Source organism: Alteromonas sp. R7 (assembly GCF_055755235.1).
The window spans coordinates 1-57671 of the sequence record NZ_JBVTQX010000015.1 but is presented as its reverse complement, the minus strand read 5'-3'; the positions used below and the strand labels follow the sequence as shown (position 1 = coordinate 57671).

49 protein-coding genes (1 of these 49 running past the window's edge) are annotated in these 57671 nt (G+C 45.4%); 18 read left to right on the top strand and 31 right to left on the bottom strand.

The features are described 5' to 3' along the window. A protein-coding gene (locus tag AC0J2X_RS18915; protein WP_472996313.1) for a 3-hydroxyacyl-CoA dehydrogenase NAD-binding domain-containing protein crosses the window boundary here: on the bottom strand, nt 1-1130 show its 5' portion. 994 nt of this gene lie to the left of the window's left edge; 1130 of the gene's 2124 nt are visible here — the first part of the coding sequence; its start codon is at nt 1128-1130; its stop codon lies off the left edge, out of view. Nucleotides 1131-1375: 245 nt separating this feature from the next. Here AC0J2X_RS18915 and AC0J2X_RS18910 point away from each other — a divergent pair, with 245 nt between their 5' ends. The 3 genes from AC0J2X_RS18910 to AC0J2X_RS18900 all read left to right on the top strand — a co-directional run bounded on the left by AC0J2X_RS18910 (nt 1376) and on the right by AC0J2X_RS18900 (nt 3593). Continuing rightward, a complete protein-coding gene (locus tag AC0J2X_RS18910; RefSeq protein ID WP_472996312.1) occupies nt 1376-2290 on the top strand; it encodes a haloalkane dehalogenase in 915 nt (304 codons plus the stop codon). Between the two features lie 44 nt (nt 2291-2334). Further along, nucleotides 2335-3099 (top strand): SDR family NAD(P)-dependent oxidoreductase, encoded by a 765-nt coding sequence (locus AC0J2X_RS18905; RefSeq protein ID WP_014949228.1) that lies wholly within the window; start codon nt 2335-2337, stop codon nt 3097-3099. Between the two features lie 218 nt (nt 3100-3317). Continuing rightward, nucleotides 3318-3593, top strand: coding sequence for a hypothetical protein (locus tag AC0J2X_RS18900; protein WP_472996321.1), 276 nt, complete (start codon nt 3318-3320; stop codon nt 3591-3593). Nucleotides 3594-4049: 456 nt separating this feature from the next. Here the strand turns inward: AC0J2X_RS18900 and AC0J2X_RS18895 are convergent, their stop codons facing one another. Then, complete coding sequence (locus AC0J2X_RS18895; RefSeq protein ID WP_014949226.1) at nt 4050-4415, bottom strand: DUF4870 domain-containing protein; 366 nt, start codon at nt 4413-4415, stop codon at nt 4050-4052. Nucleotides 4416-4426: 11 nt separating this feature from the next. After that, the gene (locus AC0J2X_RS18890) at nt 4427-4807 is read right to left on the bottom strand and encodes a gamma-glutamylcyclotransferase family protein (protein ID WP_472996311.1); all 381 of its coding nucleotides are present in this window, start codon (nt 4805-4807) and stop codon (nt 4427-4429) included. A 225-nt stretch (nt 4808-5032) separates the two neighbouring features. Here AC0J2X_RS18890 and AC0J2X_RS18885 point away from each other — a divergent pair, with 225 nt between their 5' ends. From AC0J2X_RS18885 to AC0J2X_RS18875, 3 genes are all read left to right on the top strand, one after another. Further along, nucleotides 5033-6853, top strand: a complete 1821-nt coding sequence (locus tag AC0J2X_RS18885) for a M2 family metallopeptidase (RefSeq protein ID WP_472996310.1) — start codon at nt 5033-5035, stop codon at nt 6851-6853. 264 nt (nt 6854-7117) lie between these two features. Continuing rightward, on the top strand, nt 7118-9967 hold the full coding sequence (locus AC0J2X_RS18880; protein ID WP_472996309.1) for a ligand-binding sensor domain-containing diguanylate cyclase: 2850 nt from the start codon (nt 7118-7120) through the stop codon (nt 9965-9967). Between the two features lie 195 nt (nt 9968-10162). After that, a complete protein-coding gene (locus tag AC0J2X_RS18875; protein WP_014949222.1) occupies nt 10163-10795 on the top strand; it encodes an SDR family oxidoreductase in 633 nt (210 codons plus the stop codon). Between the two features lie 185 nt (nt 10796-10980). On the opposite strand, the gene AC0J2X_RS18870 is transcribed toward AC0J2X_RS18875, so the two are convergent. The 14 genes from AC0J2X_RS18870 to yceD form a co-directional block, all read right to left on the bottom strand. Then, nucleotides 10981-11538, bottom strand: coding sequence for a pyridoxamine 5'-phosphate oxidase family protein (locus AC0J2X_RS18870; RefSeq protein ID WP_472996308.1), 558 nt, complete (start codon nt 11536-11538; stop codon nt 10981-10983). Nucleotides 11539-11574: 36 nt separating this feature from the next. Further along, nucleotides 11575-12357, bottom strand: a complete 783-nt coding sequence (locus AC0J2X_RS18865) for a TatD family hydrolase (protein WP_252118338.1) — start codon at nt 12355-12357, stop codon at nt 11575-11577. Between the two features lie 63 nt (nt 12358-12420). After that, nucleotides 12421-13308 carry a DNA polymerase III subunit delta' gene (holB, locus tag AC0J2X_RS18860; RefSeq protein WP_014979119.1) on the bottom strand — a complete coding sequence of 296 codons (888 nt, stop codon included), beginning with the start codon at nt 13306-13308 and terminating at the stop codon, nt 12421-12423. Further along, nucleotides 13308-13958, bottom strand: a complete 651-nt coding sequence (tmk, locus tag AC0J2X_RS18855) for a dTMP kinase (RefSeq protein WP_075176430.1) — start codon at nt 13956-13958, stop codon at nt 13308-13310. Before tmk ends, holB begins: the two co-directional genes overlap by 1 nt. A 59-nt stretch (nt 13959-14017) precedes the next feature. Next, nucleotides 14018-15037, bottom strand: coding sequence for an endolytic transglycosylase MltG (mltG, locus tag AC0J2X_RS18850; RefSeq protein WP_472996307.1), 1020 nt, complete (start codon nt 15035-15037; stop codon nt 14018-14020). A 113-nt stretch (nt 15038-15150) separates the two neighbouring features. Next, nucleotides 15151-16002 (bottom strand): aminodeoxychorismate lyase, encoded by an 852-nt coding sequence (pabC, locus tag AC0J2X_RS18845; protein WP_014949216.1) that lies wholly within the window; start codon nt 16000-16002, stop codon nt 15151-15153. 221 nt (nt 16003-16223) lie between these two features. Further along, nucleotides 16224-17462, bottom strand: coding sequence for a beta-ketoacyl-ACP synthase II (fabF, locus tag AC0J2X_RS18840; RefSeq protein WP_318487114.1), 1239 nt, complete (start codon nt 17460-17462; stop codon nt 16224-16226). Nucleotides 17463-17542: 80 nt separating this feature from the next. After that, nucleotides 17543-17782: an acyl carrier protein gene (gene acpP, locus AC0J2X_RS18835; protein ID WP_012518211.1), complete on the bottom strand. Its 240-nt coding sequence runs from the start codon at nt 17780-17782 to the stop codon at nt 17543-17545. A 199-nt stretch (nt 17783-17981) separates the two neighbouring features. Next, complete coding sequence (gene fabG / locus AC0J2X_RS18830) at nt 17982-18722, bottom strand: 3-oxoacyl-ACP reductase FabG (protein ID WP_014976326.1); 741 nt, start codon at nt 18720-18722, stop codon at nt 17982-17984. A gap of 9 nt (nt 18723-18731) precedes the next feature. Next, a complete protein-coding gene (gene fabD, locus AC0J2X_RS18825) occupies nt 18732-19661 on the bottom strand; it encodes an ACP S-malonyltransferase (RefSeq protein WP_014949213.1) in 930 nt (309 codons plus the stop codon). Nucleotides 19662-19761: 100 nt separating this feature from the next. Then, complete coding sequence (locus tag AC0J2X_RS18820; protein WP_014949212.1) at nt 19762-20727, bottom strand: beta-ketoacyl-ACP synthase III; 966 nt, start codon at nt 20725-20727, stop codon at nt 19762-19764. Further along, a complete protein-coding gene (gene plsX, locus AC0J2X_RS18815) occupies nt 20724-21749 on the bottom strand; it encodes a phosphate acyltransferase PlsX (protein WP_039229654.1) in 1026 nt (341 codons plus the stop codon). Before plsX ends, AC0J2X_RS18820 begins: the two co-directional genes overlap by 4 nt. A gap of 15 nt (nt 21750-21764) precedes the next feature. Next, nucleotides 21765-21935, bottom strand: coding sequence for a 50S ribosomal protein L32 (rpmF, locus tag AC0J2X_RS18810; protein WP_012518206.1), 171 nt, complete (start codon nt 21933-21935; stop codon nt 21765-21767). A gap of 3 nt (nt 21936-21938) precedes the next feature. Continuing rightward, nucleotides 21939-22472, bottom strand: a complete 534-nt coding sequence (gene yceD, locus AC0J2X_RS18805; RefSeq protein WP_014976324.1) for a 23S rRNA accumulation protein YceD — start codon at nt 22470-22472, stop codon at nt 21939-21941. 153 nt (nt 22473-22625) lie between these two features. Between yceD and AC0J2X_RS18800 the strand changes: the two genes are divergently transcribed. Then, complete coding sequence (locus AC0J2X_RS18800; protein ID WP_472996306.1) at nt 22626-23246, top strand: Maf family protein; 621 nt, start codon at nt 22626-22628, stop codon at nt 23244-23246. Nucleotides 23247-23297: 51 nt separating this feature from the next. On the opposite strand, the gene AC0J2X_RS18795 is transcribed toward AC0J2X_RS18800, so the two are convergent. Both AC0J2X_RS18795 and rluC read right to left on the bottom strand, forming a co-directional pair. Continuing rightward, on the bottom strand, nt 23298-24005 hold the full coding sequence (locus AC0J2X_RS18795) for an HAD family hydrolase (RefSeq protein ID WP_014979113.1): 708 nt from the start codon (nt 24003-24005) through the stop codon (nt 23298-23300). Nucleotides 24006-24008: 3 nt separating this feature from the next. Then, nucleotides 24009-24950 carry a 23S rRNA pseudouridine(955/2504/2580) synthase RluC gene (gene rluC / locus AC0J2X_RS18790; protein WP_014979112.1) on the bottom strand — a complete coding sequence of 314 codons (942 nt, stop codon included), beginning with the start codon at nt 24948-24950 and terminating at the stop codon, nt 24009-24011. An 841-nt stretch (nt 24951-25791) separates the two neighbouring features. On the opposite strand from rluC, the gene rne reads away from it, so the two are divergent. The 5 genes from rne (at nt 25792) to AC0J2X_RS18765 (ending at nt 33798) form a co-directional block, all read left to right on the top strand. Beyond that, complete coding sequence (gene rne / locus AC0J2X_RS18785) at nt 25792-29142, top strand: ribonuclease E (RefSeq protein WP_472996305.1); 3351 nt, start codon at nt 25792-25794, stop codon at nt 29140-29142. 106 nt (nt 29143-29248) lie between these two features. Continuing rightward, complete coding sequence (locus tag AC0J2X_RS18780) at nt 29249-30391, top strand: oxidoreductase family protein (RefSeq protein ID WP_472996304.1); 1143 nt, start codon at nt 29249-29251, stop codon at nt 30389-30391. 204 nt (nt 30392-30595) lie between these two features. Further along, the gene (locus tag AC0J2X_RS18775; protein ID WP_472996303.1) at nt 30596-32167 is read left to right on the top strand and encodes a sensor histidine kinase; all 1572 of its coding nucleotides are present in this window, start codon (nt 30596-30598) and stop codon (nt 32165-32167) included. A 44-nt stretch (nt 32168-32211) separates the two neighbouring features. Continuing rightward, complete coding sequence (locus tag AC0J2X_RS18770; protein WP_472996302.1) at nt 32212-32889, top strand: response regulator transcription factor; 678 nt, start codon at nt 32212-32214, stop codon at nt 32887-32889. An 81-nt stretch (nt 32890-32970) separates the two neighbouring features. Further along, nucleotides 32971-33798, top strand: a complete 828-nt coding sequence (locus AC0J2X_RS18765; protein WP_014976317.1) for a haloacid dehalogenase type II — start codon at nt 32971-32973, stop codon at nt 33796-33798. 133 nt (nt 33799-33931) lie between these two features. On the opposite strand, the gene AC0J2X_RS18760 is transcribed toward AC0J2X_RS18765, so the two are convergent. Next, nucleotides 33932-34396 carry a GNAT family N-acetyltransferase gene (locus AC0J2X_RS18760; protein WP_014976316.1) on the bottom strand — a complete coding sequence of 155 codons (465 nt, stop codon included), beginning with the start codon at nt 34394-34396 and terminating at the stop codon, nt 33932-33934. Between the two features lie 224 nt (nt 34397-34620). Then, nucleotides 34621-35511, bottom strand: a complete 891-nt coding sequence (locus AC0J2X_RS18755; RefSeq protein WP_081333981.1) for a LysR family transcriptional regulator — start codon at nt 35509-35511, stop codon at nt 34621-34623. A 163-nt stretch (nt 35512-35674) separates the two neighbouring features. On the opposite strand from AC0J2X_RS18755, the gene AC0J2X_RS18750 reads away from it, so the two are divergent. From AC0J2X_RS18750 to AC0J2X_RS18735, 4 genes are all read left to right on the top strand, one after another. Further along, complete coding sequence (locus AC0J2X_RS18750; protein WP_014979105.1) at nt 35675-36136, top strand: nuclear transport factor 2 family protein; 462 nt, start codon at nt 35675-35677, stop codon at nt 36134-36136. A 52-nt stretch (nt 36137-36188) separates the two neighbouring features. Further along, nucleotides 36189-36866, top strand: coding sequence for a glutathione S-transferase family protein (locus AC0J2X_RS18745; protein WP_187447406.1), 678 nt, complete (start codon nt 36189-36191; stop codon nt 36864-36866). An 11-nt stretch (nt 36867-36877) separates the two neighbouring features. Next, nucleotides 36878-37888: a pyridoxamine 5'-phosphate oxidase family protein gene (locus AC0J2X_RS18740; RefSeq protein WP_472996301.1), complete on the top strand. Its 1011-nt coding sequence runs from the start codon at nt 36878-36880 to the stop codon at nt 37886-37888. Between the two features lie 142 nt (nt 37889-38030). Beyond that, nucleotides 38031-40355, top strand: a complete 2325-nt coding sequence (locus tag AC0J2X_RS18735; protein WP_472996300.1) for an FdhF/YdeP family oxidoreductase — start codon at nt 38031-38033, stop codon at nt 40353-40355. Between the two features lie 65 nt (nt 40356-40420). Here AC0J2X_RS18735 and fdhD read toward each other — a convergent pair whose 3' ends face one another. The 6 genes from fdhD to topA all read right to left on the bottom strand — a co-directional run bounded on the left by fdhD (nt 40421) and on the right by topA (nt 47474). Beyond that, nucleotides 40421-41203 (bottom strand): formate dehydrogenase accessory sulfurtransferase FdhD, encoded by a 783-nt coding sequence (fdhD, locus tag AC0J2X_RS18730; RefSeq protein WP_156078253.1) that lies wholly within the window; start codon nt 41201-41203, stop codon nt 40421-40423. Then, complete coding sequence (gene mobA / locus AC0J2X_RS18725; RefSeq protein ID WP_239220234.1) at nt 41193-41831, bottom strand: molybdenum cofactor guanylyltransferase; 639 nt, start codon at nt 41829-41831, stop codon at nt 41193-41195. The genes fdhD and mobA overlap by 11 nt, the downstream gene beginning before the upstream one ends. Continuing rightward, on the bottom strand, nt 41824-42735 hold the full coding sequence (locus AC0J2X_RS18720) for a LysR family transcriptional regulator (RefSeq protein ID WP_014976308.1): 912 nt from the start codon (nt 42733-42735) through the stop codon (nt 41824-41826). Before AC0J2X_RS18720 ends, mobA begins: the two co-directional genes overlap by 8 nt. Before the next feature lie 206 nt (nt 42736-42941). Continuing rightward, on the bottom strand, nt 42942-43781 hold the full coding sequence (locus AC0J2X_RS18715) for a leishmanolysin-related zinc metalloendopeptidase (protein ID WP_075176411.1): 840 nt from the start codon (nt 43779-43781) through the stop codon (nt 42942-42944). A gap of 347 nt (nt 43782-44128) precedes the next feature. Then, entirely contained in the window at nt 44129-44680 is a 552-nt protein-coding gene (locus AC0J2X_RS18710) for a DUF2058 domain-containing protein (protein WP_014976306.1), read from the bottom strand. 139 nt (nt 44681-44819) lie between these two features. Continuing rightward, a complete protein-coding gene (gene topA, locus AC0J2X_RS18705) occupies nt 44820-47474 on the bottom strand; it encodes a type I DNA topoisomerase (protein WP_472996299.1) in 2655 nt (884 codons plus the stop codon). A 395-nt stretch (nt 47475-47869) separates the two neighbouring features. On the opposite strand from topA, the gene astB reads away from it, so the two are divergent. Further along, on the top strand, nt 47870-49210 hold the full coding sequence (gene astB, locus AC0J2X_RS18700) for an N-succinylarginine dihydrolase (protein ID WP_239301440.1): 1341 nt from the start codon (nt 47870-47872) through the stop codon (nt 49208-49210). A gap of 78 nt (nt 49211-49288) precedes the next feature. Here astB and AC0J2X_RS18695 read toward each other — a convergent pair whose 3' ends face one another. Next, the gene (locus AC0J2X_RS18695) at nt 49289-51838 is read right to left on the bottom strand and encodes a beta strand repeat-containing protein (protein WP_472996298.1); all 2550 of its coding nucleotides are present in this window, start codon (nt 51836-51838) and stop codon (nt 49289-49291) included. 114 nt (nt 51839-51952) lie between these two features. Between AC0J2X_RS18695 and AC0J2X_RS18690 the strand changes: the two genes are divergently transcribed. Then, a complete protein-coding gene (locus tag AC0J2X_RS18690) occupies nt 51953-53299 on the top strand; it encodes a dicarboxylate/amino acid:cation symporter (protein WP_014949187.1) in 1347 nt (448 codons plus the stop codon). Nucleotides 53300-53699: 400 nt separating this feature from the next. Here the strand turns inward: AC0J2X_RS18690 and AC0J2X_RS18685 are convergent, their stop codons facing one another. The 3 genes from AC0J2X_RS18685 to AC0J2X_RS18675 all read right to left on the bottom strand — a co-directional run bounded on the left by AC0J2X_RS18685 (nt 53700) and on the right by AC0J2X_RS18675 (nt 57278). Next, entirely contained in the window at nt 53700-54926 is a 1227-nt protein-coding gene (locus tag AC0J2X_RS18685; RefSeq protein ID WP_472996297.1) for a lipoprotein-releasing ABC transporter permease subunit, read from the bottom strand. After that, nucleotides 54913-55623: a lipoprotein-releasing ABC transporter ATP-binding protein LolD gene (gene lolD / locus AC0J2X_RS18680; RefSeq protein ID WP_150141342.1), complete on the bottom strand. Its 711-nt coding sequence runs from the start codon at nt 55621-55623 to the stop codon at nt 54913-54915. Before lolD ends, AC0J2X_RS18685 begins: the two co-directional genes overlap by 14 nt. A gap of 101 nt (nt 55624-55724) precedes the next feature. Further along, nucleotides 55725-57278, bottom strand: a complete 1554-nt coding sequence (locus AC0J2X_RS18675; protein WP_150141340.1) for an EAL domain-containing protein — start codon at nt 57276-57278, stop codon at nt 55725-55727. Nucleotides 57279-57671 lie beyond the last annotated feature (393 nt).

Below are 57671 nucleotides of genomic sequence, written 5' to 3'. Positions count from 1 at the left end.
ACATCAGCTAAGTCGTCATACGACGTAGTACCTGAAAGCAGTGCCATGCGGCTCTCTACCTGCTCTTGGGTTAACTTGCCTTTTTTCGCTGAGTTTTCGTAGTTCTTTCTAATAAGCGCTAATCCCGTCTCTAGCGCTTCTTCTTTGAGCTCAAGCATTGTGACTGGAATGCCGGCATTGGCGAAGTTCATAGCGATACCACCGCCCATTGTTCCGGCGCCGATAATCGCAACTTTATCAATGTTGCGCTCAGGAGTATTTTTGTCGAAATCGCTCACATGACCTGCTGCGCGTTCAGCAAAAAAGAAATGCTGCTGGGCACGTGCCTGTGGCGTATTCATACACTCCATGAAAAGCTTGCCTTCATTTTTAAGGCCATCTTCAAAAGCGAGCGTGTAAGCGCCGCGTACCGCTTCGATACATTTTAATGGAGCAAAGAAACCACGAGTCGCTTTTTTAGTTTGTGCAGTTACTGCATCAAACACCGCCTGCGTTTCGTCAGACATGGACAGCGTGATATCACTGGTGCGTTTAATCGCTTTATCTGGCGTTAATGCTTGTAAATACGCTTTTGTATCTTCAAGTAAATGCTCAGGCTTATCAGAAATTTTGTCGAAGACACCTGGAAGTTTGACCACCGACGTAGGCTTGCCTGTTACGATCATTTCTAACGATGTTTGTGCGTCGGCTAAACGAGGAAGGCGCTGAGTACCGCCTGCGCCCGGTAATATGCCTAGATTTACCTCTGGAAGACCCACCTTATTGTCGGCAAAGGTGATGCGATGATGGCAAGCTAACGCCACTTCTAAGCCACCGCCGAATGCTGGTCCAGGGAGAACAGCAACAACCGGCTTAGACGCATTTTCAATCTTGTCTAGTACCTCAGGCAGCATGGGAGACAAATCGCCACCAGAGAATTCGCTGATGTCAGCTCCACCCGAAAAAATAGGTAGTGAAGAAGTAATAACAATGGCACGTACGCTGTCGTCATCTAGTGCATTGTTTATGCCTTCTATCAACCCTACTCTGATAGCGCGTGACAGCGCATTAACGGGCGCACTTTGCATTGTCAGCGTGGCAACACCCTGTTGTACTGCATATTCTACGGCTTTATTTTCCATCTCAGTCATAACCATGTCCTGTTTATCACGTTAACTGGATGTTATTGCAGTGTTGTCAATCATCCAAGTTTATTGGTGTTATAGACATTTATCATAATATTTAATATTGACCGCCAGCCCCTTTGTGAATTCATTTCTCTGCGCAGAGCCTGTCCTACCTTGCCTAAGGTTTATTTGACAGAAAATAAAACCGGTGTTTTTGTTAATCAGGCAACACTTGTAATTACATTTTATTTACAAAAGGATGATTGGCTATGCAAGTGCTTAAAACACCGGAAAGCGCCTTCGACACGATCACTGGCTTTCCCTACTCCCCCTGTTTCACTGAAGTAACAGACACAGTAAGCAGTGAAATAACAATGGCCCATTATCAATGTGGACCGAAAGATGGACATACCGTGCTATTAATACACGGCGAACCGACGTGGGCTTATTTGTACCGCAAGATGATGCCCATATTGGCTGATGCGGGATTCAATGTCATCGCGCCGGATCTCATTGGTTTTGGACGCTCAGATAAACCAGTAAGAAAGGAGGACTACTCCTACGCTCGTCATGTGATATGGCTAAAAGACTGGTTTTCACAGGCTACTAAGGGCCCTGTTACACTCTTTTGTCAAGACTGGGGAGGTTTACTAGGCCTGCGACTTGTCGCCGATATGCCTGAGCGTTTTTCGGGTGTAATGGTGTCTAATACCGGATTGCCCACTGGCGACCACCCGCCAAGCGATGCTTTCATCAAATGGCGCCGTTTCTCACAGGATGTCGCCGTATTTCCCACATCTTTGATCATTCAAAACGCCACAACCACTGTTCTAGACGAGGCGACGCTTGCAGCTTACGACGCCCCTTTTCCAGACGAAAGCTTTAAAGCAGGTGCGCGTATGTTCCCTATTCTTGTTCCTACAAGCCCAGACAATGCTGAGGCACAGGCGAATAGACAGGCATGGGAAAAGCTAAAGCAATATAACAAACCTTTTGTTACGGCTTTCGGTGATAGCGACCCTGTCACTAAAGGTGGCGATAAGGTATTTCAAAAGCTCATTCCGGGCAGCAGCGGCATGGCTCATACCCTTGTAGAAAACGGTGGTCACTTTATCCAGGAAGATCAAGGGGAAATGCTAGCCAAATTACTCATTCAATTTATAAACCAAACGCAGCTGAAATAGCCACGTTTCAAAAAACATTAAACAGTTACTAATAGGAGATTACCATGGATGCTCTACTCGACTTTTCAGGGCAAGTTGTATTAATTACCGGCGCAGGCAGTGGTTTTGGCCGCTTGTTATCGCTAGGTCTTGCTAACCGAGGAGCAAAACTCGTTCTTTCAGACATTAACGAAACCGCCCTTGAGGAAACGAAAAAGGATGTAAAAGCACTCACTGATGTCGTGGTGCTAGCGGGTAATATTGCTAGCGAGTCGCTAAATAAGGCGCTGGTTGAAACAGCCATTGAAACCTTTGGCAAACTGGATATAGCCGTAAATAATGCAGGCATAGCGCACAACCCTGCACCAATTCATCAAATGACAGAGGAAATCATGGACTCGCAGTTCGCTGTGAATGTAAAAGGCGTTATGTTTGGAATGAAGTACCAAATACCCGTTATGCTTGCACAAAAGCAAGGGCACGTCTTAAATGTAAGCTCACTTGCGGGACTAGGTGGAGCCCCCAAAGGCGGTGCTTATGCTGCAGCAAAACACGCGGTTTCGGGGATAACCCGCACAGCCGCGGTGGAATACGGCCGAAAGAATGTTCGCGTTAATGCAATTTGCCCATTCTATAGTCCTACCAATATTTTGAACGTAGACGGGTACAACACCCCTGAAGCGCGCGAGCAACTAGGCATGGGAAGTCCTATGAAACGTCTAGGCGAACCGCAAGAAATCGTTAACACCATGATGCTGATGCTTTCCCCTGGCAACTCTTACATGAACGGGCAAACCATAGCAGTAGATGGTGGTGTTACAGCATGGTAATTTTTATCTCGCAGTTTCGAAATACACGCAAAGGTATTTTTTGACATACCTTTGTATGACTCATCATGTTTCTCTTTCGTTCTACTTTAGGTGTAATGAAGAGGAACAAACAAATCGATGAATGAGGCGAGTGCAACCGCCTCTGCAATCGACCCCCTATCAAGTAAAACCCAATAATTTTATTTAGCGATTAAGTTGAACAAAAAGAGAAAAATGTGATGAAAAAGCCAAGTAAAAACATTTTTTTAGCTACCACACTTTGTATAACCTATTCGTTGATTAACGTTAGTATTGCGCAAGAAGCCCAATCTACGCTTGTAAATATGAAGGAAGTGCCTTCTTCCCAACTATTAAAGAAGCAACGTCAAAATAAACCGCTAGCACTAAGCACGGTGAAGCGCGGTACTGATGTTTCGCTTCAAACCACCAAACAATCCAAAAGCCAATACCTTATTCATAGCGTACTGCCAAGCAACCGCTTTAGCGCGAAGTAATTTTTAGGCGAGTACTCGTCTATCAGGTTAATCCTTTATTTAAAGCCATTCTTTGCGTTTATTATTCTCTTTTACTCTATCGCACACGCAGCAATAGTATTTTACGACTCAAATATTTATACCAATCCGCATAGATAAGTGCTAACCGACGACATAGCACTTTTGAAAAAGTAGTGCCCTCGCAACGACAATAGCGACATATAAGTTAATTATACTAATTATGAATAGCGCGACACCTATTTAAAAACTATCTTCAAGATTACAACAGGTAGAAGAATTCATAGGAAAGAGGTGAACATGCTTTTAAAACCAAAACACATCGCGTTATTGTTCACGCTGGCAATTGCAGTATCTGCAATGGGATAAGCACGAAGGCGTTTCAACATGGAAACGCCCTTCGAAAGCGCTCTTCAGTAGTAGTTTTTCTTACTAAACGTAACGTAGAATTCCGTTAGGTTAACGTTTAAAAAACTCAAAGCTTAGCGGGTACACCCACAACTCCCCTTTGTTCGCTTTGACTGCTGCCACGATAGCAAAGACGATGTTCATTAATCCAAGAGCGATGAAGCCTAGGGCTCCTATGATAATCAGCGTCAAGACAAAACAAATAACAGAGTAAATGAGCAAGCTTATTAACCAATTCGCTGTCACCCTGCCGTGCTGATTGATGTCTTCATTTTGATCTTTGTGAGCGATCCATAGCACGATAGGCAATATGATACCTAAGCCAGGTATAATGAAACTGGATAACTGAGAAACATGAATGAGTGTACAGTAGCTTCGAGCGTTCAAGCCCCAGTAGAGTGGTTCTTCCGTTGACATAATGGTCCTTTTTATTGCGTTGGTTTGATTTGATAAATATAGGCGTTTTCAGTGTGACCGGCATCAAGCTTAACAGGAACAATGACCCGCTCATATTGCTCACCTTCAAACTCATCCAGCATGGCCCAGTTTTCGGCAAGTTGAGTAGACGTTAGCATCATGCCCTTCACCTCTTCTTTTGCTTTAGTTAGATCAGAAATAACAATTCCTGGAAACCCCATAACTGCTCCCCACCCTTGTTGAACTAAGTGCCCTTCTACCGTACCAGACTGCCACTGGCCATCAATATGGGCGACGATATGGTGATTTGGGCAATTAGGAGCAAGGCTTCCGTAGATAAACAACCTTTCTAAATCAGGTGTAGCAGACGTTACATTGTCATTGTTTTGCATTACTTTGACCCATTATTAAAAAACTTTTCGTCAGGTGTTGAGGCAAATTTAAAAACAGGCCCCAACCGTTCGCATTTCTAGTTATAAATTGCCTAAAAAAGCCAGTGCTTTTGTGAGAGTAATATCGAATTTGTTTTACAAAAGCAACACAGCGTTACACAATGCTAGAGCATGTCTATGTGAACGTCGATTCACGTAAAAAACACAATAATTAAAGGACAAAGTATGCTCAATCACAAACGTACTCTGATAGCAGCATTGGTAAGCGTTTCGCTTATGGGGTGTGGCGAAAGTACAACACAGACAGAAACTAAACCACAACTCACTGCACAAGACGCCAAGCAGTTTTTAACACAGGCGCAAAATGATATTGCAAAAATGCAAGTTCCTGCCGCGCACGCCGAGTGGAGCTACGCCACGAATATCAATTTCGATACAGCAGCAGTCAGTGCTTACTTTAATGAAGTGCTTTCTACCAAGGTTGCAAAGTTAGCTAAAGAAGCGGCGAAATTTAACGATGTAGACGTAGATGCCGACACCCGCAGACAGCTTGATCTACTTAAAAACAGTTTAACAATGCCGCCGCCTGCAGATGCCGAAAAAGCAGAGCGGCTTGCAAAAATTGGTTCTGACTTAAGTGCCATGTACGGCTCTGGTGAGTATTGCAGCGAAGATGGTACGTGCAAAAGCTTGGTTGAAATGAGCTCTGAAATGGCCACCCTACGCGATGCTGACAAGCTACTAGAATATTGGACAGGCTGGCGTGAAGTATCTAAACCAATGGCAGGACTCTATGCAGAACAAGTATCGCTTGCCAATGAAGGCGCTGCAGAGCTAGGTTTTGAAAACGTCAGCGCCTTGTGGCGTGGAAAGTACGATATGCCAGCAGATGAATTTCCCAAGGAATTGGATCGCTTATGGACGCAAGTAGAGCCTTTCTACGAGTCACTACATTGCCATGTGCGCGCTAAGCTAAGTGAACACTATGGCGAAGACGTAGTACCTCAAGACAAACCAATCCCAGCCCATTTATTAGGTAACATGTGGGCACAGTCGTGGGGGAATATTTACGATATTGTTAAACCTCAGCAGGAAATGAAAGTTCCTGATGTTACAGGTGCATTAGCTGAACAGGGGTATGACGAAATCGCCATGGTTAAACAAGCAGAGTCATTTTTCTCATCGCTTGGCTTTGAAGAACTTCCAGATACCTTTTGGGAACGCTCTATGTTTCAAAAGCCTGAAGGCCGTGACGTTCAGTGTCATGCCTCTGCGTGGGATTTAGATGACAAAGACGATCTTCGTATAAAGATGTGTATTCAAAAGACTGGCGAAGAATTTAACGTTATTCACCACGAATTAGGTCACAACTACTATCAACGCGCTTATAAAGACCAACCACTTCTTTACCGTGGTTCGGCAAACGACGGCTTCCACGAGGCTATTGGCGACACCATCGCTTTATCAATAACACCTAAGTACCTTAAGCAAATCGAGTTAATTGATGAGATCCCAGACGCATCAAACGATATCGGTATGTTAATGCAAGTTGCGTTAGACAAGATTGCCTTCATTCCTTTTGGTCTGATGGTTGACCAATGGCGCTGGAAAGTGATGTCAGGTGAAGTAACACCTGAACAATACAATCAACTATGGTGGGAATTGAGAGAAAAGTATCAGGGTGTGATGGCGCCTGTTGAGCGCAGCGCCGACGCATTTGATCCGGGTGCAAAATATCACGTGCCTGCTAACGTACCTTATACACGCTATTTCCTAGCGCATATCCTTCAATTCCAGTTCCATAAAGCACTGTGTGACATTGCAGGTGATGAGGGCCCGCTTAACCGTTGTTCTATCTACGGCAGTGAAGAAGCCGGTAAAGCACTTAACGAAATGCTAGAGATGGGTATGAGCCAACCTTGGCAAAATGCGTTAGAAACACTGACAGGCTCACCGCAAATGGATGCCAGTACTATCGCTGACTACTTTGCGCCACTAAAAACGTGGTTAGATGAGCAAAATGCTACACGCCAGTGTGGCTGGTAACTATATCCGTTATGATTAGCCGCTGGCTAACATAATTAATGCAGTCCAAAAAGCCTCGAATTTCGAGGCTTTTTTTGTTGAATTTAAACTTTTGTACCATTGTAAGAGCGGTAGATTAGCGTAACGTTAGTGTATAAATTTTATGTAATTTTTGATTATATTATGCGCACCCTGTTGGTACTTTCGCTTTTCATAGTTTTTACTGCAACTTGCAGCCTACCTGCACGCGCGAAACCTATTGCCCCAGCGTTTCACTCCTACAATATGGATAGTGGTATCGCCCACGTATCCATTTCAGATATTGCGGAAGATAAGTATGGTTTTCTGTGGTTGGCATCGCAGTCTGGTGTCGATAAATTTGACGGCTATACATTTCGAAACTTCGGCTTGTGGGGTGAAGACAAGTCAACAGGCCTCCAGACCCTGTTCGCCCTTCAGATAGAGGCAAGCTTAGACGGTCAATACCTGTGGGTGGGGACATACAGCGGGCTGAGCCGTATAGATGTTGATACTGAGTCGTTCAAGCACTACACGTTACCGGCGTCAGAGCCTTTCAATAAACAGGTAATTAATAGGATCAAGACCACCCACAATGGCCAGCTTTGGATAGTCTCTGAGCGAAACCTTTACACATACTCTCCAGAATCAGACAGTGTAGAACTGGTCAGCTACCTTCCCAGTACCACGAGTACGCTGACAGACATAGAACTTATCGGTAACACGCTTTATGTCACTTCCACCTCGGGCCTTTATAAACTTGATCCGTTTAAGAAGTCTCTTGAGTTAGTGGCTTTTGAAAACATGAACTTTACTCGACTGGTGGCAGCAGAAAAATCTCGATTCTGGTTGGGCACCGCTACCCACGGCGCATGTTTGTTCAATCCCGACGAACAAAGCACTACCATCGACAAAAGCTGTACCTCTGAAACTCACGGATTATCTGATAACTACGTTACAGACATCTTATTAAAGGACAACGGTGATATATGGGTTTCTACTCAGCGTGGGCTGAATATTTTAGCGTCACATAACCCCAACTCTGTGCTACGTGCACCGATTAACGAGAAAGATGCGGCCAAAGAGAGAATTTCAAGCCTTTATCAAACGAAAGCTGGGCTGGTTGTCGTTGGCACCAGAGACGATGGGTTTGCGATCAGTAACCCTCTGCTTAGCAACTTCTACTCTCAGGAAATAGGCGAAGGACGAATCATTTCCTCTTTATCGAATTACAAAGATAACCAAGTATGGGTAGCGAACGAAAAGGGCCTTTGGCTTTACAACACAATAAGTAAAACTCAACAAGGCCCATTTACTTCCAATGGTGCATTTGCGAGTAGCGAAGACACTAACGATAAGCTGTTGAGCGTGTTTTATCATACGAAAAGCGATGCATTATGGGTAACCACACGCACAGGCCTCGCCAAACTAAACCCTCAGACCAGAAACCTAGAATTTGTTGCGCTGAATGGTAAGTCGGGTTACAGCATTAATATCGACGATGACGGAGACATTTGGTATGGCGGCTACAGCGATGGGCTGTTTGTATATCGCCCGTCAGAAGATAGGGTAATAAAGCAATGGCCATTGTCGCTGACAACGAGAATTGTTTTGGACGACAATGAAAACGCATGGTTAAGTACGGTATCCGGTTTATTTGTTGCGAATAAACTGACTGGAGACTTGACCAGCGTCAGTGAGTTTACGGACAAGATATCAGATCAAACTGTAGTGACGTGGATTTCTCAGTCAAAACGCGGTGGTTATTGGATTGGAACGCAAGCAGCTGGACTCTTCTTTATGTCTAAAGAAGGCAGTGATTTGTCAACGATTAAAGTGACACAAATTAAGCCTGAAAGTCGATTGAGCAATGTATCCATCGGGGCAATTGTTGAAGATGATGAATATGGGCTTTGGATCTCTACAATTGAAGGGATTGCGTATTTAGCACCTGACTTGTCTACCCTTTCTTATTTCGGTGCAGAAAACGGCGCACTGTCTACGGGTTACTATATTGGCTCTGTCACCGTAACTGAAAATAACACAATAATGTTTGGTGGAGCGGAAGGCGTAACACAATTTACTCCTTCACAAGTGGCAAATGTAAAGTGGTCACCTGGAGTGCACCTCACAAACGTTGAAACGGTGAGTAGGAACGAGCAAAACGGAACAACCTATCAGCAAAGACAGCGCCTAGACGAGGTAATCGAACTTAAACATAATGATATTGCGCTCACGATTGAATTTGCCGCCACTGATTATATGAATGCAAACGAACTTACGTATGCCTATAAACTCGCTGACTTTGAGAACAGCTGGCGCTTTACTGACTACAAGACAAGAACGGCCACCTACACCAACTTGGACCCAGGACGCTACCGCTTCACTGTTAAAGCTATAAATCAAGAGAATGAATGGAGCACCAATGCAGCGCAACTTGAAATAGTTGTAGTTCCACCATGGTGGGATAAGCCTATATGGCGTGTGGCGATTACCCTGCTAGGCATGCTGTTGATTTCATCGATGGTGTGGCTGAGGATAGCATCGTTGAAAAAGCGCTCTGCTGAACTTGCACTAAAAGTTGAGGAAAAAACCCGAGACTTAGAGGCGGTCGTAGAAAAGTTAACGCAGCTTTCAACTCAGGACGCATTGACGGGTCTCAAAAATCGTCGCTACTTTACACAAAGAGCCAAGGCAGCATGGCAAAATTATAAACGCCATAATCATACTTTCTCCTTGCTAATTGTTGATATTGATTTCTTCAAGCGTATTAACGATGAATACGGTCATCATGTGGGTGACACAGTACTGGTCAAAATAGCTAGGATCCTGGAAGATAGTTTAAGAGAAAGTGACGTTATTGCGCGATGGGGCGGTGAGGAGTTTCTTATATTGCTGCCTTCATTAAAGGTACAAGAAGCATTTTGGGTGGCAGAAAAGCTACGTAAAACTGTCGCGGATTACGAAATCGATGCTCCCCCCTACTCTGTATCGGCTACCATAACCTGTGGTGTAGCGGATATACGAGATTACGATAGCGTCGAGGCTTGCATCCACGCCATCGATAAAAAGCTATATGTCGGCAAAGAATCAGGCCGAAATGCGGTGATAAAATAGCCGCTGGCTGATCATCGTACCCTTTAGTTTCTCTTCCCCCCATTGCATTGCCGTTTAAATGGCAATGCATGCAGGCAAACGTTTTGTCATGCATTTTATCGCAGTAATTGATCGCTTTCCTTTTTACCCGCCTATGTATTGTGAATTCTTAAGTAGCTTAAGATGAGCGAAATCACCCACAAGGAGGATGAAAACATGGCAAATGTATTAGTAATCGGCGCTTCAGGCCAAATTGGTAAGCAAGCAACAGTGAAATTGTTGGATGCTGGTCACAAAGTCGTAGCGCCAGTAAGAAGCCCAGACAAACTGTCAGATATCCAAAATGCCAACCTCACAGTGGTTGAGCAGGATTTAGAAAAAGATTTTTCAGCACACTTTGAAGGTGTGGACGTTGCGGTATTCACAGCAGGTTCAGGCGGTAGCACTGGCGCAGATAAAACACTTATGATTGATCTTTGGGCGGCCCGCAACGCGGTTAACTATGCAAAAGCGGCGGGGACACCCAAATTTGTTATGGTTAGTTCTATTGGTGCAGACGATCCTGACGCCGTGGAGTCAGCAATAAAACCATATTTGGTTGCCAAACACATGGCCGACGAGCATTTAATTAATAGCGGCTTACATCACGTAATTCTTCGACCTGGCACTTTATTAAATGAACCGGGCACGCATTTAGTACGAACCGATATGCCAAGCAATAGGGACGATGCTGTAATACCAAGAGAAGATGTAGCGACAGCTATTGTCGAAAGCGTTGCAAGAGAAAGTAATGCTGACTTGATCACCTATTTATTTAAAGGTGATACACCAATTTCCCATATTTTCTAGGTGATCGACTTTTCTAGGTGAGCGACGCCCTCTCATTTGCCAATGCGTTATCGCGTCTATTTAAGCTAGAGAGGGCTTACTTTTTGCTTAGGTCGCCGGTTTGTATACTGCTGACTTAGGTGGTGCCCAGAATAGGCAGTATCATGCACTCAATATGTGCCTACTTAGAGACTAGAGGTGGTTACCTACGGTATCAATGACTGGCTAACCCAGTTGCCATTTCCGTCTTTTTGATGCCACTCTCGACTTTGAGGGTTACCTCTCAAATTCAGGTAATCTACGCTATCAATAGCCAGCATGATCACGCAAAAGTGAGGTGGAACTACACCAAAATCCCCTTCAACCTGTAGTGCCGAACCATCGTTTCTTGGCGTGCCGGGCTCGCCCCACAAAAACTGCTTTTTGCCTGCATCTGACAATTTATTCCAGTGCTGAGTAACTAAGTCAGCATCTTGATGTAACGTTATTATTGCTGCAGTACAAGAGAAGCGATATTGCTCCCTGGTTTTAGAAAAATACCAACAAACCTGCGAGTGAGGATTCTGGCCAAGCTGGTCATATTTATCTGAGCGGGTGTCAGAAATAACCACCAGTTGGTTGTCGTCGGTGATCCCTCTAAAAACCACGGTACGGCAGTACGGTACACCACTACCGTCCACAGTAGCTAACTGAAAGTAACGACTTTCTGGCATACTGCGGGTTTGGTGAAGACTCTTTGTCAACCCTTGTCGCCACTGGGGCATAACCACCTCCGAGAGTAAAATCGCCTATACTTACCGCTACGCGGCTTTCTTCTTCGCAGCTAAAGAAAACAGGGAGTAGAAGTTTTGCGTGGTAATTTTCGCTAGTTCTTTTACCGTCACGCCTTTAAGCTCAGCAATAAATTCTGCCACTTCTACCACGTAACCTGGTTGGTTTTGTTTACCTCGATGTGGAACTGGCGCAAGCCATGGTGAGTCAGTTTCAATAAGTAGTCGCTCTAAAGGGATCGCTTTTACCACTTCACGCAATTCATCTGCTGAATTAAAGGTTACGATGCCTGAAATAGAGATATAGAAGTCCATCTCTATTGCTGCCAGCGCCATGTCTAATGACTCAGTAAAGCAATGCAAAACACCTTTGGTGTGCGCAGCTTTGTGTTGGCGGAGTAAGTTAATGGTGTCTTCCCTTGCATCCCGCGTATGAATAATTAACGGCTTTTTAGTTTCGTTAGCTACTTTGATGTGGTCGACGAAAGACGTTAGCTGGACTTCTTTACTTTCCGGACTATAAAAATAGTCCAGCCCAGTTTCGCCAATGGCTACCACTTCTTCACGCTGCGCCTTCTCTAACAGTTCTTCATAGCTACATGCTTCATCTTGATGTAGTGGGTGCACACCACAAGATACTGATACATCTTCAAACTGACTTACAGCTGCTAACATGCTGTCGTAATCACCAACAGATACGCACACACAAAGGAAGTGTTCAACACCTCGGGTTCTTGCGAAATTTAAGGTTTCAGCCAGCTCTTCTGGCCCTTGCTTAAGTCGGTCTAAGTGACAATGAGAATCTACGAACAAACTACACCTGTTTTAAAAAATTGCTGTTAGACAAAAGGGCTTCGACAAGCCAGCGTTTGCCTATTAACGTTGAAATTGCTTTAGTAACCCAAAAAGTACCATTGATTTGTTAACACCTGCGTGCTGCAGCGTTCTTACCGCATCAACACACGCTTCATAGCGTTTAAAATCAACAGCCTGTTGACGTTTTATGTATTCGTCATGGGCCATCTGTTGACACCACAATGCGATTTGAGGCGCATTGTCCTGCCACTTATTCGCAAGCGTTTGTACTTGCAAATTTGCATCGCCTGCTAAGAGCGCTTGCATACCATCGCTAAAATTGCGATAGCTAATGTCTTCTTCACCACTGAGGGCCTCTTCTACGCGAAGAGGAGCATAGCCATAAGCTGCCAGTAACGCTTCGCTTGCATCTTCTACGCCCTTAGCGTTTAAGTAGTTCAAACTATCTGACACTGACGGGAGTGAGAGTATCTGCCGTTCACATCGACTTAATATGGTCGGCATAATTTTATTGATACTGTCAGTGATCAGCAGCAAGAAGGTATTATTTGTGGGTTCTTCTAAGGTTTTCAACAGTGCATTAGCTGCCGCTTCCGTCATGGTATCGGCACGGGGAATCAACAACACTTTATTGCCCCCCATTTGCGCAGTACCTGATAGCTTACCAATGCCCTCGCGAATTTTATCCACACCTAACTGCTTTTCACTTTCTAAAACATGAAAGTCTGGGTGGTTTCCAGCTTGCCTCAAATGGCAACTTTGACACTGTTCACATGGCCCATTTATGCTTGGCTGCTTACACAATAGCGCATTGCTTAACCCTAACGCGAGTTGGTATTTTCCAATTCCCTTTGGCCCTGTCAGCAATAAACCATGGTGTAGTTTCTTTGCCATATATCGCGACAGTAACGTCGAGAACGTTGTAGCAAACCAAGGCATTACTTGCATTAACCTTTCCCCTGCTGGCTTTTGCTACTTGTGTTCGTCACATAGTCATTGATAATCGCAATCACGTCTTGATGAACCTTTTCCATAGGCTGCATTGCACTGACCACGACGATAGATTCATCTTGCTTAGCAAGAGACAAGTATTTTGCACGAGTTCGTTCGAAAAAGGCGAGCCCCGCTTGCTCAATGCGGTCAAGCTCCCCTCGCCCACGGGCGCGCTCTAGTCCAACCGCAGGCTCGACATCCAGATATAAAGTTAAATCTGGCTTAAACCCTTTAAGGGCGATATCGCTGATGGCCGACATTGTTTTTCCACTGACGCCCCGACCACCGCCTTGATAGGCTTGAGATGACAGGTCGTGTCTGTCACCTACCACCCACGCACCAGCATCAAGTGAAGGTAAGATTTTATTGGTCAGTAATTGCACACGAGCCGCATACATAAGAAGTAGTTCAGTCTCCTCACTCACGGTCTCATCCCAGTCGTGTTTTACACATTCTCGAATGGCTTCTGCCATCGGTGTGCCGCCTGGCTCACGAGTTTGCTCAACGCGCTTTCCTGCACCTTTTAATGCTTGAACAATCAGCCCAATCACTGAGCTTTTTCCTGCCCCTTCAAGGCCTTCAACTACAATAAACTTTCCGCGCATTACTTTTTAAACTCTGTTTTTATTTAGCTATAACGTATCGGTTGTCTGCATCAATACGGCTATCGTTTTAACTGGTATTTTCGCACAGCTGCATTGTGTTCAGCTAGTGTCGTAGAAAATTGATGGCTGCCATCGCCCTTCGCCACAAAATAGAGTGCATCCGTTGTCAGTGGGTGCAACGCAGCGTGAATGGCGGCCTTGCCTGCCATCGCGATAGGCGTAGGTGGAAGCCCTTTAATAACATAGGTATTGTAAGGCGTTGCTGTTCGCAGGTGCTTACGGGTAATGTTTCCGTCAAACGTAGGACCGATACCATAAATCACGGTGGGATCAGTTTGAAGACGCATATTTCTGTTTAGCCTATTGACGAAAACGCCTGAAATCATGTCACGTTCCGCAGGCACAGCCGTTTCTTTTTCAATGATACTCGCCAAGATAAGAGCCTCGTAAGGTGTGGCTAACGGCAGTTCGGCATCCCGTAACTCCCATTCGCTAGAGACAAAGTCAATTAGCGCGCGGTGTGCTCTTTTCAATACCTCGCTTGCGGTTGTGCCTTTGGTAAAGAAATACGTATCAGCCAAATATACGCCCTCTGTCTGCGAAACGTTTTCGCAACACCAATCTACGCCATTATCCTGAGTGAGCTGGTTTAATTTCCCTTCGTTTAAATCAAACATCAAATCAGTGTTTTGTTTAAGCGCCTCAAGCCACTGTGCAAGGGTTAGCCCTTCGACTAAACTCACTGCGAAGAGATGCTCATCGCCCTCAGTAAACAAGGTAAACACATCTACTAGTGACTGCCCTGGGCGCAGCATGTAGGTGCCAGACTTAACAGACGTACTGCCTGCAAAGAATTTGAGCCACACCTTAGCAACAAAGGGCGACACATCGGTCATGCCTATTTTACGCAAGTGTTTCACGGTACGATAAGCGTTACTGCCGCTCTCTATCGTAAATAAGGTTTCACTTTTTAATGCTAGTTCATCGGTAACCTTGCTCGAGACATACATTACGCCAGAGGCTGCCCCAACAACGGCAAGCATGAAAAGAGATAATAGAATAACAATTACCCGCTTCATGCTTGAACTTCCCCTTTCTTCATTGCTTTACATTCCATTTTATTTCTTTTTACTACTAATCTGGTGAAGCTCGTAAAACGTTGACGAACCCCGTTGTGAGAAGTGCGTTTTAGTTAATTTTGAAGCGCAGTCTGAAGCCGTGTCTTTAGCGCTACAATCGCATCGCTTCTTACATCAAAATCGACATAAGAGAAATCCGGCATTTGTATTTTCTGTACCGGCATTACGCCCATTAGTGCATTGGTAATTACCACTGCACTCGCTTTTCGCAAATAAGAAAGGTCATATTCCCCCACGTGAAGCGAACAATTGTCGTTTAACAGCGAATCAATAAGACACTGCCTGACTACGCCATTGACACCGCTTCCCTTCAAAGACGGGGTATACCATTGTTCATTGAGGTAGAAAAATACATTGCCAGCACTCGCTTCAATAATGTTATCTTGGGTATCGCAAACAATAGCATCGTGTACGCCAGCGTCGTCTACTTCGTGCTTAATTAAGACTTGTTCTAGCCTGTTCATATGCTTTACACCCGCAAGCAATGGTTGAATGGCTAACCGCGTTTGAGCGCATATTACCGTTGCACCTTCATTCGCAAGACTATCGTAATGGACAGGGTAAGGGTGCTGGCTAAATCTGACTAATGCTTCACTGTCTTCGCTTCGCGCATACCCCCTTCCGGCTTGACCTCCCGACACGTGAACTTTTAGCACATATTTTGGAGAAGCGTTATCACCTGAACCGCTCTTTATCGTCTTAACCTGTTCAGCAATTGCGGCTTCAAGCGCGCGGATATCAATATTGAGCTTGATGGCTGCCGCATCGTGCTCTAAACGTGAAATATGATAAGGCAATAATTCTACTTGATGTTCACTTACCAACAATGTGGTAAACACACCGTCGCCATAATTAAACGCCCTGTCACTTGATGAAATAGGCGTAGCGCTAGGAATAATTCTCACTGCCTACTCTTGTTCGCCGTTATTGTGGTTGTTGGAAGTATACCAACTTGCGTTGGTCAGACAACGTCTAGCTGAATTGATTTGGCTGTAGCTGTGCTCAAAGAGACCTGAGTTTTATGATATTTACTGTGAGATTTAACTGTATAAACAACAAAAGGCAGCCGAAGCTGCCTTTTAAATATACGTGAGGTTCACTTAAACCGCGTTAATTACACGCCGTATTAGATACGCTTGAAAATCAATGAACCGTTTGTACCGCCAAACCCGAATGAGTTACACAGCGCGTAGTCTTCATTGAATGCTTTGGCTTTGTGTGCAACAAAGTCTAAGTCGCAGCCCTCACCTGGCTCATCCAAGTTAATGGTTGGCGGAGCCATTTTGTCACGCAGTGCCAAAATAGTGAAAATTGCCTCAACTGAACCGGCGGCCCCTAGCAAATGGCCTGTCATTGACTTAGTAGAGCTAACAAGAAGCTTGTGAGCATGGTCATTGAACACGCGTTTCACTGCCGCTACTTCCGCAATGTCACCTGCAGGCGTAGACGTACCATGTGCGTTAACATAGCCAATTTCACTTGCATCCATTTGGGCATCGTTTATCGCGTTTTGCATAGATGCAGCTGCACCTTCGCCATCTTCGGGTGGAGAAGTCATGTGGTATGCGTCGCCGCTCATGCCAAAACCAACCAGTTCTGCATAAATGGTCGCGCCACGCGCTTTTGCAGCTTCGTATTCTTCTAGCATTACCACGCCAGCGCCCTCACCCATGACAAAACCATCGCGGTCTTTATCCCATGGGCGGCTTGCTGCTTGTGGGTTGTCGTTGCGAGATGACAACGCACGTGCTGCGGCAAAACCAGCCATGCCTAGCGGAGTAATAGACGCTTCTGCGCCTCCGGCCAACATGGCATCAGCATCGCCATAAGCAATTGTTCTTGCGGCAATACCAATGTTATGAACGCCTGTTGTACAAGCAGTCACAACGTTTAAATTCGGTCCTTTCAACCCTTCCATGATAGACAAAAAGCCTGAGATCATGTTGGTAATGGTTGAAGGTACAAAAAATGGCGATACGCGCTTAGGACCGCTATTTGTCAGTTTCAAATGGTTTTGTTCAATTTGTTCTAAACCACCAATACCTGAACCAATAGCTACACCTACACGATGCGCATTATTTTGTGAAATAGTTAAACCAGAATCGACCAAGGCTTGCTTGCCTGCTGCTATACCCAGCTGGATAAAGCGGTCCATTTTCTTGGTTTCTTTCTTTTCAATGTATTCCTGCGGATCAAAATCATTAATTTGACCTGCGAAACGGGTTGAATAGTTACTACAATCGAAATGGGTGATTTCACCGATGCCGCTTTCGCCCGCGAGCAATTTGCGCCATGTGTCTTCGCTATTAAGACCTAATGGTGAAAGCATTCCAAGACCAGTAACCACTACGCGACGTTTTGTCACAAAAAGCCCTCGCTTTGGAACTAAGGTAGGAGATACAAAAACGGCTCTGTTAGAAGAGCCGTTTTGTCGCTACTTAAGACTTAAGCGTCTTTGTTAGCGTTGATGTAATCAATTGCTGATTGAACAGTAGTAATTTTTTCTGCTTCTTCGTCAGGAATTTCAGTATCGAATTCTTCTTCCAAAGCCATTACTAGCTCAACAGTGTCAAGTGAATCAGCGCCTAAATCGTCAACGAATGAAGCTTCAGCTTTTACTTCTTCTTCTTTCACGCCAAGTTGTTCAACGATGATTTTCTTAACGCGTTCTTCAATGTTACTCATAATTCTAGGTTTCCCTTAAACGTCACTAGATAATAAAAGTGCCGCTAGTTTATTTTGCAAGGTGCATCCTTGCAAGCACCAGTTTAAACAAATTTTCTGGTCAAACCAGCGACATTCGAAATTCGTAAAATACTATTTTTACATCCAAGTTCGGGTAAATACCACCCCAAACTAAGGAAAATTCGCAATTTTTGCGAATTTACCCCATATACATACCACCATTTACATGGATAGTTTCGCCTGTAATATAGGCTGCACCATCGCTTACTAAAAAGGCAACAGTGGCTGCAATTTCATCAGGCTCGCCTAATCGGTTAGCCGGAATATCTTTGAAAATGGCTTCTTTTTGGTCATCAGTCAGCGCTTTTGTCATATCGGTATCGATAAAACCAGGCGCTACAACGTTGATGGTAATACCACGAGAAGCCACTTCACGCGCCATTGATTTAGAAAAACCAATGACCCCTGCTTTCGCTGCAGCATAGTTTGCCTGTCCGGCATTACCTGCACTGCCCACCACTGAACCAATGTTCACGATGCGACCAAAACGCTTCTTCATCATACCGCGAAGTACCGCTTTTGACAGTGTGAAAATTGAGGTTAAGTTAGTGTCGATAATATCCTGCCACTCGTCATCTTTCATGCGCATTAGCAGATTATCACGTGTGATACCGGCATTATTGACCAAGATATCGATACCACCATGTGCTTCATTGATCGCTTTAATCGTGGTATCTACGCTTTCTTTGTCGGTGACATTTAGCGCAAAGCCCTTGCCGCCGAATTCAGAAAGATAATCGCTAATTGCTTGTGCACCATTTTCACTGGTTGCTGTGCCGATAACCGTAGCACCTTGCTGTGCAAGCTGCGTAGCAATCGCTTTGCCTATACCTCGGCTTGCGCCGGTAACAAGCGCAATTTTACCGTCTAATTGACTCATTGCGTTTCCTTATTGTTTTAATGCTTCAACACCATCAGGTGTGTTAACTGCAAGAGATTCTAGGCTCTTGTCGATACGTTTGTTCAATCCAGTAAGTACTTTACCAGGACCTACTTCAATAACGCGCTCAACGCCCGCTGCCGCCAAGTATTCAACAGTACGCGTCCATTGAACGGGGCAATATAGTTGTCTTACTAATGCGTTCTTGATTGCATCACCTTGGGTTTCAATAGTGACATCAACATTATTCACGATATTGATTGCAGGCTCATTAACGTTCAATGACGATAACGCGTCTTCTAACTTGTCTGCTGCAGGACGCATTAACTCACAGTGTGAAGGAACGCTTACCGCAAGAGGAAGTGCGCGCTTAGCGCCCGCTTCTTTACACGCATTAGCAGCTTGCTCGGCGGCGTTCTTTTCCCCTGCAATAACCACTTGGCCTGGAGAGTTAAAGTTAACTGGTGCAACCACATCGCCTGTAGCAATAGCAGTTTGCTGACAAATATCCGCAATGGCGGCATCGTCTAATCCGATAATGGCATACATGGCACCCGCACCTGCTGGTACAGCTTCTTGCATGTATTTACCACGGGCTTCCACAAGCTTGATAGCATCAGCAAAATCCATGGCGCCGCCACATACTAATGCTGAGTACTCACCAAGGCTGTGACCCGCTAGGTAATCTACATCGATGCCCTGCTCGCGAATAACACGCCAAATTGCTACGCTAGCAGCAAGCAACGCTGGTTGAGTGATATGGGTTTCGTTAAGTTTACCGTCTGTATCATTTTGGACTAAATCCCACAGATCGTAGCCGAGCGCGTCAGAGGCTTCTTTAAACGTTGCTTCGATAATCGGAGAAGTCTCAGCAAGTTCCTTTAGCATACCTACGCTTTGAGAACCTTGTCCTGGAAATACACAGGCTGTCTTTGTCATGTCGATTCCTTATTATTTTTAATTTACTAGAAGCGAGAAAACGTCGGAGTTGGAGTGCCCCTTAACGAGGCAAATATCACCAAGGCAAATATCTGCAAGGCTAATAGCGTACAAGCGCCGATGCCCAAGCAAATCCGCCTCCGAATGCTTCTAGTAATAAATGCTGTCCGCGTTGAATGCGCCCGTCTCTGATAGCTGTATCAAGCGCTGTAGGCACAGTAGCAGCAGAGGTATTACCATACTGCTCTAACGTAAGCACTACTTGATCAAGAGACATATTCAGCTTTTTAGCTGTCGCTTTAATAATTCTAAAGTTTGCTTGGTGAGGTACTAACCAGTCAAGATCAGATTTTTGCATACCGTTGGCAGCAAGGGTTTGTTCTACCACTTCTGAAAGCTTGGTTACCGCAACCTTAAAGACTTCATTACCACGCATCACACCCCAGTTCTCGTGAACCGACTGCTCGTCACCTCGGGTTGGATTACCCACGTAAAGCAAATCACCGTGAGAGCCTGATGCATTGATATGTGTCGAAAGAATGCCAGGTTCATCGCTAGCTTCAATAATCGTTGCACCCGCTGCATCGCCAAACAAGATAACCATGGTTCTATCTTCAGGGTTTATCAAACGGCTTAAACAGTCGGTACCGACAACAAGAATACGTTTCGCCATTCCCGACTTAATGTATTGATCGGCAACACTTAACGCGTAGCAGTAACCTGCACATGCAGCAGCTACGTCAAAGGCAGGGATACCGTCAATATCAAGAATGCGTTGAATTTCACATGCTGTGCTTGGAAGCGCATAGCGACCACTTGTGGTAGCGCACACAATCATGTCGATAGATTTCGGGTCAATGCCAGCCATCTCAATGGCTTTCTTACTGGCTTCTGCCCCCATGGTAGCAGCGGTTTCATCTGCTCCAATAATACGTCGCTCTTTTATCCCGGTACGGTCAGTGATCCATTCGTCACTGGTGTCCACCATTTGCTCTAAATCTGCGTTTGTACGCACGTCGCTGGGATAATAGCTACCTGTTCCTATAAAGCGTGAATATTTGCTCAAAGCTGCTCCAACAATACCGTTTCTATCTTTGTCTTTATCTTTTCAGGTAAATGCATCTTTGCTTCTTTCATTGCTTGCACGATGGCGTAATAAAAGGCGTCTTTTTGTGCATTTCCGTGACTCTTGATAACAATGCCGCGCAATCCTATCAGACTCGCACCGTTATACTGGTCGGGGTTCACGCTGTTATAGATAGATTTCAGTAATGGGAAGGCAATTTTTGCCAATAATCGGGTATAAAAGTTCTTCTGTGACTGGCGTTTTACTTCGTTTATCACTAACTTAGCCAGCCCTTCGCTCGATTTAAGCGCTACATTTCCGGTAAAACCGTCTGTTACCACTACATCGGCATGATCGGTGAAAATGTCGTCGCCTTCTACATAACCAATATAGTTTATGCCTGGCGCATCTTTAAAAAGCTGATCGGCAGATTTTACCTGCGCGTTACCTTTAATATCTTCTTCGCCCACGTTCAACAAGGCAACTCTTGGCGATTCAATCCCCGCCACCTCTTGTGCAAGCACTGAACCCATAACACCGTACTGGAAAAGTATTTCAGGCGTACAGTTCACGTTTGCGCCTAAATCCAAAAGAAATACGTTATGGTGCCCTGTCGTAGGCATCATATTAATAAGTGCGGGCCTATCAATGCCTGACAAGGTTTTAAGCAAATAGAACGATAAGGTAAGCAGTGCACCGGTATTACCTGCGCTTACGCATGCGTCAGCCTCGCCACTTTCGACAAGCTCAATTACGCGACGCATAGAAGAATCTTTTTTGTTTCGTAGCGCTGACGTTGGCGCTTCGCCCATCTCAACCACTTGTGAGCAATGCACAATAGTAACGCGGTTGCGTTCAGCGTTGGTAAGGGGCTGTATACCTGCTTTGATGGTATCTTCATCACCGCATAACGTGAAGTGCACGTCTGGGTGAAGTTGAATAGCCTTTACGGCAGCGGGAAGGATAACAGGGGGACCATGATCGCCCCCCATGATATCTAACGCGATGGTTAGTTTAGACAAAATGTAGTCGCCGTATTACGCGCCGATTACTTTCTTGCCTTTGTAATAACCGTCAGCGGTCACGTGGTGACGACGGTGAGTTTCGCCCGACGTTGAATCGACAGACAAAGTCGCGCCTGTCAATGCATCGTGTGAGCGACGCATACCGCGCTTAGAACGCGTTTTACGATTTTGTTGTACTGCCATAACTTACTCCTGGTCTCGCTTAAGTTCTTTCAAAACCGCGAAAGGGTTTTGTCGCTCTTGTTCCGGTTCAATCTTTCCAAACGACATATCGTCTTGCTTCACTGTACACTCCGACTCTGCATGAAGGGGCACAATTGGCAAAGATAACAGTAGCTCGTCTTCAAAAATTTGAAGCAGATTAACTTCTCCGTGGTCGTTGACCTCTACCGGTTCGTAAGCCTCGGGAATGATGTCATCGCTTTCCTGTTCTTCTCCCTGCACTGGAGTAAAACAGAATTCCGCTTCCACGGGATAATCGAGTTCACCATTACACCTTTGACAGATAAGTGTTACCTGCGTGGCTAAATGGCCGTGAAAGACAGTAAGACCCTGCGCGTCTTTTTCGAACTGTACTTCTGCGTCCACATAGTCATTGCATCGGACAACTGCTTCACTCAATCGTTCCATATCTTTAGACGCAATCACGCCCCGGTAATCGGAACGTTTCATGGCACTTTTAGTCGGTTCAACCGAATGAGGGAGTTTCACTTTCTGCATAGGGCGCGCATGATATAGGGTCAACCCCTTCCTGTCAAAGCAAAATTGCGTTTTAACCTACAATAAAACGCTGTATGTGGTACGCAGTGATAATGTAACATTGTACTACTAACTGAAAGTACGCAACATATTGATTTTATAAAAGGAGTAATTGTGGCCTCCCTTGTTCTAGCCTCATCATCGCAATACCGAAAAATGTTACTCGCCAACATTGGTATTCAGGTAGACAACCACGCACCAGATATTGACGAAACGCCCTTTGCGAACGAAAGCCCTACTGCATTGAGTTTACGTTTAGCCGAACAAAAGGCGCACAAGGTTGCCGCTGAATTAGAAAAGGTAAATAGCGACACCATTATTATTGGTAGCGATCAAGTAGCTTTGGTACAAACCGATGCAGGCCCGCAGCTACTTGGCAAGCCTGGCACGTCAGAAAATGCAGTAAACCAGCTAATGGCATGCCAAGGTAAGCAAGTGTCATTTTATACTGCACTTTGCCTTCACCAACCTAGCGCCAATAAAACGATAACGCAGGTAGATGAAACACGCGTTTTCTTTCGGCATAACAGTGAAACTGCCATTCGCGCCTATGTAGATAAAGAGCAACCATTCGATTGCGCCGGCAGTTTTAAAAGCGAAGGTTTGGGTGTATTACTGTTCGATAAAATAGAAAGCCGCGACCCTAACAGTTTAATCGGTCTTCCGATAATGCTGCTGAATGAATTACTGGGCGCACACTTCGATGTCGATTTATTAGCAATGGCTGCACAGTAAGCCACTAATTCTGTCAGAGCAGTTGTATCAAAGCAGTGCTACAAACCAGCGCTATTTGAATAGCGCTGTTTCTAGTTCACTTATAGAGTGTACAAGTGCTACAGGTAACAACGCTTCTAAATGAACCTGCGCATGTACACCGTATGACACACCTATCCTATCCATACCAATCGTTTTCGCCATTTGCATGTCGTAGGTTGTGTCACCAATCATAACGGCGTCTTCTATTTTTACACTAAGTTCATCAAGTAACTGTAGCAGCATGTCGGGCGAAGGCTTAGATTCTGCCTCATCGGCGGTACGTGACGCACTAAAGAAAGGACCCGTCCCTGTTTGTGCCCACGCTCGATCAAGACCGCGGCGCGCTTTACCTGTCGCAACGGCCAATGTGCATCCCGCTTCTTTCAAATTGCTAAGTAACTGTTCAACGCCATCAAACAAAGGACACGGCGTTGTATCGCGAGTGACAAATGCCTCTTTATAGGCGGCGACTAAACGCTCGGCTAACTCATCGTCTTTGATATTAAAAAGCTGTTTAATGGCAGGCTTTAAACTTATACCAATAATGTGACCTACTTCGTCGTAGGTAGGAACAGGCATATCACACTGCTTTGCAGCAAGCTGCATGCAGCTAACAATTTTTGCCGCCGAATCCATGAGCGTGCCATCCCAATCGAAGATAACAAGTTTGTACTTAGGCAGTGTTTTATCTAACGAAATGAAAGGCTGTGTTTCCACAGCCTGTTTTTTTGAATGCATAACTTACAGCGCTTTAAGTGTATTTGAGAGAGTGTCGTCTAATGGCGCGGTAAATGTTACGCGCTCTTCAGTCGCTGGGTGCAGCAGTGAAATACTGCGCGCGTGAAGGAACAGTCTGTTCAGTCCTTTTTGGCGCATTGCCGCGTCGAAATCCGCATCACCGTATTTTGGGTCACAAGCAATAGGATGACCCGCATGCAAACAGTGAACGCGAATTTGGTGGGTTCTACCTGTAATAGGCGACGCTTCAACCAAGGTTGCACCCGCGTATTCCTCTAATATGCGATAGCGAGTTTCTGACGGTTTCCCATCGTCGCTTACACTTACCATGCGCTCACCCGATTGCAGCACATTTTTACGAAGCGGCGCTTTAACTTTAAATCGGGTTTTAGGCCACTCACCTGCAACTAGCGCATTATATCGCTTGTCCATTTTGCCAGTGCGAAGCTGCTCATGCATGTGGCGAAGGGCAGAACGTTTTTTAGCAATTAAAATGCAGCCCGACGTGTCACGGTCTAATCGGTGTACCAATTCCATAAATTTGGCATCGGGACGCAAGGCTCTTAAGCCTTCGATTAAACCAAAACTCAAGCCACTTCCTCCATGAACTGCCATTCCCGATGGCTTGTTGATAACAAGTATACGGTCGTCCTCGAAAAGGATATGCGACTCTAATGATGCAATTTTATCGAGCTTTGGCGATGGCGCAGGCGCACCTTCCGACACGCGAACCGGTGGAATTCTGATTAAATCGTCGGCTTGTAACTTATATTCAGGCTTAACACGACCTTTATTCACCCGCACTTCACCTTTGCGCAAAATGCGATAAATCATGCTTTTCGGCACACCTTTTAGCTGGGTGCGCAAAAAATTATCGATACGTTGACCAGCCAAGTCGGCTTCAACCGTTACAAAACGTACTTTTTGGGGAGCTTCTTCTTTCATAGAAGCATTATACCCTATTGCAAAGTGCCCAACATACTGAAAGTTACGTTTTACTAAATAATTATTATATCAGCGCTTAGCTAGGACTTAGAAAACCCACCTTTGCGCATACTTTTTATCCAAAGCGCATGTTTTCTGTATTTAACATCTCAATTTATGGGATTTATTCATTCGCTTTCCTTGCTAAAATTTGACTTTTAGTGCGATAATTATCGATGTTTTTAACACGATTAAATTCACGTAAAAAGAAAGGTGTGGAACAGGCATTTCGTTGCCGCACTTTAACAATGTGAAACACAGCGTTATAAAAACAACAACAAGACCGAAAATCAGCACGCATCTGAGTGTGTTGTTTTAACTTGTAAACGATAAAAGCATGGTTTGAGCGTCGGTGACATCAGCAATGATAAGTGTTCGATGAAATAACACATTCATACCGACCCCGCGAGAGAGGCAACGACTACACTGCCGTAAAAAGCGAGGCCATGCTTGCGAACATAAAATAAGTTTGCCGTTTAGCTAACAGAATTAAATGACAATTGAGTGGCAAAAATGATGCCGCTTGAAAAAATGAAATGAGTAATAAGGGCTAGTCGCTCCCGACATCCTTAAAGCAGTGTGAACATGAATGCATCTGTACGATTATACGTGTCAATTCACGATCGTATGGGTTTGCGCTTAAGATAAAGGCGCTTGTTTATTCGCGTGAGTGTTTGCCCACCAGGGATAATGCGACGTTACAACAAGGTCCCCGTCCAGCCGTGAGGTTGCACGGTGAGGGTTTGCACATGTCACTTTAATTTTGTGTCTTAACGGCTGTACGAAAACAGAGTTAGATACAATGAAAAGAATGTTAATTAATGCAACTCAGCAAGAAGAGTTGCGCGTTGCTCTTGTCGATGGGCAACGGTTGTATGATTTAGATATAGAAAGTCCAGGACACGAGCAGAAAAAAGCGAACATTTACAAAGGTAAAATTACCCGCGTTGAACCCAGCTTAGAAGCTGCTTTTGTTGACTACGGTGCAGAGCGCCATGGCTTCCTACCCCTCAAAGAAATTGCCCGCACTTACTTCCCTAAAGGTTACAAATTCGAAGGCCGCCCTAACATCAAAGATGTGATTAAAGAAGGCCAAGAAGTAATTGTTCAAATTGATAAAGAAGAGCGCGGTCAAAAAGGCGCTGCATTAACTACATTCTTATCGCTTGCAGGCAGTTACCTCGTACTTATGCCAAACAACCCTCGCGCTGGCGGTATTTCACGCCGAATAGAGGGCGACGAGCGTACAGAGCTTAAAGAGTCACTAAGCAAATTGGACCTTCCTGAAGGTATGGGTTTGATTGTTCGCACTGCGGGCGTTGGCAAATCTTACGAAGAGCTAGAATGGGATTTAAAAGTCTTGCTTACCCATTGGGAAGCTATCTCTAGCGTTGCTGAAGAACGTGAAGCCCCTTTCTTGATTCACCAGGAAAGTAACGTAATTGTTCGTGCTATCCGCGACTACCTACGTCGCGATATTGGCGAAATCCTTATCGATAAAACCAGTATTTATGAGCAAGCTTTACAGCACATTCAATTAGTACGCCCTGACTTTGCAAATCGCGTAAAGCTCTATCGTGGTGAAGTGCCGTTATTTAGTCACTACCAAATCGAAAGCCAAATTGAGTCTGCATTCCAACGCGAAGTGCGTTTGCCTTCTGGCGGCTCAATTGTTATCGACCCAACAGAAGCACTAACCTCTATAGATATTAACTCTGCCCGTGCAACAAAAGGTGGTGATATTGAAGAGACAGCGCTTAACACAAACCTAGAAGCGGCGGACGAGATTGCCCGTCAACTGCGTCTTCGTGACCTAGGTGGATTGGTTGTAATCGACTTCATTGATATGACGCCAGTACGTCACCAACGTGAAGTTGAAAACCGCATGAAAGACGCGGTGAGAAGCGACAGAGCACGAGTGCAATTGGGTCGCATTTCTCGCTTTGGCCTTTTGGAAATGTCTCGCCAGCGTTTACGCCCTTCTTTAGGCGAATCAGCGCATCACGTGTGTCCTCGCTGTTCTGGTCACGGTACCATTCGTGGCACTGAGTCTTTGGCACTGTCTATTCTTCGTATTTTGGAAGAAGAGAGCATTAAAGAAAACACAGGGCAAATTGAAGCACAGTTGCCTGTTCCAGTTGCGACTTATTTACTTAACGAAAAGCGTAAGTCTATTCAGCTTCTAGAAAAGCGCCACGGTGTTGACTTGTTACTTATTCCTAACGCGAATCTAGATACACCGCACTACCAGGTATTACGCAGACGTCCAGATGACGTTATATCTGAAGCGAGTTACGACGTAGAGTTAATGCCTGCGGTAGAAGCTGAGACGGAAACAACGACTTCTGCACCGGTTAAGCGCGAAGAGCCAGCACTGAAAGGCCTTGTTGCACCAACGGCTGCACCTGTAGTTGCGCCAAAAGAAGAAACAGCAAAGAAAGCCGACGATGTACCTTCACTATTTGCCCGATTTGGCAAATGGATTAGTGATTTATTCGGTAGCGAAAGCGAAGAAGAAACTAATAAAGACAAGAAGCCACAGTCTGGTAATAAAAATAGAAACAACCGCAGCCGCAATAATGACGACCGTCGCCGCAAGCCGCGCAACAAGAACAATCGTCGTGGCAATCAGTCTCAAGGTAAAGACCAGAACCGCGATGGTGAGCAGCAGGATAATCGCAAACCGCGCGGCGATCAGCAGCGAGACCAGCGTCAAGATCAAGATGATAAGCGCAATAACAAAGGTCGTAAGCCTCGTAAGGCACAGCAACCACGCGATGAGCAACAAAAGCCTAAGCACGAAAAGCAAGATGGCGAGCAGCAAGAAAACCAAGCACAGAAGAAGCGTGAAGTTGCTGAACGTAGAAAACGTCGTGATAAACGCCGCAGCGTTCGTGTGAAGAAAGATGACAACGCGGTGAATACTGCTGAACAAAGCGAAGCGCAGGCCACACCAGTAGCCAAAGAAGCGCCAGTGCAGCACAAAGCTAAAGCTGACGCCAAGCCTAAAGCGCCGAAAGCAGAGTCACCGGTTGAAAACACTGCTGAACAGAAGAAGGATGAGCAAAAGCCAGCCGCCAAAGCCGCGCAAAAGCCAGCGGATAAACCTGCTGAAGCGAAGCCAGTATCGGATGCAGTTAAGGGTGAAGATGACTCATCAGCGGTAACTAGTGATTCCGTTAACGGCACTGATGCAAATACCGACGCTAACAGTGAAGAGCATGGTCAAAAACGTGAAGGCCGTGGCCGTTCACGCCGCTCTCCACGTCACGTTCGTGCGGCTGGTCAGCGTCGTAAGAAAGAGTCGCAGCAAGTTGACGATTCAGACACGCAAGCTAAACAGCCTGGTGAGTTGTCACCGCAGCAGCCAGAAGCAGAAGTTGAAGCGACAGCTAAGACAGATGCACCTGTTGTCGAAGAAACACAAGCAAAAGAGCCTGGGCAACTAGCGCCAGCTGAAGAGCAACCTGTTTCTAAGCAAGAGAAAGCAAAGCTTGACGTTGAAGCCGTTCAGGACGAACTTCAGTTTGATGCAGAACCTTCAGCGGATGCAGAGCCGTCAGCGAACGATAAACCTTCGGAAGCTGTAGACTCAACTGATGAAGTAACGTCAGCAGACGATAACGCGACAACTGAAGCTAAACCGGCTAAAGAAGCTCAAACTTCAGTGCAAGAAAGCAACGTTGAAGAAACGGCTCCGGCAGCACAAACGGAACCGGCAGTTCAAGCTAAAACAACGCAAGCTGATACGGCGCCAGAAGCTAAAGACGAAGCAACAGCATCGCCAGAGCAAGTTGAAATAAACTTGGCTGACGCACCTGTAGTTGCAGAACCAGAAGCACAGGTACAAGAAGCGAAAGCAGATACGCCAGCGGCTAAAGAAAAAGCTGAAACAACAGCAGCGCCTTCTTCGAGCCTAGCAGCGAGTGGCAAAGGAAAGCGTGGTGCATCGCACCCTATGGCATTGCCTGCAGCAGTAAACGACGCATTTGTTGATGTAGCGCTTACCGCTAAAGCTGACGACACACGACCTGCACTCGCAGTATCGGGTAAAACTGCAGCGATGTCGCACGTAACGTCACGTGCATCAGCAGTAACAACGCTTCCTCAGTCGGTAGATGACGTTGCCGAAGTAGCAGCAGTGGCTGAATAATTTTCAGTCGCTATTGCACTACTAGCTAATTGACGTAAAAGCCGCTTTCGAGCGGCTTTTTTGTTTGTTAGTGTACGTTTAACATCGAGTCCGAGTTGAGAATAAAATGTCAGATACGGTAAACCAGCAGTATATAGATTGGTTAAGCCAAGTATGTAACGCGAAAGTATTAGACACACAAATGATTCAACCTCTTTGGAGTGGCTACGGAGCGTGCTTTCGTGCCACTTTGGGCTATCCTAATAATACTTTTTCAAAGAACCAGGACGAGAGAAGCCCTTTCCAAGAAAGCCAGTATCACCAAGCTCAACAAAACCCACTTGGCGCGCAACAAGGTGGAGACGAAGCAGCGCTAAAAGTAGTTGTGAAATGCGCCACTCCGCCACACAGGCTCTCACACCCTAAAGGCTGGAATGGTGAAGCTAGCCACAACCGTAAGTGCCAATCTTTTAAGGTAGAGAACTGTTTTTATAGCGACGTTCAAGTCCAAACCGATGCGTCGTGCCGTACAGCTAAATACTTAGGGCACAGCCAACAGGGCGAAGCCTCCCTTCTTGTTATGGAAGACTTAGCACACAGCGGCTATTCTCGCACGGCCTCTTCACTTACCGCTGAGCAATGCATCACTGTTCTAAAATGGCTTGCCAACTTTCATGCACGCTTTGTCAATGTAAGAGATGAATTTGATAGCCAAAGTTTACAATTATGGCCTGAAGGCACTTATTGGCACTTGGCAACCCGTGAAGATGAGTTCAACGCCATGTCGGATGGATTACTAAAGCAACATGCTGTCGATATATCTACCACGTTAGGCAACGCTCACTATCACACTTTGGTGCACGGCGATGCTAAAGTGGCTAACTTTTGTTTTACCGAAGATTTTTCTGACTGTGCAGCTGTCGACTTTCAGTACGTGGGTTATGGCGCAGGCATAAAGGACGTGGCGTATTTTTTGGGCAGTGCACTATCAACCCAAACCCACATGAAGCATCGTGATGCACTGCTCAATACCTACTTTCAAGCGCTCGAAGATGCGCTACACACTCGATTGGCTAACAATGATAGCTCGGCTTGTTTCAAGCGTGCTGATATTGCGCTTATCATTGCTGAATGGAAGTACCTGTACCCCTTCGCCTGCGCTGACTTTTATCGGTTCTTAGCGGGTTGGAGCCCCAAACACTGGAAAATAGATGAAGAGCTCCAATATCAAACAGATATTGCCTTGTCTATTCTTGAGCGCACGGCTTAAACGATTACGTTTTCATAGTGATCACGACTTTTATGAACGTACTTTTCTCTCTCTCGCCCTTTTTTACGTTCTATTTTTACACCAATTCAGACGACATGTCGCTGGTAGCCCATCTGCTCAGACTTACTATTTTATTGCCGTGAAACTGCACCATTAAATTACGTTTAGCGTATATAGTGACAAATAATCATAACGCTGCTGCCAATGTACAAACGTAAACTCTACCTTTTTGGGCTACTTTCCACTTTTATTCTGTTGATTGCTTTAGCCAGTGCAGCCGTATCTGCGCATTTAACGCGCACTAACTTAGCGCAAGCTCAACTCGCTCAATCCCTGCTGTCAGAGCACCAGCAGTTATCAAGTATTTCCTACAGGCTTTTCAAACAGCTAACCGATGAGCTTATTTTTGGCAAGAATGCGAACCAAGCGAAAGTGAGAAACAAACAACAACAAATAGAAAACTCGTTGAACCGTATAAAATCTCTGGAACTTGCCCAACGCGAAGCACTAGGGCTTGAGGCAACATTAGGAAGTGTTGAAGATACCGATGAACTTGAAGCGCTGATTCAAGGCATTGTGGAAGAGTTTAGAGCTATTGCGCTAAGTAATGACAGTACTCCACTTAATCAACAGCAGCGCCTTCAAACATTACTTGAAGTAACTATCGACAACCAGTTTAGGGAGGCCATCAACTCTGCAGTAAACCGCCAAACAGGCGTTGTATCGCGCATTAACGCTAGCATTGAAACGCTAAACAGCAGCATTGTGTGGTTTACTATCAGTTTAGGCCTTATCACCTGTCCTTTCATTCTGCTGGGTTGTTATTGGCTATTCAATGCCCTGTATCAGCCGCTTACAGTTATTCGCACGGGTACCGATGCCATTGCCTCGGGAAACTACCACTATCGATTGCCTGAAACCCTGGATAGCGAATTTACTGACTTGGTCAAAGCACTAAATTCGATGATAGCGCGACTACAAGAACACGAAGACCAGGCTGATGCCCATCGTAAGCACTTAGAGTTTGAAGTGGAGAGCCGAACCCGGGCTTTAAAAGAAGCCAACAATAAACTCACTCAGCTGGACGCAAAGCGCCGACAATTTATGGCTGATGTAAGTCACGAATTGCGCACGCCGTTAACCATTATTCGTGGCGAAGCGCAGGTAACCCTTAGGCAGGCTGCGGCTAGCAACGAGATTTATAAAGAAACGCTAGAAACCATACTTGAGCAAGCCGTGAACTTAAGTAAGTTGGTTGATGATTTGCTGCTGCTAGCGCGTGCCGAGATGCACGAATTTACTGTAGATCTGGTTAAATCTGACTTACATAACCTTCTTACACAAAATATGGCGTTATGGCAAAAGCTCACAAAGCCAAGAGACTTAGATCTTAAATGGCTTGCCAATATTGAGGTCCAAGTGCTCATCGACAAAGACAGAATTGCGCAGGTACTGACCATCCTTATCGAAAACGCGCACAAATATTCTTATCCCGATACGCCCATTGTGCTGCGCGTTGAGAGCGAAGGCCCGAATATCAATGTATCGGTCATTGATAGCGGTGAAGGCATTTCTTCAAGTGATTTGCAGCACGTTTTTGAACGCTTCGTTAGGTTAAAGCGCAAAGGCAATGGAATGGGGCTAGGTTTGTCTATCGCTAAAGCGATAGCAGAAGCCCACCGCGGTACATTGAGTGCGCATTCCACATTAGGTAAAGGCTCGCAGTTCACGTTGACGCTGCCAGTTTTACAAGACCATGCGACGTCCTTAGATTAATAACAACCGTTAAGTAACATCGAACGACTAGGATCATAACAACAATGAAAATTCTTATTTCTGATGACGAAGCCCCCTTGCTACGCTTTCTATCACGAGGCTTAAGCGCTGAAGGTTTTGAGTGCATCGAAGAGTCGGCATTACACAACTTAGTCACGCGCATTCGCCATGAAGCCCCTGCTATTATTGTACTTGATCGCATGTTTGGTGATGAAGATAGCGTAGAGCTGCTGCCCGCAATCAAGTCGCTTCCCCATGCCCCTATGGTTTTGTTGCTAACCGCGGTGGACGAAGTGCGCGAGCGCGTGAATGGTTTAAAACAAGGCGCGGATGACTATTTGTGCAAGCCATTTGACTTTGACGAACTACTTGCGCGCATAACGGCCTTAAGCCGAAGAGTGACGAATACACCGGTTACCCAATTAGGCCTCACCATCGGACCGTTAAACATCGATGACGAGTCACGTATTGCGACATTGTCTGGGGAAGAGATTTCGCTCACCAAACTAGAATACGACATGCTCTACTACTTCGCAGAAAATGCTGAAAAAGTGCTGTCTCGAGAACGCATATTAAGTCGAGTATGGCGAAGTCACAGCGATCCGCTAACTAATGTTGTTGATGTGTATATCAGTAGGCTGCGACAAAAGCTTCACAGCAGTGATGCCATATTTATTGAAACTCTGAGAGGCAACGGCTATCGGTTGACCACCAGAAAATAGTCGTTTCGTCTCATTAGCTATTGCATTCATGTGTTATCCCGCCTAATTTGAACACTCGTTCAAATTTTATAAAGGATAATTATGGCTCGCTCACCTTCTTCATTACTCTCAAGGCTATGTTGCGCAACCGCTGTAGGCATTAGTCTATTGTCATCACCAGTCTTCGCTCAGACAGACACCAGAGGTGCCGCGCAGCCTGATAAGAATACAGCAATGTCTGCACGGGAATTGCGAGCACCAAAGGTTATCTTTTTCGATGTTAATGAGACCTTGCTTGACCTCACCGCCATGCGCAGCTCGGTAGGCGAAGCCTTGGGCGGTCGAGATGATTTGTTGCCACTGTGGTTCTCTACTATGCTGCATCATTCACTGGTTGATTCAACGACTGGCCGCTTTCATACCTTTGGAGAAATTGGCGTTGCCTCCTTGCTGATGGTGGCTGAAATTGAAGGTATTGAATTGACCAAAGCGCAAGCGAAAACGGCAATTGTCACGCCTTTGCGAAGCCTACCACCCCATCCTGACGTGCGCGATGGCTTACAGGCACTTAAAAACAAGGGTTATAAACTAGTAAGCCTTACCAACTCGTCTAATCAAGGCGTATATACCCAATTTAAGAATGCTGATCTTTTGTCCTATTTCGACGAGCGACTAAGTGTTGAAGACATTAACTTATATAAGCCCGATACTCGCACGTATGAGTGGGCTATTGAAAAAATGGGTATAGCAGCAGAAGACGCTATGTTAGTGGCGGCACACGGTTGGGATATTGCTGGTGCTAAACAGGCAGGCTGGCAAGCCGCGTTCATTGCACGCCCCGGTAAGGTACTTTACCCGTTAGCAATAGCGCCTGACACGGTGGTAAGCGGACTAGATGAATTAGTCTCCCAATTACCCGATGCCAAATAAGCGTTAGGGTTGATGGTATCTAGGTGCACATAAAAGCACAGCTTATCGGTTGGCACGGGTAAACATAATTATTAGGTTAAACGCCTGGGCCTTAAAAGGTCATGCCAACCAATATTTCGAGCTAGGCACTGAGCTACGCTGTTGCCGTGCCTGCTCTTTTCATATCGATGTGAGGAATATCGTCTTCCAAGTACATAGTCGAGGTGGCTTCAAACCCAAAACCTTCATAAAACCGTTTTAAATACTCTTGCGCGCCAATTTCAATCTCACAGCCTGGCCATAACGCCTCACAATGATCAATGGCTTCACGCATAAGTGCTCTGCCCGCCCCTTTACCTCTGAAAGCTTCGCTGGTAGCTACTCGACCGATACTCACCGATGGATAACTTACCCCTTCGCCAAGTAATCGTGCACACGCTACCAATTTGTTATCTTGAAACCCCATTAAATGATGAGTTTTTGGATGGCGGTCTTTTTCGTCAAGCTCCGGATAGGCACAGTTTTGCTCAACGACAAAAACATCGACACGCAGCTTGAGCAAGTCGAAGAGTTGATGATTAGTCAGTTCATTAAATGTAAGTGATTGCCAGGAAACCATGTTGCCTCGATGATTTTTTATTATTAACGTTTGAGTAGCGCCTTTAACAGATCCTGTTAAAGTTATAGATGTCAAAATACAAATTTTAAGATGCCAATTTTAAAATGCTGACTTTAAAATCTCTGCGACGATAACGATTGGTTTAGTGTAACGCAACCCATTTTACTCACAACTTATGCTACAGCCTGAGCACCACACGCGTAGGTCAAGATACTCTGGATTATTCAGGCCCTAGGGTTAAGATACTCGTTGTTCGCCAACCCTGCCTTTACATAGTCAATGAACATTTTAACCTTAGTAAGGTTCTTACGCCCTTCAACACTTACCACCTGTATAGGCAACTTTTTGTCTTCCACATCTTCTAACAAACTTACCAAATCACCACTTCTAAGTGCTTCTGCAACCTGATAGGACATCAACCGAACAACCCCAACGCCTGCAATGGCGGCGTTAATAGCCGCTCTGTTTTGGTTGGATTGAAAACGAGGTGTGAGCTTAATGGCAATAGGTCTACCGTTTTTGTGATACGTCCATACCGCTGGCTCGTTAAAGCGCGTCGGATAAAGCACACTATGCCGTTTTAAATCTTCTGGCTTTTTTATGGTCGGGCTACTCGCCAAGTAGCTAGGCGCCGCACAGGTTACACGCCGTACGTATCCTACCGTAACACCATAAAGCGAAGAGTCTTTCGGGTTACCTATACGTATTGCTACATCCATATTGCTATCAATTAGATTCACCACATCGTCGTGAAAATGCCCGTTAACCCTAATGTCGGGATAGTCCTTAAGAAATTGGGATATTATTGGCGTTACATAACGTTCGCCGAACAAAATTGGTGCCGTGATGTTAAGCTCACCTCTGGGCACCAAGTCAATGCCAGACACAGCAGCTTCACTTTGCTCAATATCTGCCAGTATACGTGAAACATGAATAAGGTAATGTTCACCAACCTCACTCAACTTCACTTGCCGCGTTGTGCGATGAAAAAGTCGAGTATTTAACTGTGCCTCTAAATGTGCAATACACCGAGTAACCGCAGGCGCTGACATCGACATCGCGTCTGCAGCTCCTACAAAGCTTCCCGACTTAGCAGCCTCTGCAAACACTCTCATGCACAAAAGCTTGTCCATATTATTTCACTCAATGAAATTATAAATTTCAAAAATAGCTAATTATTAAATAAAAGGAAAGTTCTAGTATCGCTATCAGCTTTTTACACGTTTTCGTTCAGGTTAACGTTTTTACACTACAGCCCAATGCCTACAGGAGTTATTTATGAGACCACCGCTTCCCCCCTTTTCACCTGAAACCGCAGCGCAAAAAGTGCGCCTTGCTGAAGACGCATGGAACACCAAAGATGCGGTAAAAGTTGCAGGTGCTTATACCTTTGACTGCCGTTGGCGCAACCGAGCAGAATTTATTGAAGGACGTGCTCAAATAGTGAGTTTTTTGACGAGAAAGTGGAACAAAGAGCTCAACTATAAATTAGTAAAAGAGCTATGGGCATTCAACGCAAACCGCATAGCAGTGCGCTTTGCATACGAGTACAAGGACGATTCTGGTCAATGGTATAGAGCTTACGGTAATGAAAATTGGCAGTTCAACCTTGATGGCCTAATGGAAAAACGTATTGCCAGTATCAACGAACATCCTATTTCAGAAAGTGACCGAAAGTTCACGTGGGATGGCGAACGACGCCCTGACGATTTTCCCACTCTGTCCGAGCTTGAGCTGTAAACAATGTTGATAATAACACCCAACTAACCATTTCTATTGAGAGGATGAATTTATGACGAATCCAACAAGCAATACATTGCCAAAAAGCCCTATTGTTTTGATTCAAAACCCTAAATCTGGCCACTGCCACAAGGTTTCATTGTTTATGGCACTGAATGCCATCCCTTTCACAACCGTTGAGCCTGACATGGCCAAAGGCGAGCACAAGAGTGATCGATTCAGCTCACTTAACGTGTTTAAACAAGTTCCCGTGATAACAGACGGTGATATCACTTTGGCTGACTCCAATGCCATTCTGGTTTATTTGATCCACGCATACGCAGACAGTGACTATTGGCTAGGAAAGGACGCCAAAGAAAAAGCGCTAATTCAACGCTGGCTATCAGTCTCAGCGGGTGAACTTGCTAAAGGGCCGGCCGCCGCGCGATTAGAATACGTATTTGGAGCAACTATTCATGTGCCCACAGTACTAGCCACCAGCGAGACGTTACTTGCAAACATGGAGGCTCATCTAGGAAACACGGTAAGTGCTTTTTTGGTTGGCGAACACGTTACCGCAGCAGACATCGCCATGTATTCGTATATAGCTCATGCCCCTGAAGGAGGAATATCGTTGTCCAAGTTTCCTCTTATCAATGCCTGGATAAATGCGGTTGAGAGTCTGGATAATTTTGTCCCAATGCCAGCGTCTGACATCGCACCAGCGCGCAATACCAGTCCGCATAGTTAATTGAGGTCGTTATGTCTCTACCTAAGCTATCATCCTTGAACCCAGCGTTTCATCAAGGCGAAATTGCACTGCAAAAAAAGCTGGAAATTGACAGGGAAATCGGTGAGCGGACGAATGGTTTTATCCGTAGCTTTATGCCGGAACAACACAGGCAGTTCTTTACATCCAGTCCGTTCACTGTTTTCGCCTTGGTAGACGAAAAAGGCCACCCTGTAGCCACGCCTGTTTGGGGAGAAGGAGATTTCATAGAAAGTCCCTCTGCTACCCAATTACGCTTTAGCCTACCAGTAGAAGTTTGGAATATGATGCAACACTCGTTAAATCTCGACGTGACTTCAGGCAGCAAAATTGGAATCGTCGGTATTGAATACGCTACAAGGCGAAGAAATCGGTTGAACGGTACGATAAGTCACGCAACTAATGAAAACCTTACGGTATTGGTAGATCAAAGTTTCGGTAACTGCCCCCAATACATTCACAAACGAACCACAGTCAAAAAACAACGTGCCGTTCAGACTGCCCCAATGAAAAACACAATAGGGGCCGGTGATTCTACATTTTTTACTTCAACATCGAATGTGCTCACCTCAAGTGCACGCTTGCTAATATCAAGGGCTGAAACGTTTTTTATTGCCTCACGACATAAATCTTTAGGCCATGCAGCGAATGAAGGGCTAGACGTTTCTCACAGGGGGGGCAAAGCAGGCTTTGTTAAAGTGGAAGGGAATTCGTTAATCTTTCCCGATTTTAGCGGTAATAAATTCTTTAATACCTTGGGCAACATCCTACTAGACCCACGCGTCGGTCTGTGTTTTTGGGATAATGAAACAGGTGACCTTATGTTTATTAAAGCAAAGGCGAGTATCGAATCCCTCGAATCGAATATAACCGCATTTGAAGGTGCAGAGCGCTTTGTGTCTCTTTCGGTACTCTCGGTAACACATATTTCGGGTGTGTATCCCTACTCCCATGAGATTACAGACATGTCCCCCTATGCACTAAAGACAGGCGACTGGAAATAAGCGGTTAATTGATGAACCCTATCATCTAGTTAGCGTAATCAATTGGAATACCGTAACCAGAATGGTTACGCTTTTTAGACAGAAAGTCTTGGTTAGGTTTTTTAGACAAGGGCAAATGCCCGCGTAGACACAGGGGCAGAACATGAGTGATAAGCGTAACATCAAAACGTACAACAAACCCGCTGGCGGATGGGGAGCACTAAAGAGTGTAACCCAGAGCTGGATCCAAAGCGAAAAGCCACTTAAGAATCTACGAGCCATGCTCAAGACGAACCAAGACAAAGGCTTTGACTGCCCAGGCTGTGCGTGGGGTGAATCACCAGAAAGTGGTTTAGTAAAGTTTTGTGAAAATGGTGCTAAAGCAGTGAATTGGGAGTCTACCGGTCGCTATGTAGACCCAACATTTTTCTCAAAGTATTCGGTCGGCTCACTGAAAAAGCACACCGACTACTGGCTTGAGTCACAAGGGAGACTCACCCACCCTATGCGCTACAATGCTCAAGCAGACCATTACGAACCAGTATCATGGGACGATGCCTTCGCACTTATTGCCAAACACTTGAAGGGGTTACATTCCCCTCATCAGGCGGAGTTTTATACCTCCGGGCGGGCGAGTAACGAAGCCGCCTATTTATATCAGTTATTCGTACGCGCATTTGGCACAAATAATTTTCCCGATTGTTCAAATATGTGCCACGAAGCGTCGGGGCAAGGAATGAAACCTACGATAGGCGTGGGCAAAGGCACAGTTACGTTCAATGATTTTGCAAAAGCAGACACCATTTTTGTTATCGGCCAAAATCCGGGAACTAACCACCCTCGCATGCTAGAACCTCTTCGTGAAGCAGTACGAAGAGGGGCGCAAGTGGTATGCTTCAACCCGTTAAAAGAGCGTGGGCTTGAACGATTTCAAAACCCGCAGCATCCCGTTGAAATGCTAACCAATGGCTCTGAGCCAACCAATACCGCCTATTTCAGGCCTGCTCTTGGTGGTGACATGGCGGTTATGCGCGGCATCGCTAAATGGCTGTTAACTTGGGAACAAGAAGCCAAAGCAAACAATGCTCCTCCCGTCTTCGACCACGACTTTATTAACGCACATACCAATGGAATGGACGACTATTTGAGTGCCGTTGCAGCGACGAACTGGGAGCATATTGAAGCGCAGAGCGGTTTATCAAAAGACGAAATACGTCACGCGGCAACCATGTACAAACGTGGAGAACGGGTGATCATGTGCTGGGCAATGGGGATCACCCAACACAAGCACTCAGTCGCTACGGTTCAGGAAATAGTGAACGTACAACTACTACGAGGAAACGTGGGCAAGCCTGGTGCAGGGCTTTCTCCCGTTCGTGGCCACAGCAATGTGCAGGGGGATAGAACTGTGGGTATTAACGAAGTACCCCCCAAAGCATTGCTTGACGCACTAGAGAACAAGTTTAACTTCGCCGTTCCACGAGAAAGAGGTCACAATACGATTCAAGCTATCCAGGCTATGGAAAGTGGTGAATCCAAAGTTTTCATCGGCTTAGGCGGTAATTTCGCCCAGGCGACGCCAGATACGCCGCGTACTCACGCTGCGCTGTCACAATGCGACTTAACCGTTCATATCGCCACCAAATTAAATCGTTCTCACCTAACCACAGGTAAAGACGCGCTTATATTACCCTGCTTGGGACGTACTGAAATTGACATGCAGGCTAGCGGGCAACAAGGCGTGACTGTGGAAGATACGTTTTCTATGGTCCATATTTCTTATGGCCAACTTCCGCCAAGCTCGCCCGAACTTCGCTCTGAACCCGCTATTATTGCTGGTATCGCGAAGGCGACGTTAGGCAACACGCCGGTAGACTGGGACTTCTTAATAAGCGATTACGACAATATTCGTGAGCTCATTGCCGACACCATAGACGGTTTTAAAGACTTTAACACCAAACTCGCTCAACCAGGTGGTTTTCATTTAGGTAATGCAGCAGGTGAGAGACGCTGGTTAACACCATCGGGCAAAGCCGAGTTTGCTGCTAACGCCCTGCCTGATTCACTGTTAAATGCTGACCTCGTTGCGAAAGGTGAAGAGCCGGACCTCATTTTACAAACACTGCGCTCTCACGATCAGTACAACACAACTATTTATGGTATGGATGACCGCTACAGAAACGTGTTTGGCGCGCGGGACGTTCTGTTTGTCAATGAACGTGACATTAAGAAGCTGGGTTTTAACGATGGCGATAAAGTCGACATTACGTCAATGTGGAACGACGGCAAAACACGCCAAGTTAAACAGTTTATGTTGGTGGCTTACGACATCCCGCAAGGTCAAGCGGCAGCATATTACCCCGAAACCAATCCGTTAGTACCACTAGAAAGTTACGGTGATGGCACGTTCACACCAACATCGAAATTTATCGCGATCAAACTTTCGAAATCTGAATCAGATGGCCGAATAGCAGTCTCTGCGGTGTAAGCTTTTCGTTGCTTATCCGGTACTTATCAGTACAGGCCCTTTGTTTCTAACTGGCTCGCTGCGCACTACTTTTCTTGCGGTGCGTAAGCTCTCGGAGGGTCATACTTAGGTACATGGATCAGGGTGAGACCGTAACGGCTTGCCCACTTTACTGATAAGGCTGTAGGAGCAGATAGCGTCACTACCAAAGGTAATTTAGCTCTTATCGCTTTTTGAACCAACTCTAAACTGCAGCGGCTTGTGAGCACAACAATACCTTCAGGTTGAAAGAGTTTTTTGGTGGTGATAGCACCAATTAATTTATCAAAAGCATTATGCCTTCCTATATCTTCTCGGCATGCCAGCACATTGCGCTTAGCATCAATGTAGAGCGCTCCATGTACCGCACCGCTCTGCTGAGCTAATGCTTGCGCATTAGATATAAGGCTTCGCAATCCTTTAAACCAGCTCACATCAGGCAAAGGCGATACATCAATAGACGTCAATTGAGGCAAAGCGTTGTCTAAAGCCTCAACACCGCAGAGCCCACAGCCCGACGCCCCCGCCAATTGCCGTTTATTTTCCTTTAACTTCCAGAACGCCTGATTGGCAATTTCAACTTCCGCATTGATGTGTTCTTTGTGATGCGTCAATTCAATACCGTAAAGCTGGCGGGGATGTTCGATAATGTCGTTACTTAAACTGAAGCCCACAATGAAATCTTCAATGTCGTTTGGGGTTATCAGCATTACGGCATAATTAATACCGTTATAACTAATGCTTAAAGCGACTTCTTCGGCAAGGGCAAACTTTTGAGTATAGGGTGTAGCATCTAAAACTAATGCGTGTTGTTCAGTGTTACTTTTCATGTGGCCAATCACCTGGAGTATTCACATTCAACCACTCTACGCCATCTTCATTGGACATATTTGCGAGACGCTTTTTGTTATCGCTTTCATCTTTACGCGCTATTTTTTTGAGGTCGCCTTCTTTAAGAGAAACTGCATTGAGAATTTCTAAAAATCCTACCACTCGTCTTTTACTTTGCTCAACTAGATAGTTGGCTAAGAGGGCTTTGGTGTCCTGAGTAACGGGTAAATAGAAAGGCAAAAAGCGTTTTTCCACATAACATGCCTTTTCAGCCTCTCGCCCTCGCGAGACTAATATTCTCAAAAGCTCGGGCGTCATCTGCGGCATGTCAACGGGAAGAACAAGTAGTTCACAAGGATTGCCATTGTGATTATCAGGTTGAGATAGTGCGTCTAAAACAGCATGTACTCCGCTAAGCGGACCTGCATCTTCAATTTTGTCATTCAAAAAGCCTGGCGCGTTGCGGCTAATTAACACTTTATCGCAACTCGCAGACTGTAAAAGTAACGAAGCATTATCGATGAGAGTACGGCCCTGATAACGCATAAGTGCTTTATCTTGCCCCATTCTACGCGATTGACCACCCGCAAGCACTAAACCGATGAGTGTCGTATTCACTTTACTCACTGCATATGCCTCCTTTATTGAAAATCTCCTCATATCCTTTTAAAAACTCAAAGCATTGCTTTGCAATGGGAGAGCTGGGTTCGCCTTTTCGCATGATGAGCCCTAAAGGCGAAATGGTTTTACCATCGTCAACAGTAACATAGGCGAGCCCTAAATCATCATTGGCCTTTGCGACGTTGGTTGGAAGGATCGTACAACACATCCCCTTTTTCACTGCTTGCAGTAAACAATGAACCGAGTCTGATTCAATAACAGGCTCATTGTTCACGCCCACATTAGCCATGTTTAACGTGATTGACTGCCTAAAGTGCATTGAAGGTGTTAATAACCCAAGTGGCAGTGATGAAAGAGACTGCCAGCTTAGGGTATCTTGCTCAAAGCAGTAATGATTAGGGTGATACAGCAACACCATTGGTGTAGCTTTAAACGGCAAAATATGGAAGTGTTGCGCGCTCATGCCTTCAAGGTAACAAAGACCCAGGTCAAGCTCGTTACGGTGTAGCGCGTTAACGATATACTCACTGCTATGTGTTTGTAAGGAAAACTGTAGTGCACTGTGCTGTTTTGAGAGGGTGTCAATAATGTCGATAGGATCGACACTCGCTAGAGGAACGGCACCAATCCGAAGTCGGCCAACTAAGGCACCTTTGCACGATGCAGCTTCCGCTTGTAATCCGTCACACGCCGCTAAGATATTCCTTGCCCATGCCAAAATTCTTTCACCTTCCGGCGTAAAGCCTTGGAATCTGTGGTTGCGAGCCACCAACTGAATGCCAAGCTCATCTTCTAAATTATGAAGGCGTGAAGAAAGCGTGGGTTGTGTAACATTGCACGACTTAGCCGCTTTACCGAAGTGCTGCGTCTCATCTAACGCGACCAGAAACCGGAGCTGACGAATATCCAAAGACCAATACCTTAATCATGATAGATAGCTTCTATCATGATTCTACCAATGGAATGCTTGACTTGTAAGTACATTAAACGCATGTTTTTAGAATAAGCCAAAAATCCCAAAAATATGTGCACATACTGATTGATAGAAACTATCACTCAAAATTATTCGCCCAGCATAGATTTAGCATTTTGTTCTGCGCAAGCGCTTCGACGCTGCTAGACCGACATCGCCTGAAAAATTTGTAGACGACGTGTACTAGCGCCTGTTGACCTTTGATGATGCCTTCTTACAACAAGTCCCATTGAAAATAGAAATAGCCATACCGTTGCGGCTTCACTTACTGCATGAGTAACCGTAGTCAAATAGCCAATATCAGCAAACGACGCTACAGTGGTATCACTTAACGAAATTGGATATGGCCCCAAATACCCTGTCATTAAATCTGATGAACCACCAGGCCAAGGTTCGTCCCAGTGACTGTTGGCAGTGCCGGCTCCTCCCCCCAGTTCTACAGGAATAAATGTGGCGTTTTCAACAAACTCGCGGCGATAAATTTCCAAAGCGTACTCTCCGGTGTAACGCCCTGAACCGCTGACGTAGTTAGATTGGCTGCCCGCAATAAAAAAGTCGGTCGTCCACAATGTTCCAAATCCAATTACATGGGCCATCTCGTGTACGATGACATCAAAAAGCGTACCGCGACTTTCTAAGCTAGCAAGGTCTGCCGTATCAAAACGCATGCGGCCTTTATTTGCATAAACAAAAGTGCTGTCTGGTAGCTGAGTGATACCCGTTGGGCCAGCACTACCCAATATGCCACCCACACCATCAAGTGCAACGCCACTCGCATCTATAACAATATTGTGATTAAACTCGCTTTGAACGCCTATTAGGTAAGACTCCCAATAAGCGATTGCATCATCAAAAGCGCTGGATTGTGAAGGTGTTAAACCACCAAGATCGTTAATAGAAATTTTGAATAGTCCTGCATTTGCTGAAAAAGACACACACAACGACACCACAACACTGAAGAACCACTTAATTGAGACACCCATGGCACCCCTCCAAAACTAAGAAAAAACGTTCGATGCAAATAAAATGAGTAACGTAGGCCTGTTTATCTTTGCTGTATTTCAAAGCTCAACAGGGTAAGGACTAAAAAAACTATAGTAGAGAAAACCGTAAGTAGTTATGAGAAAGATTGCTTGTTAACGGCTAAAGTAAAAATTACTAAAGGTCAACGTTTTGAATTTTTTAACAGAGAATGCTTAACGGTAAGTCGTTCGCCATTGGCACAATGACGTATTAGGAGGGGGCGAATTATTGAAACTTTTTTACGTCGACTTTCCCGCTTACCACGCTCTGTGATACAGAGCGCGGCTGCGAGAATGAATTAGAGGGCCTACCAGGTTAAATCATCTGGAATTTCATAATCGGCGTACCAATCATCTTCTTCTTCATCTTTACCGTCGGCTCCGCTCTTATCTAAATCAGCACGGTAAATAACTGAAGCCTCGTCGCGCTGCGCAATTTTGTCAGCAACGGGGGCTGGTACTAGTTCATAAGCGTCATCTAGCAATACAACAGCCAAACGACCTTTTGTCACTTGCTTGTGCATCTCTTCACTCACATACAGACGCTTTACTACGTTGTCGTGTGTAAAGTTAAGTAAGGTTTCGCCATTGCGCGGTTGCTTGTTTACCGTAATAAGCTGCCTTACCTGCGCAATAATTGAGCGCTTCTCTCGCTCCTGCTGTTGAAGCTGGTTTAGCTCGCGTGAGCGCGCTTTTTTCTCTTCAGCTGCTTGTTGAGCAGCAATAGTCGCTTCATCAACGACAGGTTGTTTTTGCTTATTCTTTTGCTTTTGTTTTTTGCGTTTATCTGCACGCGCTTGCTTTGCAGACGCTTTATCGGCCAAACCGGCTTTCAGTAGTTGGTCTTGTAAGGAGGCCATAATTACTCTCTGTTACTCTGTTTCTATTGATACGCTTTGCAGACGTTTACCGTCTTTTAACTACGTAACAAGCCCGAGCAATGTCGGGCTTGTGAGTTTCAATTAAAGGTCTATTTTTACCTTTTCCGAATTAAAGGCGTTACTTCTTCTTGGCTTTAGTCGCTGGCTTTTTAGCGGCTTGCTCCTGCCATTTGCCATTGTCGTACCACGCAGACCATCCTGTTGCTTTACCGTTGTCATTCTCAGACATCACGTATTGCTGTTTGGTCTTCCTGCTGTATCGAACTATTGCAGGGTTACCATCAGGGTCTGTTTGTGGCGCATCAGCAAGATAGTAGAATTTCGGCGAAATTCTATCTCTAAAGCGAGCAAGTTCTTCCACTTTCGGCGCACGAGTTTCACGCGACTTTGGAAAGTTATGCGCCGCTAAGAAAATTCCCGAAGCGCCATCACGTAGCATAAAGTGCGCGTCAGACTTTTCACACGGAAGCTCAGGTAAATCTACCGGATCTTCTTTTGGCGGCGCAGCTTCGCCGTTTCTAAGTAGCTTACGAGTATTCTTACACTCTTCGTTGGTGCAGCCGAAGTATTTACCAAATCGACCGTTTTTAAGCTCCATATCGCTGCCACATTTGTCACACTCAATAATGGGGCCGTCATAGCCTTTTATCTTGAATGTGCCTGTTTCAACTAAGGTGCCATCACATGTTGGTGTGTTACCACACACATGAAGTTTACGGGTTTCGTCAACCAAGTAACTGTCCATCGCCGTGCCGCACTTAGGACAACGCTTTTTAGAACGAAGCGCTTCTGTTTCGAGCTCTTCTTCATCGTCCACTTTCACGACTTCGTCACCAGGCGTTAAATTCATGGTGTTTGTGCAGCGCTCTTTCGGCGGTAAATTGTAGCCTGAACAGCCCAAGAATACGCCAGTTGACGCGGTTCTCACGTTCATTTCACGGCCGCATTTATCGCACTCAACACCTGCAGGCACTGCCTGATTCAAGCGCATACCGCCCTCTTCAGGGTCTTTCTCAGCGTTTAACAGTTTTCCGTAGAAGCCGCTGTAAAAGTCGTTGAGCACGTCCTTCCAATCTTTCTTGCCTTCAGCAATATCATCAAGATGCTGCTCCATGTTGGCAGTAAAGTCATAGCTCATTAAATCGTCAAAGTTTTCCATCAGACGATCGTTTACTATTTCGCCCATTTTCTCGGCATAAAAACGCTTGTTCTCTAAGCGCACATAGCCGCGATCTTGAATCGTCGAAATAATACTGGCGTAGGTCGATGGACGACCAATACCGCGTTTTTCAAGCTCTTTTACCAACGAAGCTTCATTAAATCGCGCTACAGGCTTGGTGAAGTGCTGTTTAGGATCAAGCGCTTTTAAGTCAAGCACATCGCCTTTTTGTACATCAGGCAACATTAGCTCTTCTTCGCCTTTTTTGCGAAGCTGAGGTTGAACGCGAGTCCAACCATCGAACTTAAGTACGCGGCCTTTCGCCGTCAGCTCGTAATCACCCGCCGCCACTTTGATAGTGGTTGCATCGTACTTAGCTGGAGTCATTTGACAGGCCACAAACTGGCGCCAAATAAGCTCATAAAGACGCTGTGCATCGCGCTCCATATCGCCCAAACTTGCAGCACTTATGCTCACGTTTGAAGGACGGATCGCTTCGTGCGCCTCTTGCGCACCTTCTTTACTGCCGTAGCGATTTGGCGAATCAGGCAGGTACTTGTCACCAAAATTATCTGAAATGTACGCACGAGCACTGTCCAACGCCTCTTGGCTTAAATTGGTTGAATCCGTACGCATATAGGTGATGTAGCCCGCCTCATAAAGGCGCTGTGCCATCATCATGGTTTTCTTAACACCAAAGCCCAATCGAGTACTTGCCGCTTGTTGTAGCGTTGAGGTAATAAATGGTGCAGAAGGACGACTTTGCGTAGGCTTTGACTCGCGGCTTTCTACCGTGTAGTTAGCCCCTTCTAAGTCAGCAAGCGCTTTATCAGTTTCGGCCTTGTTTTTAGGCTTGAACGCATTGCCCTGGTGCTTTGCTACCAGCATGCGCAGTGCCACTTTTTGCTGGCTAGTTAAATCTGCGTGTACGTCCCAAAACTCTTCAGGTACAAACGCTTTAATTTCTCGCTCACGCTCTACAACAAGCCTAACCGCTACCGATTGAACACGCCCTGCTGAGAGGCCTCGCGCAATTTTTTTCCACAGAAGTGGCGATACCATGAAGCCTACAACACGGTCTAGGAATCGACGAGCCTGCTGCGCGTTGACGCGAGAAATGTTTAGTTCGCCCGGATCTGAGAACGCATCTTGAATCGCGTTTTTAGTAATTTCGTTAAACACCACTCGCTGGTAAGTTTTGTCTTTTTTACCTAGCAGCTCTTGTAAATGCCATGCAATCGCTTCCCCTTCGCGGTCCAAATCGGTCGCGAGATAGATAGTGTCAGCATCTTTAGCAAGCTTTTTAAGTTCGTTAACGACTTTCTCTTTACCCTGTAGCACTTGATAGTGGGCTTTCCAGTCTTTCTCTGGATCCACACCCATTCTGTCTACAAGCTTTAAATATTCGTGACGGCGAAGATATTCTTGACGCTCTTCTTCGCTTAAAGTTTTGAGTTCTTTAGCCGGTTTTTTAGGCTCTACTTTGCCTAAAGCCTTCGTCGGAAGATCTCGCACGTGGCCAACCGAACTTTTTACGATAAAATTTTTACCGAGATATTTATTTATCGTTTTCGCTTTGGCTGGTGACTCGACTATGACCAGTGATTTTGCCATATAATTGAACTAAACCTATTGATTTTTAATGACTATTTACGTCAAATTCTGAAAATTGGAGCAACCTTGCACTATATATAGGGTACTCGCTCTTTTTTAACATATATCTACAAAGTGAATGGAAAACAAGATCTTCTTCATACTTATTCTTTCCTTTGCTTTAAACACGCGCAAAAACTGTACAATAAATAAACAGCGCGATTGGCATTGGCCTTAAAAGCCGTATAATGCCAGCCATTCCAACCTAGCCTGACAACATGTTCAGGTGTGAAGAAGTGCATCGTTTGCCCCTGTAAAAGAACGAAAGCGTTGCCGCTGCTTTTAAATTAATCGCAGTGCGTATGGAAAAGTAACATATAGGGTCAAGCGCCAAAACTCCAAGAATGAGGGAAAGTATGAAGCAGTTTGAAGTTAACTTTGATGGTCTTGTAGGACCTACCCATAACTATGCCGGCTTGTCGTTTGGCAATGTCGCTTCCCTGAACAACGCAAACGCAAAGAGCAGTCCAAAGCAAGCTGCAAAGCAAGGCTTAGCCAAAGCAAAGGCGTTGGCCGATATGGGAATGGTTCAAGGTGTGTTGGCCCCACAAGAGCGTCCTGACATCGCCGCACTGCGCCGATTAGGCTTCACAGGCTCTGATGCTCGCGTGCTAGAAAGCGCTGCAAAGCAATCTCGCGAGATTTTCCTTGCTTGTTGTTCTGCCAGTAGCATGTGGACTGCAAATGCCGCCACTGTGTCTCCTAGTGCCGATACTGCCGATGGTCGCGTTCACTTTACCCCTGCAAACTTAACCAACAAGTTCCATCGTTCACTAGAGCCTCAGGTTACAGGCAATATCCTGCGCGGTACATTTGCCAATGAAAAGCACTTTGCTCATCACCAGCACCTGCCAGATAACGAGCATTTTGGTGACGAAGGTGCAGCCAACCACACGCGACTTTGCAGCAACTATGGTCAGGCAGGCGTAGAGTTGTTTGTTTATGGTCGTCATGCATTTGATACCAGCAAACCAGCACCGAAAAAATATCCGGCTCGCCAAACGCTAGAAGCATGCCAAGCAGTAGCTCGCTTACACGGTCTAGACGACGATGGCGTAGTTTACATGCAGCAAAACCCAGATGTTATCGATCAGGGCGTATTCCACAACGACGTAATTGCCGTAGGCAACCAGAATGTACTGTTCTTCCACGAGCAAGCGTTTTATCAAAAAGACGCTGGATTTAAAGAGCTTCAAGCTAAATTTGGTAGCGAACCGCTGCATTTTATTGAAGTGCCGACTGCCGAAGTATCAGTGCAAGATGCAGTGAAAACCTACTTGTTCAATACGCAAATAATAACGCTTCCAAGCGGCGATATGACCATCATCGCGCCAACTGAGTGTGAGGAAAATGAAGCCGTTAAGCGCTATTTAGACAAGCTGGTAACTCTGGGTACGCCCATTAAGTCGGTTAATTATTTTGATGTTAAACAAAGCATGCGTAATGGCGGTGGTCCGGCATGTTTGCGTTTGCGCGTTGCGATGAATGACCAAGAACTTGCCGCAGTTAATCAAAATACGTTAATCAACGATACACAGTTCGCTCGCCTAAACACTTGGGTCGACAAGCACTATCGCGATGAATTAGGTGAAGATGACTTGCGCGATCCGCAGCTGCTAATTGAATCTCGTACTGCGCTTGATGAGCTTACACAAATCCTTAAAATTGGTTCGGTTTACCCATTCCAACAGGCATAAGTTAAGTCTGATTAAAATTAAGCGAAAAAGAAAGCCGGCTATAAGCCGGCTTTTTGTTACTTGTTAAGTATAAACTCTTTATGGTGTGACCAGCGTACACTGATCAGTTACGCCGAATGGGTTAGCCGGCGGTGACGCCCCTTCATCCGTCACGTCGTCAGCAGAGATACTTAGGGTGTAACGCATCTTCGCACTTGCTTCACTGCCTGTAGACTGTCCGAACACTGAAATGACGGCGTCATACCAGATTGCATAGCTGCGAGGATAACGGTATTCCAATTCCGCGTAACCATTCTCATCTGTCACCGCTGCACCGTTGGCAAACGCGATGGTCCCAATTAATCCAGGAGTTAACATACCGTCTTCATTGGTATCTTCATCTCTTGGCGTTGTATCCAAAATACCGTTGTCGTTAACGTCTTCGGTTTCACAGTTTTGATTTACTATTGCAACCCATTGAGAAGCATCATCGTCGAATACCCAAAAGCCGGTTCTATACTCACCGCCATTTACGTATTTTACCGGCGCAACTGACGCAGTCAGGTTGACGCCACTAACGGGCTGACCTGCAGAATCTGATACAAACACACCAAAGCGCTTCAGGTAAGAAGTCGATGTGGCTTCTTCAAGCTCATTACCCGTTCCTAGCGAGATATCAAAAGCACGTGCGCCCACTGTTAACACAACCTCGTCGTCAATGGCTGGGTCGTCAGCAACAAACGCAGTAACCACTACCGCGTCTTGAGTCGATACCGATCCTGAAGTAAAGACGGTGGTCGCTATCCCCTTGCTGTCGGTGGTTGCCTGAGAAGGTGATACAAATCCGGTCGATACGTCAGATACAGAGAAGTTAACCACACTGTTTTTCACTAAGTTTCCATCAACGTCGCGAACAACTGCACTGATGGTACTGGTTTGACCGTCAGGGCCAATGATGTCAGGTGATGCATCGGCAATCAGTGTGTGAGGTGTGGTAGCAATAAACTCAATCTGAGTGAGTGCTGAAACCAACACATTTCCACTTCCGTCACTCGCTGATGCAGTAATTGAAGAGATACCAGCATTATTCGCACTGATATCAATACTCGCTTGCCCTTCTGCATCGGTCACTACAGTTGCGTTGCCCGCAATAACACCACGTGACGCGCTAAAGGTAACATTCTGACCCACCACAGGCGTGTTGTCTTGACGCCACTGGACCGTAATAGTTTGGGTCTGCCCTAGCGGCACTTCCTCTGTAGGCAAGTTGACAAAGTTAAATTCGTCTTGCTGAACTTGCACCGTAAAGCTTGTCTCAGCGTTAAGTGCTGCCGCAGTGATAGTATCTTCGCCAGACGTTGATGCAGTGTAAGACACTGTCGCTTGTCCGTTTGCGCCCGTATTAACAGTCGTGCTGCTAAGCGTTCCGTTAACCGCACTTAGCACTACGTCTTGGTTGAGAATTGATGTTCCGTCAGAGTCCTGAACACGAATTGTATAATCTACGCTGTCGTTCAAAATAACTGACGATGCACCGTTGATGGTGACTTCTGTACCAGCAATGGTAATTTCAACTGTTTGCGTAAGGCTGCCTGCACCTGCTGTAATGGTGACGGTGCGGTTTGACGCATTGTTCTGAGACGTTAATATTGCGCGCGCTGTACCATCTGCGGCGGTTTCTGGTTGAGTTAATTGAAGTTCAACCCCATCGCCTGATGCGGCAGAGAAGCTTACTTCTACCCCTTCCATCAGCACACTTTGTTCATTTTTAACCAGTGCTATCAACTCAACTTCATCACTACCGCTTGAGGCGAGTTGAATACTGTTAGCATAAAGCTCCAGTGACGCGGGCTCTTCACTTACCGTTGTACTGCCCGTAGAGCTGAATGTAGTTGAATCCGCTTCACCCGTTGGCAAAGTAGCCGTTACTTCACCATCCCCTGATGCGCTTCCCACCGACATACCGATCGACGCTACGCCTTCAGCATTAGTCAGTGCAGTGGCAGTATCGTTAGAAAACGTCGCTAAATCATCGTTGCTCAATGAGAAAGTTAGGAGCAAATCGGCTTGAGGCTCACCCTCAGAATTGATCACGGTTGCCAGTGCAACCAATGCGTTGCTAGAAGATAAGCTGTTGTCTGCTTCCCCAGCTGCATTTTGTAAGGCTAGCGATACACTTATTGTGGTTGGGTCGGTGCTTGTCACCGCTGTGGCTGAAAACGTAGTAGTTCCCGTTTCGCCGCTACCGAGCGCAGCGGTAATTTCGCCATCTCCAGAAGCCGTGCTGGCATTAAGGCGTAATCGGGCTACACCATTTGAATTTGTACGCGCCGTTCCCGTGTCGTTGCCAAACTCGGCTAGTTGTTCATTGCTTAGCGTAAAGGTAAGTAACGCGTCTGCATGCGGATTGCCATCTTGATCTGACACGGTCGCAACAACAAACAGACTATTGTCTTCAGAAAGGCTGTTGTCGCTTGCTCCACTTTCATTTTCCAGTGTTAAAGCGATTGAATAGGTTGGTGATGTGGTACCGCCGTCTCCGCTTCCGTTGTCCGTGTTATCTCGAGAGACTGATGAACCGCCCCCACCACATGCTGTTAGCATAAATAATGCGCTAATTAGGCTTAGCGTTTTCGCTAATGTCGACATAATTCGTTCCTGAACCTCTTTTATTGACAATTGCGTCGTTTTTTATGTTTAAAAATCAACTGAATCTGGCACACTACGAAAGATTAAAAATATAAAAATGCACAGGGAACATTAATGTCTTCATCTGCACATAAATATAGTTTAACCGCCCGCATCTTTATCGGCATGGCTGCCGGTATCTTGACTGGTGTCTTTCTCCAATTATTGTTTGATGATAGCGGAGATTTTACTTTTTCGATATTCGGTTTAGAGTTCTCAACGTATAACATTCTTGTAGAAGGTATATTTTCCACTCTCGGCCAAATATTTATTGCCAGCTTAAAAATGCTTGTGGTTCCTCTTGTGTTTGTTTCCTTAATTTGCGGAACCAGCACACTGTCTGACCCTAGTAAATTGGGAAGACTTGGCGCAAAGTCAGTCGGACTCTATGTTGTCACAACCGCCATTGCCATAACACTAGCCATGAGTATAGCTTTAGTGGTGTCTCCGGGTGATGGGCTAAATCTAACAACAGAAACTACCTTCCAAGCGAAAGAGGCCCCTAGCCTGTCTGACGTTATCGTTAACATGTTCCCAAGCAACCCAATTAACTCAATGGCACAGGGCAACATGCTACAGATCATTGTGTTTGCCGTACTGTTTGGTATAGCTATGGCGATGACAGGTGATGCGGGCAAGCGTCTTACCGCTATCTTTGAAGATATTAATACGGTAATCATGCGTCTTGTAACCATCATCATGAACTTAGCGCCATACGGCGTGTACGTGTTGATGGCGAAACTCTTCTCCACTATTGGTGGCGAAACAATTCTGAGCCTGGCGAAATATTTCTTCTTAGTATTTGGCGTGTTAATCCTTCACGGCCTGGTAACCTACTCAGTGCTGCTAAAAGCTTTATCAGGATTAAACCCTGTTATCTTGATGAAGAAAATGCGTGACGCTGCGCTATTCGCATTTAGTACCTCAAGCAGTAGCGCTACCTTGCCCGTCACTATGGAAACGGCGAAAAACAAGCTTGGCGTAGGTAACTCGGTATCGTCGTTCACCCTGCCGCTAGGCGCAACAATTAACATGGACGGCACGGCCATAATGCAAGGTGTTGCCACGGTCTTTATTGCCCAGGTTTACGCTGTCGATTTAAGCCTTGGCGACTATATGATGGTAGTACTTACCGCCACCCTTGCTTCTATCGGAACCGCTGGTGTGCCAGGTGTGGGCCTTATCATGCTAGCTATGGTATTGCAGCAAGTGAACCTACCGGTTGAAGGGATCGCACTTATTATCGGTGTAGACAGACTGCTGGATATGACACGCACTGCGGTAAACATTACAGGCGACTGTATGGTGTCGTGCATTGTAGCTAAAAGCGAAGGAGCATTGGACGAAAGCGTTTATAACGATCCTAAAGCCGGTTTGAAGCAGGAAGATGTGGACTTCGAACATTTTGAAAAGAATAAATAACGACTACAAAAGCTTCTGTAGCTCGATTTACATATGAGTTTACAGAAGCAGTCGCAAACTAAAAAAGGCCAGCATCAATTGCTGGCCTTTTTAGTTAGTTGCTTGCTCCGTTATACCAATCCGCATAGATAATTGCCCACTCAGAAGGCGCTGGCAAGCTTCCTAGCAAAGCGTGGGAATGCAGGAATGGCTGTTCCCTTTCAAATTCCCAGAATGAAGCTAGGAAGCTTGCCAGACCTTCCCGAAGGGCGAGTTTAAAATGTCCGTACTCTTTGTTGTGTCACCTTGATGTAGAACCACTATACCTGCGGTAACACGCCGCGATTACGAACATTTTAACTCTCGCTGAGTGGGTAATGATCTATGCTGACTGGTATTACTTACCCTATTGAGCTTAAAGTTAGTGAAGCGCTGATGAAGGTGATACTTTGGCTGCCTTTTGCGCTGGATAAATAGTAGCGCCCACACTCAAGAACATAGCAACAACCACGGTTACTACAACGTCTTGCCAATGTAGATCAGATGGTAGGAAATCGATGAAATATATATCGCCTGATAGAATTTCTATGCCTATCGCCACCTCAATAAAGCGAACAATCTCAGAGAGATTAGGTGCTACCAGTAGCGCTAACACCACACCTACAGTAATGCCTATAACGCCATTGATAACGCCCTGCAACACGAAGGTATTGCGAATTAAACGATCCGTCGCTCCCATGGTTTTTAATATTGCGATGGCAGCCTGTTTGTCTCTAACCGCCATAACCAGTGACGACACAATGTTAAAACAAGCAACGGCAATGACCAGCGTCAAGGCGATATACACCACAGCTCTAACTAGCTGAATATCGTTATATAAGTGGCCTTGGGTACGTGTCCAGTCAGACATGTAAACACCCTGAGGGTAGCTGTAACCTATATCTCGCATCGTGTCGTAAGATGAAAATGGGTCGTTAAGTGTAAACTGAATTCCTTGTGACTTAGATGAAATACCAATAGCTTCAGACGCTGTTTCCAAGTGCATTAAACCCAGCTGGTTATCGAGTTCACCGCCAACAGATAGCACTCCAGAAATAGAAAGCGTAATTGAACGTGGGGCTTTGAAGGTTAGATCCTGAGTTGTTTCGGGAATGAGTATTTGAACAATGTCACCAATATTAAGGTCCATGGAAGCGAAAATACCCTTTCCTACGATGAGACCATTTTTTTGCATCGAAAAACGTTGCCAATCCTCACTTGTGACTCTTTCAGCATATTTGTCGCTAACACTGTTAACCGGAATTCCAGTAACACTAATCGCCTTCAACTCCCCCTTTGACTGCAACATTCCGGTTATCCCTGTGTATGGCGTGACAGAGGCAATACGGCTATCTTGAGACAAACGATAGAGCTGCGCGTCTAAATTTTCTATCCCGCTTTCGCTCTTGCTATATAATTCACCATGAGGAACCACACTCAAAATACGACTTGTAAGCTCTTTTTCAAATCCGTTCATTACGCTCAGCAACACAATTAGTACAAAGCAACCAAGGGCAATCCCAATGGTGGATGACATCGAAATAAAAGAGATGAAACGCTGTTCTGAACGTGTTTTTCTGAAGCGTTGGGCCAATTCAAAGGCGAGCATCTTGGCTCTCCTTGAATAACGTATCGCTTGCTAATCTGCCGTCCTTTATCTTCAGTACCCTGTCCATTTTCCCCGCCAAGGTATTATCATGGGTAACGACAACAAACGCTGTCCCTTTTTTATCACTTAAGCTAGTAAGCAGTTTATAAATTTGCTCACCCGTCGAGTCATCAAGATTTCCTGTAGGTTCGTCGGCCAGTACCACTGATGGCTCGGTAACTAAAGCTCGTGCTATTGCTACACGCTGTCGTTCACCACCTGACATGGTCGATGGTAAATGGTCGACGCGGTGAGAAAGCCCAACTTCATCTAACATTTCACGAGCCTTGCCGTGGGCCAATTTGGTCGAGAGCCCTCTAATTCTTAGCGGCATTGCTACATTTTCTAACGCTGTGAATTCACCAAGTAAATGATGAAATTGATAGATAAAGCCCATTTCGTCATTGCGAAGCTTTGCTAATGCATTCCCAGATAATTGACCGAGTGATTTTCCATTGAATTCGACTTCGCCGCTAGAAGGTTTATCCAACCCTCCAAGAATATGTAAAAGGGTGCTTTTACCTGAGCCGGAGCTACCTAAAATAGCAACATGTTCGCCAGCTTTTATTGAAAGAGAGACATCGTGTAAAACGGGGGTAGCATTACTGCCATCTTGATAGGTTTTATTAATATTGCGGCAAATTAGCACGTCCTGCATGCGAGTATTCTTCTTTAATTTCCAGACGGTGAATGGTAGCGTTAAACACTACCAACACCAACTGAAAAATAACAGCGCTAAAACGTAAATATAAACTTGTATTATTGCGTGCCTTGAACGCTTTTGGCCAACGCATCCGCAGACTGTGGCTTGCCAAATAACCACCCTTGACCAAAGCCGATGGTTAATCCTTTCAGTTCATTGCATTGATCAATGTTTTCAACCCCTTCTGCAATCAAATCAACATTAAGTCCTTCGGCAATACTCACAATGTGAGGGATGAGTGATGAACGAATACTGTTATCTTCCATATCCATTACAAAGCTGCGGTCAATTTTAAGGTAATCACAGTTTAGCGTTTTAAGCTGGCTTAAATTTGAATAACCCACTCCAAAGTCGTCAATTGCAAATAAGAAGCCTTTACTCTTCAGTGACTTAATATGCTTCACCGCACTATGAGTGGCGATTTGCTCATCTTCAGTGATCTCTAAAACTAACTTGAAGTTCTTTTCGTTCATATCTAGTACAAAGTCTAGGTCCAAACAACCTTCGCGGGTAAAATCGAAGGGGAATAGATTAAACGATACCTTAAAGCCTTCGGGGATCTCTGGGTTTTCGTTGAGTTCTCTCATGGCGGTGGTAATCATATCAACCGTAAATTCCCAGGTCATATCCTGCTCTTTTACCTGAGGAATAAATTCGTCAGGGTAAATCGGCCCAAATTCATCCTCAAATCGACTCAATACTTCGCACCCAATGACCTTTCCCGATTCCAAGTTTACAAAAGGTTGGTACAAGCAATAGAACTTATGTTCTTTTAGCCCTTTACTGACGCGAGACTCAAGTGAACGTCGTCGTCTTAAATAGTTAAAGGTAAGCATATGCGTCAACGCTGCTGTCATTAACATAGCAAACACAAACAACACCAGCTTGCCCATGTGCAAATCTAATACGCGACCGTGATCAGATTTCACTTTTAGGCAGGTATGATTGTAGCGTTCATCACACTGGATAAATTGTAAGGAAAAGTAGCCAGTGCGTGCGTCCATGTCATCTTGGCTGAGGGTAGAACCGACAAGGCTAGGATTACCTGCCATATGATAAAACTGATCGCCATTGTAGAACAGCTGCCAATCTTGCGTGTAGCTGTAACCAATGACACTATCCATATCCAATACTGCGTTATAACGTCCGCGCTGTACTATAGTACCGGTAGCTTGTTTATCGAAAAGCTGAAGAGGAGTATTTATCCAAAAAGCGTCGCCAAGCTGAGTATAAAAATCAGGCTTAACCTCTTTCATGGGCTCTTCTAGAATGCCCAAATAAGTACTGCACAATAGCTCGTTATTTTGATAAAAACCTATCTCTTTTACAAATCGAGAGCGAAACAAGGTTTTTCGCATTTCCGCTAAGTTATCCATTTCACAGGTTTGATACGGCAGCGCATTTAGGTAATCGAGCGTGATCTCAGCATCTCTAAATACTACGCGCACATTATCTAGTATTTCTGTAGCGCGACTCTCCTCTTGTTCTCGAATAAACACAAACATAACGATAGCGAGTAATAGGGTCACACCCACTACGCTTAGCAATGACACCCCAATTGCTTTTAAATTATCAGCAAGAAAGTACTGTTTTTGGTCGCTTTTATTCATAATTTCCGTGTTTTTTTAGCGTGAACGACCTAACTTTAGTACAAATTAAAAAAAAGACACTACGACTTTAGGGCATGTTACTGTTTGTTGGGTGTTTTTTTACTTTATAGAAGACTATTAATCGAAGAGGAATAATGTTTCTAGTGTCACATTGTGCAATTGGGAAATGGAGCAATTTCTTGAATGGCTAACTGACAAGAGGGTAAGAATAAATAAAGTGCGATTGCGAGAACAGCAATTTTAACGACAGAGTAAAAAGAGAACTTTTTGAATGTCCCCAGAAGGGGGAATTATCTAAGAAGAAAAGCTTATCATTAATGGCGGAGCGGACGGGACTCGAACCCGCGACCCCCGGCGTGACAGGCCGGTATTCTAACCAACTGAACTACCGCT

Bases quoted from the DNA above. Each gene is read 5' to 3' on its own strand.
- AC0J2X_RS18910 (WP_472996312.1), top strand. From the start codon at position 1,376: ATGCAAGTGCTTAAAACACCGGAAAGCGCCTTCGACACGATCACTGGC.
- AC0J2X_RS18905 (WP_014949228.1), top strand. From the start codon at position 2,335: ATGGATGCTCTACTCGACTTTTCAGGGCAAGTTGTATTAATTACCGGC.
- AC0J2X_RS18900 (WP_472996321.1), top strand. From the start codon at position 3,318: ATGAAAAAGCCAAGTAAAAACATTTTTTTAGCTACCACACTTTGTATA.
- AC0J2X_RS18895 (WP_014949226.1), bottom strand. From the start codon at position 4,415: ATGTCAACGGAAGAACCACTCTACTGGGGCTTGAACGCTCGAAGCTAC.
- AC0J2X_RS18890 (WP_472996311.1), bottom strand. From the start codon at position 4,807: ATGCAAAACAATGACAATGTAACGTCTGCTACACCTGATTTAGAAAGG.
- AC0J2X_RS18885 (WP_472996310.1), top strand. From the start codon at position 5,033: ATGCTCAATCACAAACGTACTCTGATAGCAGCATTGGTAAGCGTTTCG.
- AC0J2X_RS18880 (WP_472996309.1), top strand. From the start codon at position 7,118: ATGGATAGTGGTATCGCCCACGTATCCATTTCAGATATTGCGGAAGAT.
- AC0J2X_RS18875 (WP_014949222.1), top strand. From the start codon at position 10,163: ATGGCAAATGTATTAGTAATCGGCGCTTCAGGCCAAATTGGTAAGCAA.
- AC0J2X_RS18870 (WP_472996308.1), bottom strand. From the start codon at position 11,538: ATGCCCCAGTGGCGACAAGGGTTGACAAAGAGTCTTCACCAAACCCGC.
- holB (WP_014979119.1), bottom strand. From the start codon at position 13,308: ATGCAAGTAATGCCTTGGTTTGCTACAACGTTCTCGACGTTACTGTCG.
- tmk (WP_075176430.1), bottom strand. From the start codon at position 13,958: ATGCGCGGAAAGTTTATTGTAGTTGAAGGCCTTGAAGGGGCAGGAAAA.
- mltG (WP_472996307.1), bottom strand. From the start codon at position 15,037: ATGAAGCGGGTAATTGTTATTCTATTATCTCTTTTCATGCTTGCCGTT.
- acpP (WP_012518211.1), bottom strand. From the start codon at position 17,782: ATGAGTAACATTGAAGAACGCGTTAAGAAAATCATCGTTGAACAACTT.
- fabG (WP_014976326.1), bottom strand. From the start codon at position 18,722: ATGAGTCAATTAGACGGTAAAATTGCGCTTGTTACCGGCGCAAGCCGA.
- fabD (WP_014949213.1), bottom strand. From the start codon at position 19,661: ATGACAAAGACAGCCTGTGTATTTCCAGGACAAGGTTCTCAAAGCGTA.
- rpmF (WP_012518206.1), bottom strand. From the start codon at position 21,935: ATGGCAGTACAACAAAATCGTAAAACGCGTTCTAAGCGCGGTATGCGT.
- yceD (WP_014976324.1), bottom strand. From the start codon at position 22,472: ATGCAGAAAGTGAAACTCCCTCATTCGGTTGAACCGACTAAAAGTGCC.
- AC0J2X_RS18795 (WP_014979113.1), bottom strand. From the start codon at position 24,005: ATGCATTCAAAAAAACAGGCTGTGGAAACACAGCCTTTCATTTCGTTA.
- rluC (WP_014979112.1), bottom strand. From the start codon at position 24,950: ATGAAAGAAGAAGCTCCCCAAAAAGTACGTTTTGTAACGGTTGAAGCC.
- rne (WP_472996305.1), top strand. From the start codon at position 25,792: ATGAAAAGAATGTTAATTAATGCAACTCAGCAAGAAGAGTTGCGCGTT.
- AC0J2X_RS18780 (WP_472996304.1), top strand. From the start codon at position 29,249: ATGTCAGATACGGTAAACCAGCAGTATATAGATTGGTTAAGCCAAGTA.
- AC0J2X_RS18775 (WP_472996303.1), top strand. From the start codon at position 30,596: ATGTACAAACGTAAACTCTACCTTTTTGGGCTACTTTCCACTTTTATT.
- AC0J2X_RS18770 (WP_472996302.1), top strand. From the start codon at position 32,212: ATGAAAATTCTTATTTCTGATGACGAAGCCCCCTTGCTACGCTTTCTA.
- AC0J2X_RS18765 (WP_014976317.1), top strand. From the start codon at position 32,971: ATGGCTCGCTCACCTTCTTCATTACTCTCAAGGCTATGTTGCGCAACC.
- AC0J2X_RS18760 (WP_014976316.1), bottom strand. From the start codon at position 34,396: ATGGTTTCCTGGCAATCACTTACATTTAATGAACTGACTAATCATCAA.
- AC0J2X_RS18755 (WP_081333981.1), bottom strand. From the start codon at position 35,511: ATGAGAGTGTTTGCAGAGGCTGCTAAGTCGGGAAGCTTTGTAGGAGCT.
- AC0J2X_RS18750 (WP_014979105.1), top strand. From the start codon at position 35,675: ATGAGACCACCGCTTCCCCCCTTTTCACCTGAAACCGCAGCGCAAAAA.
- AC0J2X_RS18745 (WP_187447406.1), top strand. From the start codon at position 36,189: ATGACGAATCCAACAAGCAATACATTGCCAAAAAGCCCTATTGTTTTG.
- AC0J2X_RS18740 (WP_472996301.1), top strand. From the start codon at position 36,878: ATGTCTCTACCTAAGCTATCATCCTTGAACCCAGCGTTTCATCAAGGC.
- AC0J2X_RS18735 (WP_472996300.1), top strand. From the start codon at position 38,031: ATGAGTGATAAGCGTAACATCAAAACGTACAACAAACCCGCTGGCGGA.
- fdhD (WP_156078253.1), bottom strand. From the start codon at position 41,203: ATGAAAAGTAACACTGAACAACACGCATTAGTTTTAGATGCTACACCC.
- AC0J2X_RS18715 (WP_075176411.1), bottom strand. From the start codon at position 43,781: ATGGGTGTCTCAATTAAGTGGTTCTTCAGTGTTGTGGTGTCGTTGTGT.
- AC0J2X_RS18710 (WP_014976306.1), bottom strand. From the start codon at position 44,680: ATGGCCTCCTTACAAGACCAACTACTGAAAGCCGGTTTGGCCGATAAA.
- topA (WP_472996299.1), bottom strand. From the start codon at position 47,474: ATGGCAAAATCACTGGTCATAGTCGAGTCACCAGCCAAAGCGAAAACG.
- astB (WP_239301440.1), top strand. From the start codon at position 47,870: ATGAAGCAGTTTGAAGTTAACTTTGATGGTCTTGTAGGACCTACCCAT.
- AC0J2X_RS18695 (WP_472996298.1), bottom strand. From the start codon at position 51,838: ATGTCGACATTAGCGAAAACGCTAAGCCTAATTAGCGCATTATTTATG.
- AC0J2X_RS18690 (WP_014949187.1), top strand. From the start codon at position 51,953: ATGTCTTCATCTGCACATAAATATAGTTTAACCGCCCGCATCTTTATC.
- AC0J2X_RS18685 (WP_472996297.1), bottom strand. From the start codon at position 54,926: ATGCTCGCCTTTGAATTGGCCCAACGCTTCAGAAAAACACGTTCAGAA.
- lolD (WP_150141342.1), bottom strand. From the start codon at position 55,623: ATGCAGGACGTGCTAATTTGCCGCAATATTAATAAAACCTATCAAGAT.
- AC0J2X_RS18675 (WP_150141340.1), bottom strand. From the start codon at position 57,278: ATGAATAAAAGCGACCAAAAACAGTACTTTCTTGCTGATAATTTAAAA.